Source organism: Collinsella aerofaciens (assembly GCF_028209625.1).
Classification (GTDB): Bacteria; Actinomycetota; Coriobacteriia; order Coriobacteriales; family Coriobacteriaceae; genus Collinsella; species Collinsella aerofaciens_AM.
Window position 1 is genome coordinate 57,672 of sequence record NZ_JAQLDU010000003.1, and the last position, 46,440, is coordinate 104,111.

The 46,440-nt window shown below is 61.2% G+C and carries 41 protein-coding genes and 4 tRNA genes (1 of these 45 cut by a window edge); 39 read left to right on the top strand and 6 right to left on the bottom strand.

Annotated features, from left to right (window positions below; all coding sequences use genetic code 11):
- Together PMW70_RS02265 and PMW70_RS02270 are read left to right on the top strand one after the other, a co-directional pair.
- Window positions 1-644: the 3' portion of a hypothetical protein gene (locus tag PMW70_RS02265; RefSeq protein ID WP_271743764.1), read on the top strand. Its footprint begins 136 nt before the window's first position; the window shows 644 of its 780 coding nt (coding positions 137-780); its start codon lies beyond the left edge, outside the window; it ends in the stop codon at window positions 642-644.
- Window positions 641-925, top strand: a complete 285-nt coding sequence (locus PMW70_RS02270) for a hypothetical protein (RefSeq protein ID WP_215694863.1) — start codon at window positions 641-643, stop codon at window positions 923-925. Before PMW70_RS02265 ends, PMW70_RS02270 begins: the two co-directional genes overlap by 4 nt.
- Window positions 926-963: 38 nt before the next feature.
- On the opposite strand, the gene PMW70_RS02275 is transcribed toward PMW70_RS02270, so the two are convergent.
- Window positions 964-1,650, bottom strand: coding sequence for a DUF5710 domain-containing protein (locus PMW70_RS02275; protein ID WP_271743765.1), 687 nt, complete (start codon window positions 1,648-1,650; stop codon window positions 964-966).
- 335 nt (window positions 1,651-1,985) lie between these two features.
- Window positions 1,986-2,060, bottom strand: a tRNA-Val gene (locus PMW70_RS02280).
- Between the two features lie 288 nt (window positions 2,061-2,348).
- Between PMW70_RS02280 and PMW70_RS02285 the strand changes: the two genes are divergently transcribed.
- From PMW70_RS02285 to glmM, 3 genes are all read left to right on the top strand, one after another.
- Window positions 2,349-3,371: a DMT family transporter gene (locus PMW70_RS02285; protein WP_271743766.1), complete on the top strand. Its 1,023-nt coding sequence runs from the start codon at window positions 2,349-2,351 to the stop codon at window positions 3,369-3,371.
- Between the two features lie 149 nt (window positions 3,372-3,520).
- Window positions 3,521-5,833, top strand: coding sequence for a DUF4012 domain-containing protein (locus PMW70_RS02290; RefSeq protein WP_271743767.1), 2,313 nt, complete (start codon window positions 3,521-3,523; stop codon window positions 5,831-5,833).
- Between the two features lie 83 nt (window positions 5,834-5,916).
- Window positions 5,917-7,248 (top strand): phosphoglucosamine mutase, encoded by a 1,332-nt coding sequence (gene glmM, locus PMW70_RS02295; RefSeq protein ID WP_117637400.1) that lies wholly within the window; start codon window positions 5,917-5,919, stop codon window positions 7,246-7,248.
- A gap of 205 nt (window positions 7,249-7,453) precedes the next feature.
- On the opposite strand, the gene PMW70_RS02300 is transcribed toward glmM, so the two are convergent.
- The gene (locus PMW70_RS02300; RefSeq protein ID WP_271743768.1) at window positions 7,454-9,028 is read right to left on the bottom strand and encodes a carboxypeptidase M32; all 1,575 of its coding nucleotides are present in this window, start codon (window positions 9,026-9,028) and stop codon (window positions 7,454-7,456) included.
- Between the two features lie 504 nt (window positions 9,029-9,532).
- Here PMW70_RS02300 and pheS point away from each other — a divergent pair.
- From pheS to PMW70_RS02330, 6 genes are all read left to right on the top strand, one after another.
- Window positions 9,533-10,609 carry a phenylalanine--tRNA ligase subunit alpha gene (gene pheS, locus PMW70_RS02305; protein ID WP_055250566.1) on the top strand — a complete coding sequence of 359 codons (1,077 nt, stop codon included), beginning with the start codon at window positions 9,533-9,535 and terminating at the stop codon, window positions 10,607-10,609.
- Between the two features lie 161 nt (window positions 10,610-10,770).
- Window positions 10,771-13,224 (top strand): phenylalanine--tRNA ligase subunit beta, encoded by a 2,454-nt coding sequence (pheT, locus tag PMW70_RS02310; RefSeq protein WP_271743769.1) that lies wholly within the window; start codon window positions 10,771-10,773, stop codon window positions 13,222-13,224.
- 326 nt (window positions 13,225-13,550) lie between these two features.
- Window positions 13,551-14,633, top strand: coding sequence for a cobalt transporter CbiM (cbiM, locus tag PMW70_RS02315; RefSeq protein ID WP_271743770.1), 1,083 nt, complete (start codon window positions 13,551-13,553; stop codon window positions 14,631-14,633).
- Entirely contained in the window at window positions 14,611-15,447 is an 837-nt protein-coding gene (locus PMW70_RS02320) for an energy-coupling factor transporter transmembrane component T (protein ID WP_117736238.1), read from the top strand. Before cbiM ends, PMW70_RS02320 begins: the two co-directional genes overlap by 23 nt.
- A 44-nt stretch (window positions 15,448-15,491) precedes the next feature.
- On the top strand, window positions 15,492-16,262 hold the full coding sequence (locus tag PMW70_RS02325; RefSeq protein WP_271743771.1) for an energy-coupling factor ABC transporter ATP-binding protein: 771 nt from the start codon (window positions 15,492-15,494) through the stop codon (window positions 16,260-16,262).
- A 78-nt stretch (window positions 16,263-16,340) separates the two neighbouring features.
- A complete protein-coding gene (locus PMW70_RS02330; protein ID WP_117645957.1) occupies window positions 16,341-17,189 on the top strand; it encodes a hypothetical protein in 849 nt (282 codons plus the stop codon).
- On the opposite strand, the gene PMW70_RS02335 is transcribed toward PMW70_RS02330, so the two are convergent.
- Complete coding sequence (locus tag PMW70_RS02335) at window positions 17,186-17,923, bottom strand: hypothetical protein (protein WP_271743772.1); 738 nt, start codon at window positions 17,921-17,923, stop codon at window positions 17,186-17,188. The genes PMW70_RS02330 and PMW70_RS02335 overlap by 4 nt on opposite strands.
- Before the next feature lie 758 nt (window positions 17,924-18,681).
- Window positions 18,682-20,142, bottom strand: a complete 1,461-nt coding sequence (gene pyk, locus PMW70_RS02340; protein ID WP_117634311.1) for a pyruvate kinase — start codon at window positions 20,140-20,142, stop codon at window positions 18,682-18,684.
- A gap of 442 nt (window positions 20,143-20,584) precedes the next feature.
- On the opposite strand from pyk, the gene PMW70_RS02345 reads away from it, so the two are divergent.
- The 25 genes from PMW70_RS02345 to proC all read left to right on the top strand — a co-directional run bounded on the left by PMW70_RS02345 (window position 20,585) and on the right by proC (window position 44,011).
- Window positions 20,585-23,266 carry a cation-translocating P-type ATPase gene (locus tag PMW70_RS02345; protein WP_271743773.1) on the top strand — a complete coding sequence of 894 codons (2,682 nt, stop codon included), beginning with the start codon at window positions 20,585-20,587 and terminating at the stop codon, window positions 23,264-23,266.
- A 247-nt stretch (window positions 23,267-23,513) separates the two neighbouring features.
- Complete coding sequence (gene rsgA / locus PMW70_RS02350; protein ID WP_271743774.1) at window positions 23,514-24,698, top strand: ribosome small subunit-dependent GTPase A; 1,185 nt, start codon at window positions 23,514-23,516, stop codon at window positions 24,696-24,698.
- Between the two features lie 252 nt (window positions 24,699-24,950).
- Window positions 24,951-25,610: a Flp pilus assembly protein CpaB gene (gene cpaB, locus PMW70_RS02355; RefSeq protein ID WP_271743775.1), complete on the top strand. Its 660-nt coding sequence runs from the start codon at window positions 24,951-24,953 to the stop codon at window positions 25,608-25,610.
- Window positions 25,610-27,259, top strand: a complete 1,650-nt coding sequence (locus PMW70_RS02360; RefSeq protein WP_271743776.1) for a nucleotide-binding protein — start codon at window positions 25,610-25,612, stop codon at window positions 27,257-27,259. The genes cpaB and PMW70_RS02360 overlap by 1 nt, the downstream gene beginning before the upstream one ends.
- Complete coding sequence (locus PMW70_RS02365) at window positions 27,256-28,584, top strand: CpaF family protein (RefSeq protein ID WP_271743777.1); 1,329 nt, start codon at window positions 27,256-27,258, stop codon at window positions 28,582-28,584. The genes PMW70_RS02360 and PMW70_RS02365 overlap by 4 nt, the downstream gene beginning before the upstream one ends.
- On the top strand, window positions 28,557-29,483 hold the full coding sequence (locus tag PMW70_RS02370) for a type II secretion system F family protein (protein ID WP_271743778.1): 927 nt from the start codon (window positions 28,557-28,559) through the stop codon (window positions 29,481-29,483). Before PMW70_RS02365 ends, PMW70_RS02370 begins: the two co-directional genes overlap by 28 nt.
- On the top strand, window positions 29,480-30,121 hold the full coding sequence (locus tag PMW70_RS02375; RefSeq protein WP_055250542.1) for a type II secretion system F family protein: 642 nt from the start codon (window positions 29,480-29,482) through the stop codon (window positions 30,119-30,121). The genes PMW70_RS02370 and PMW70_RS02375 overlap by 4 nt, the downstream gene beginning before the upstream one ends.
- A gap of 10 nt (window positions 30,122-30,131) precedes the next feature.
- On the top strand, window positions 30,132-30,365 hold the full coding sequence (locus tag PMW70_RS02380; protein ID WP_089572694.1) for a hypothetical protein: 234 nt from the start codon (window positions 30,132-30,134) through the stop codon (window positions 30,363-30,365).
- Complete coding sequence (locus PMW70_RS02385; RefSeq protein WP_147349506.1) at window positions 30,329-30,892, top strand: hypothetical protein; 564 nt, start codon at window positions 30,329-30,331, stop codon at window positions 30,890-30,892. Before PMW70_RS02380 ends, PMW70_RS02385 begins: the two co-directional genes overlap by 37 nt.
- Window position 30,893: 1 nt before the next feature.
- Window positions 30,894-31,112 carry a hypothetical protein gene (locus tag PMW70_RS02390; RefSeq protein WP_117563704.1) on the top strand — a complete coding sequence of 73 codons (219 nt, stop codon included), beginning with the start codon at window positions 30,894-30,896 and terminating at the stop codon, window positions 31,110-31,112.
- A complete protein-coding gene (locus PMW70_RS02395) occupies window positions 31,048-31,584 on the top strand; it encodes a TadE/TadG family type IV pilus assembly protein (RefSeq protein ID WP_117563703.1) in 537 nt (178 codons plus the stop codon). The genes PMW70_RS02390 and PMW70_RS02395 overlap by 65 nt, the downstream gene beginning before the upstream one ends.
- A gap of 76 nt (window positions 31,585-31,660) precedes the next feature.
- Window positions 31,661-33,721: a hypothetical protein gene (locus PMW70_RS02400; protein WP_271743779.1), complete on the top strand. Its 2,061-nt coding sequence runs from the start codon at window positions 31,661-31,663 to the stop codon at window positions 33,719-33,721.
- Entirely contained in the window at window positions 33,721-34,197 is a 477-nt protein-coding gene (locus PMW70_RS02405) for a hypothetical protein (protein ID WP_271743780.1), read from the top strand. The genes PMW70_RS02400 and PMW70_RS02405 overlap by 1 nt, the downstream gene beginning before the upstream one ends.
- Window positions 34,194-34,553: a DUF192 domain-containing protein gene (locus PMW70_RS02410; protein ID WP_226790440.1), complete on the top strand. Its 360-nt coding sequence runs from the start codon at window positions 34,194-34,196 to the stop codon at window positions 34,551-34,553. Before PMW70_RS02405 ends, PMW70_RS02410 begins: the two co-directional genes overlap by 4 nt.
- A gap of 324 nt (window positions 34,554-34,877) precedes the next feature.
- Window positions 34,878-35,162 carry an ATP-binding protein gene (locus tag PMW70_RS02415; RefSeq protein WP_118206062.1) on the top strand — a complete coding sequence of 95 codons (285 nt, stop codon included), beginning with the start codon at window positions 34,878-34,880 and terminating at the stop codon, window positions 35,160-35,162.
- Window positions 35,163-35,285: 123 nt separating this feature from the next.
- Window positions 35,286-35,358: transfer RNA gene (locus PMW70_RS02420), tRNA-Phe, on the top strand.
- A gap of 482 nt (window positions 35,359-35,840) precedes the next feature.
- Window positions 35,841-36,902, top strand: a complete 1,062-nt coding sequence (locus PMW70_RS02425; RefSeq protein ID WP_055309641.1) for a glycoside hydrolase family 5 protein — start codon at window positions 35,841-35,843, stop codon at window positions 36,900-36,902.
- A gap of 6 nt (window positions 36,903-36,908) precedes the next feature.
- On the top strand, window positions 36,909-37,787 hold the full coding sequence (gene rsmI / locus PMW70_RS02430) for a 16S rRNA (cytidine(1402)-2'-O)-methyltransferase (protein WP_271743781.1): 879 nt from the start codon (window positions 36,909-36,911) through the stop codon (window positions 37,785-37,787).
- A gap of 69 nt (window positions 37,788-37,856) precedes the next feature.
- Entirely contained in the window at window positions 37,857-39,458 is a 1,602-nt protein-coding gene (gene metG / locus PMW70_RS02435; protein ID WP_161156560.1) for a methionine--tRNA ligase, read from the top strand.
- Window positions 39,459-39,565: 107 nt separating this feature from the next.
- Window positions 39,566-40,426, top strand: coding sequence for a 16S rRNA (adenine(1518)-N(6)/adenine(1519)-N(6))-dimethyltransferase RsmA (gene rsmA, locus PMW70_RS02440; RefSeq protein ID WP_271743782.1), 861 nt, complete (start codon window positions 39,566-39,568; stop codon window positions 40,424-40,426).
- Window positions 40,416-41,333, top strand: a complete 918-nt coding sequence (locus PMW70_RS02445; RefSeq protein ID WP_271743783.1) for a TatD family hydrolase — start codon at window positions 40,416-40,418, stop codon at window positions 41,331-41,333. Before rsmA ends, PMW70_RS02445 begins: the two co-directional genes overlap by 11 nt.
- 43 nt (window positions 41,334-41,376) lie before the next feature.
- Window positions 41,377-41,463, top strand: a tRNA-Leu gene (locus tag PMW70_RS02450).
- Window positions 41,464-41,751: 288 nt separating this feature from the next.
- Complete coding sequence (locus tag PMW70_RS02455) at window positions 41,752-42,690, top strand: SPFH domain-containing protein (RefSeq protein ID WP_271743784.1); 939 nt, start codon at window positions 41,752-41,754, stop codon at window positions 42,688-42,690.
- Between the two features lie 6 nt (window positions 42,691-42,696).
- On the top strand, window positions 42,697-43,167 hold the full coding sequence (gene rlmH / locus PMW70_RS02460; protein WP_271743785.1) for a 23S rRNA (pseudouridine(1915)-N(3))-methyltransferase RlmH: 471 nt from the start codon (window positions 42,697-42,699) through the stop codon (window positions 43,165-43,167).
- A gap of 73 nt (window positions 43,168-43,240) precedes the next feature.
- The gene (gene proC, locus PMW70_RS02465) at window positions 43,241-44,011 is read left to right on the top strand and encodes a pyrroline-5-carboxylate reductase (protein ID WP_089572672.1); all 771 of its coding nucleotides are present in this window, start codon (window positions 43,241-43,243) and stop codon (window positions 44,009-44,011) included.
- A gap of 158 nt (window positions 44,012-44,169) precedes the next feature.
- Here the strand turns inward: proC and PMW70_RS02470 are convergent, their stop codons facing one another.
- Window positions 44,170-44,343 (bottom strand): DUF6724 family protein, encoded by a 174-nt coding sequence (locus PMW70_RS02470; RefSeq protein ID WP_168170424.1) that lies wholly within the window; start codon window positions 44,341-44,343, stop codon window positions 44,170-44,172.
- Between the two features lie 111 nt (window positions 44,344-44,454).
- Here PMW70_RS02470 and serS point away from each other — a divergent pair, with 111 nt between their 5' ends.
- The 3 genes from serS to PMW70_RS02485 all read left to right on the top strand — a co-directional run bounded on the left by serS (window position 44,455) and on the right by PMW70_RS02485 (window position 46,438).
- Window positions 44,455-45,738, top strand: a complete 1,284-nt coding sequence (gene serS, locus PMW70_RS02475) for a serine--tRNA ligase (RefSeq protein WP_271743786.1) — start codon at window positions 44,455-44,457, stop codon at window positions 45,736-45,738.
- A gap of 171 nt (window positions 45,739-45,909) precedes the next feature.
- Entirely contained in the window at window positions 45,910-46,287 is a 378-nt protein-coding gene (locus PMW70_RS02480) for a hypothetical protein (protein ID WP_117583806.1), read from the top strand.
- Between the two features lie 77 nt (window positions 46,288-46,364).
- Window positions 46,365-46,438 (top strand) — tRNA-Arg (locus PMW70_RS02485).
- The last annotated feature ends 2 nt before the right edge of the window (window positions 46,439-46,440 follow it).

Sequence of the window (46,440 nt, forward strand, 5' to 3'; positions counted from 1 at the left end):
GCCTTCCGCACCACACCAAGGAAGATAGCCCTCAGTATCAGTATCGTTTGAGAATTGGCTCGGACTTCTTTCCCGTAACGCGGGATTCAGGGATCTTCTGGCCGGGCCAGGATCGGGTGAAGCAAGATCCCAATAAGATCTTTGCGCTCTCAGTCCATAACTCTAAAAAGAGCTTCTACACGGATGTGCCTCCGCTCTATTTGGACGATGGTACGTGGGTCATTAAGTACTCGGTTCAAGCGCCGGGTACCGTTGGTTTTCGAGACCAGAATTACAACCGTAAAATGCTCAACTGCATGGAATGTGACGTCCCAGTCGGAGTCATATTTGCAACCGAGGTGGGCTATAAGGTGCTCGGCCTTGCGTTTGTTGAGCGGTTCGAGCCCGAAAACGGATGGTTTGTTCTGCACGGTCCTGTTCATAAAGGCGGACCGGACCCTCGTTTTGCGCCCGACATGAGTTATCTGAAGCACATACCCGTCGATATTGAGTTTGCCGGACAGGGTGCGACCGACGATGAAATTTGGCTTTGGCGGTCTTTTACGATCGTGTTGTTTGATCGGATCGCGTGGCGATGCAATCTCGCGCCCGCCCGCCGGTGCATGCTCTTCCTGATTTGTATAGCGAGAGGGGAGCGTGTATGAGCTGGCGAGGCGATATTGCGATGGGGAAGTACGGAAAACTGCCGTGTGCTCTTATCGACAACAATATGTTTCCGAGCGTAGAGGTTGATTGCGGGTCGTTTGTCGTCGCCTGCCCTTGCTGCGGCTCGCAAATACCGTGTCTCGACATTCGGTTCATCGATGCGCGCGACAGGCTCAGCGACGAAGTGAGAAAACGGACAGGCGTTCATATGCCGGTGTATCCGGAGAAATGCCCTGTTTGTGGCCTCGATATCGTGTACGACGCCGGCGACGAGGGATAGGTGATGCGGAGGAGCTGACTGTGAAGGCCTCTCCGTCCCTACAAATAAATCCCCTCACCGAGCTGCTTGTGGAACTCGGCGTGATGGTCGCGTGCCCAGGTAAAGAGCGCCTGGTCAAAGTCGGTGCGCGTGGCTGGGATGCCAAAGACGCCGGCAGCTTCGACGCGCACAAACTCCAGTGCCGGCAGCTTGTTGATGGCAGTGAGGGCAAACGGGGACGAGGGCTCCTCGAACAGATAGCGGCTGCCTTGCAGCGCGTTGCAAATGGTGCACGTGTTGCCGAGCGACGGGGCTTTGGAGGCTCGCGCGCCTACGGGCTTGTAGCCGCAGCGCTTATGAAGATAGTCGCGGATCTCGCCCGGCACGCAGCCAAGAGCGGGCACGATGGCGAGTGCGTTGGCGTTGGCCGTGTCGATGGTAATGTGCCCGGCTTCGTTGGGCGCGTGCGCGATGGCGATGCCCTTGTCGTCATCGGTTCGATAGGGAATGCCGAAGGCCGCGACCGAGGTCTCTTTGTGACACTTCCAGCACTCGCGCTTGCCCAGTACTAGATATATATACGGCGCTGAGGGGTCGGATCGGTCAACACCGGGCAGCCACTCGGCAAAAGGCTCGGGGTTGACGCCGCTGGGTACATACCAGATCTTCTTGGTCCGGTCCCATTTGGCGCCCAGCGCCTTGGCTTCTTCTCTGTGCGAAAAGGGGACATCGAGCTCGGTGCGCATGGCGGCTCCTTGGTGCTGCAGGTGCGAGTGGCTCAAGGATACCGCAGGGCGCAGACATCGCGGCGTTTTGTTGAGAAGTTGCGGCGCGGACTGCTTGGTTGCGCCGATGGATAGATCGGCAAGTAGATGGTCGGCTTTTGGTCAGTTGGGCGGTTGGAGCAGCTTGCGGCGCAGTTTTGTGCCTGACTATTGTTGATGTTGGGGTATTGAATTTGTTTGGCAGCCATTCGTCAGGTGAATTGATGCTACGTTGCGATGACGGTTGGAACTGCCAGCGGATTTGGCGACATAAAACAAAACAGCCCAGAGGACATAGCCTCTGAGCTGCGAACATTTGGTGGGCGTTAGAAGATTTGAACTTCTGACCTCTTCCGTGTCAGGGAAGCGCTCTCCCCCTGAGCTAAACGCCCGATCAAGGGTGCGCAAGCGCGCAAGGGATAATATAACGGAGCCTGAACTCGGTGGCAAGAACATTTTTAAAAATCGCTTACATTGTGGAATTCGGGGGTCTTGTCATATCCATTTCAAAAGAGCCTGCTGCCGCGATTTGGCTGTCGCATAATGCAAGGCCGTTGCGGTGTCGAGCTATGGAAGACGCCTGCGGAATTGTCCTACCGATAAGCGGACAAGCCTTCGGCTGGTGCCTTCGCCGTGGTAAGGTAAGCCGAATTGCTTCCAGACTGTTTCGGGGGAGTGGAATGAGCAAAGAGTGTGTCGAGCAGGTCGAAGGCGCAGGGGCTTCGGTGCCGATGACCGATATATCGAACATTGATGTGCCCGAGGGCACCGACGAGCTCAGCCGCAACACCCGTCGCGCATGGCGCGACCGCCTGAACAGCGCTTCGACGCGCAAGATGATCACGGGCGTCTTGGCTACGCTGGTGGGCGGTTCGTTTTGGGGCTTCTCGGGCACCAGCGCGAGCTTTCTGTTCGATACCTACCACGTCGACACCTTGTGGCTTATGAGCGTGCGTCAGATTCTCGCCGGTCTACTCTTTATGGCCGTGGTTGTTACGCGCGACCGCGAGCGCCTGATTAAGCTCTGGACCACACCCGCCGATCGCAAGCAGCTGCTGCTCTTTACCGCCTTTGGTCTGCTGTTCAACCAGTTTTGCTATCTTTCGGCCGTGCGCCTGACGAACGCCGGAACCGCGACGGTGCTCCAGTGCCTGCAGCTCGTTATCATCATGGGCTACACCTGCGTGACCGATCGCCGCATGCCGCGTACTCGCGAAGTTATCGGCATTGGCCTGGCTCTGGGTGGAACCTTTTTAATCGCCACCGGCGGCGACCCCACCAGCCTGAATATCTCGCCGCTTGGCCTGGCAGCAGGTCTTATGTGTGCGGTCAGCGCCACGTGTATGGCGGTGATTCCCGCCAAGATCCTGCCCGAATACGGCAGCCCCATCGTCACGGGCTCGGCAATGCTCACGGCGGGCGTGGTCTCGTGCGTCTTCGTGCAGCCTTGGGCGCATATGCCGGCACTCGACGCTGCCGGCGTCGAGGCGCTCGCGGTATTCGTGGTTATCGGCTCGTTTTTTGCTTACATGCTCTATATGGAGGGCGTTAAGGACATCGGCTCGGTGCGTGCGAGCCTCATCGGAACTGTGGAGCCGGTTTCGGCGACCATCACCAGCGCCGTTATGCTGGGCACGGTGTTTTTGCCGACCGACCTTATCGGCTTTGCCATGATCATCGTGATGATGTTCCTCACGGTGTAGCTGGCGCCGCCGCCAAGACAGAAAAGGTGTTGTGCCGCATTTTCGCCAATTGATGTCCGTGTCTGGAGTTTAGCTGTCGATGCTCAAAATGCCATAAACTGGTAACGTTATGGATTTTTTCATTGCGACTCAATTGCGAGGATTTCTTTATGGCTGGTAATCACTTTAAGGGCAGCGATAACGGCCGTCCTGCAGTTCCGCCGCGTCCGAACGGGGCTGGTAAGGCCGGCACGCCGGGCGGCGCTGGACAGGGCGGTTCCAGTAAGCGCGTGTCCCCGGGCGAGACGGCGATGTTTACCGCTCTGTACGAGCAGTCTCAAAAGGCGAAAAAGACCGGCCGTGCAAGAGGGAATGTCTTTGCGGGCGGTGCAACCTCCGCGTCGCAGCCGAGCGGGGCTCCTTCGGTACCTGCGAACAACGCAGGTGCTGCCAACGCCGCAAATGCCGCCGGCAACGTTAATGCCGGCAAGGCCGCCAACAATACTCCCTCTGCCGGTGGCGCGGGGCTTACGGGTAACCTTGGCACGATTTACACCGGTGCCTCCGAGACTGGCACGTTCGCCCGCCTGGATGATAGCGGTGCCGAGTTTGCGGGCTCGGGTTCCAAGGAAGATTATTACGATTTTGGCTTGAACTACGGTAGCGACGCTTCGTCGAGTTCGACCTCTGACGGTCTGGTCCGTCATCGCCATCGCAAGGGCGAACGCAAAAAGCGTCACACCGGCGCCATTATTGCCGCCGTAGTCGCGGTGCTTCTCGTTGTGCTTGGCGCAAGCGGCTTTATGCTGCTTAACTCGGCAAAGACCGTAAAGAGCGAAGCGAAGGAGGCTGTCGAGATCGTCGGTGGCCTTAAGGACAAGGTCACGTCGGGCGATTTTTCGACGCTGCCTGACGACGCGAAGAAGATCGATGAGCTCTGCGACAGCATGAAGGCGGAGACCTCGAGCCCGCTGTGGACGGCGGCTTCGTTTATCCCGGTGTATGGCAGCGACATCAATGCTGCCCGCACCATGATCGACGCCCTGTCCGATGTCTCTAGCGGCGCGCTGATTCCCATGGCCGACAACCTCTCGCAGGCAACGCCCGGCAAGCTGTTCCAGGATGGCATGATTAACGTGTCCGCGCTGCAGGCGGTCGCCGATTCGCTTTCCAACAGCTCGAAGGTGTTCAAGAGCGCCAACGAAAAGATCCAGGGCATTGGCGATACTCATATTTCCCAGGTGACCGAGCTGGTCGATAAGGCCAAGGACGGCTTTGCCACCCTCAACGGCGCGGTTGACGCGGCGGAGAAGGTCGCCCCCGTCCTTCCCCAGATGCTCGGCGCCAACGGCCAGACGCGCAACTACCTTATGTACGCCATGAACAACGTCGAGATTCGTGCCTGCGGCGGCTTTGGCGGTTCGCAGGGCCTGATTTCGGTCACCGACGGCCAGATGTCGATCGGCGAGTTTGTTCCCCGCATTGGACTCAGCGAGGACGAGGCGGTCGAGAGCGTCGACGAAGAGGATGAGGCGTTGTTCGGCAACCACAGTAACCTGTACAACTCGGGCAATACCTATTCGCCCGATTGGCCCCGCAACTCGCAGCGTGTCGCAGCCCTGTGGAAATCTCAATATGGCCAGGACGTTGACGGCGTCGTGGGCATTGACCCGGTGTTCCTGCAGTATCTGCTGGGCCTGGTCGGTAATGTGTCGCTGCCCGACGGAACGGTTGTCGACGGCACCAACGCCGCAAAGGTCCTCATGCACGATGTGTACTGGAACTATCCGGTCGAGGAGTCTGACGGCATCTTTGCATCCGTCGCCAGCGCTGCCTTCGACAAGATCCTTGGCGGTATCGGCGATGTCGATGTTACGAAGCTTGTCAGCGCCGTTGAGCGCGGTGCCGAAGAGGGCCGCCTGATCGCGTGGATGAAAAACGATGACGAGCAGAACGCTATCAAGGAGATGAACATCGACGCCTCGCTGCCCGATCCGGATGACCCGAGTGAAGATCCCGTTGCTGGTGTCTACTTTAACAACCTGAGCTTCTCCAAGCTCGACTGGTACCTGAATGCCGATACGCAGATTGGCCAGGGCATCAAGAACGGTGACGGCACATGCTCGTATCGCATCACCGTTACCCTGACGAACATCATGACGCAGGAGGAGGCCGGCAAGCTGCCCGACTACGTCGCGGCGAGCGCGCCCGATGCCGCGCGCGACGACGAGCGTCTGAATGTCTCGTTGTTTGCCCCGACGGGCGGCAACATTACTGATCTGACCGTCGAGGGCACCCAGTTTGGTCTTGGCGCCGCTACGTGGCATGGAATCCCCTTCTATTCGGGCACCGTTGACCTGCATGCTGGCGAGACGACGACGATCACATATACGCTGACCACGTCAGCCGAGGCGGGGGACAAGCCGCTTACGCTGCGTCAGACTCCTACATGCCAGGCGGCTCGCGACAGCGCGTCGGCGTAGGGTTTTTCTGGTAGCGCAGATAATCGAGTACCATTTTGGGGCGGACAGGCAATCTGTTCGCCCCTATTTTGTAAGGAGAGCGCATGAAGTACTTTGGCACCGACGGCTTTCGCGGTGAGGCTAACGTTGGGCTGACGGTAGAGCACGCTTATAAGATTGGCCGTTTTGTGGGCTGGTATTACGGCGCCAACCGCGAGCGCAAGGCGCGCGTCATCGTGGGTAAGGACACGCGTCGCTCGAGTTATATGTTCGAGGCGGCGCTGGTGAGTGGCCTGGTCGCGAGCGGTGCGGACGCCTATATGCTGCACGTGATCCCCACACCGGGTGTAGCGCATCAGACCGTGGAAGGCTGCTTCGATTGCGGCATCATGATCAGCGCGAGCCACAACCCGTTTTGCGATAACGGCATTAAGCTCGTCAATAGCGACGGTTTTAAGATGGACGAGGACGTACTGGAGCTCATCGAGGACTACGTCGATGGCAAGAGCGAGGTGCCGCTGGCCACGGGCAACCACATCGGCGCCACGGTGGACTACATGCAGGGCCGCAACCGCTACATTGCCTCGCTCATCGCCAGCGCGAACTTTTCGCTGCAGGGCGTCAAGATCGGCATCGACTGCGCCAACGGCTCGGCGTCCTCGGTGGCCAAGCCGGTGTTCGACGCGCTGGGCGCCGACGTGCGCGTGATCAATGCCGCGCCTGATGGTTTTAACATCAACGTCGACTGCGGCTCCACGCATATGGAGCGTCTGCAGCGCCACGTGGTGGAGCAGGGCTTGGACGTGGGCTTTGCCTATGACGGCGATGCCGACCGCTGCCTGGCCGTGGACGAGCGCGGCCGCGTGGTCGATGGCGACCAGATCCTGTACGTGTGCGGCGTGTACCTGAACAAGCACGGTCGCCTTTCGGGCGGTACCGTGGTTCCGACGATTGCCAGCAACTTTGGCCTGATCAAGTCGTTGGAGCTTGCCGGCCTAAGTGCCGTGACCAGCGGTGTGGGCGACCGCCACGTGTATGCCAAGATGCGCGAGGGCGGTTACAGCCTGGGCGGCGAGCAGACGGGCCATACGATCTTTGGCGATATCGAGCGCACGGGCGACGGCATTATGACCTCGCTGCGCGTGATGGAAGTGATCCGCGCCGAGCGCGAGACGCTCTCGCAGCTCACGGCTCCGTGCAAGCTGCTACCGCAGGCGCAGGTGGCCGTGCGCGTGGCGGACAAGGACGCCGCGCTCGAGAACATGGGCGTGCAGAACGCCATCGCCGAGGCCGAGGCTGCGCTGGCAGGCGAGGGCCGCGTGCTCGTACGCAAGAGCGGAACCGAGTCGGTTATCCGCGTGCTGGCCGAGGCGCCCGACCAAGCATCCGCCGATGCCGCCATGAAGCGCATCGCCAACGCACTCGAGGCTCTGTAGTTACGCGGTTTTACCAAACCGCGTAACTGCTCGACGCTGCAAACGCCCCTAAGCGGCAATCTGACGTTCAATTTCAAGGGCGCGACCAGAAGGTCAGCGCCCTTTCATTTCACGTCACCTTGCTCGCTTAGGGTCGTTTTCGCTGACGTTGCCAAGACATTGGCGTCAACATAGTTGGCGTTGGCGATGGCGTGCTGGTCAATCCTTACAGCTCGTACAGTGTGGTGAACTTGTCCTGCAGGTAGCTGCAGTAGTAGCGGGCGTCAAAGGCCATGCCGCAGGCGCCCTGGATGAGCTCCGGCGCGTCCTTGGCGCGGCCCCACTGCCAAATGTGCTCGCCCAGCCAGGTGCGGACGGGTGCCAGGTCGCCGCTTGCACAGGCACCGTTGAGGTCGACGCCGTCGCGGCACATGGCCGGCACAAACATGGCATCGTAGGCGCTACCCAGCGCGTACGTGGGGAAGTAACCAAACGAGCCGCCGCTCCAGTGCGTGTCCTGCAGGCAGCCACGTGCGTCGTCGGGAACGGGAATGCCCAGGTACTCGTCCATAAAGCGATTCCAAAGCGCGGGGATGTCCTTGGCCGTGGCCTCGCCGGCAAACAGCATGCGCTCAATCTGGTAGCGCACCATAATATGCAGCGGGTAGGTGAGCTCGTCGGCCTCGGTGCGGATCAGCGACGGCTGCGCAATGTTCACGGCGCGGTAGAGCGTGTCCTCGTCCACGTCGCCGTAGGCCTCGGGCGCGTGACGGCGCAGCACCTGCAGCAGCGGTCCCATAAAGGCGCGACTGCGGCCCACGGTGTTCTCAAAGAAGCGGCTCTGGCTCTCGTGGATGCCCATGGAGGTGCCGCCCTCCAGGCACGTGCGCGCATAGGCGGGATTGACGCCTAGCTCGTAGACGGCGTGTCCTGCCTCGTGGATGATGCTGTAGACGTTGGAGATGCAGTCGTCCTCGTAGATGTGCGTTGCGATGCGCGCGTCGCCCACCGAGAAGCCCTCGCTAAACGGATGCTCGGTAAAGGCGAGCGTGGTGTCGTCCAGGTCCAGGCCGACGAGCTTCATAAGGTCAAAGCTCATGGCGCGCTGGGCGGCCTCAGGCACGCGGGCGTGCAAAAAGTCGGCAGCGGGCTGCTGGCCGCGCTCGCCAATGGCATGCACGAGCGGTACGACCGTGGCCTTGACCTCGTCGCAAAACGCGTCGAAGCTCTTGGCGGAAAGGCCACGCTCGTACTGGTCGAGCCAAACATCGTATGGGTCGCGCTTGGGGTCCATGAGCTCGGCCTGATGCTTAAGTTGGGCGACGATTCTATCTACATAGGGCTCAAAGCTCGCCCAGTCATTGGCCGTCTTGGCCTTGTGCCACACGGCGTCGGCCTCGCAGGTGAGCCTGGTCCAGGCCTCGGCCTCCTCGGTGGGAATGACGCTTGCCTCACGCTGGTCGCGGCCGAGCACGCGGATCTCGTCGAGCAGCTGCGGGTCGTCTACATGTCCGCCCGCGACGGTCTCTCGTGCCAGCGAGCGCACAAGTTCGACAGACTTTTTGCTGGTCAGCAGCTTGTGATGCTCGCCGGCAAGCGTGCCCATGGCGTCGGCACGCGCTGCTGCGCCGTTGGCGGGGGCAATGGTCGCGCCGTCAAACTCGGCAATCTTGAGCAGGTACTCACGAGTCCACAGCTTGCCTTCGAGCTTGCGGAATTTTTTGACGGCCTTATCGACCTTCATGCCTTTGGATGTCTTGCCCGCTGCAGGCTCGGCCTTCTTATCGAGTTTCTTTCCCATACCATATCCTTGATCTCGTGAGCCGAGCGCTTCGGGTGGGCGCGCGGCCAGTTTGCACAGCTACCTGCCTTGTACCCAGTGCGAACAAAACGGAACGCGGCGATGCACACGCAGAATGTGTTATCCTATAGCCCAATGCGTTGACGGAGAGGGTTTTGCCCGCCGCGTCGCCGGCAAGAGAGGGAAGGTCATGGGCTGCGAGCCTTCCTGCGGTGACAAGGGCCAAGCGTTCACTCCCGAGCAGCGACCTCAACGGGCACGCGGCCAGCGGCGGCGAAGCCCCAGTAGGGAAGCCGTGAGCCTCGCGACAAGGGGCACAGAGTGGGCGCGGCGGGCCAGACATCCGCCGGGTCAAACAAGGTGGTACCGCGGAATTCAACCGTCCTTGGGCAATGCACATGCCCGAGGGCGGTTTTTTTGTTACCGAACCGGGCCGCACATCCGCAGCTCCGGGTGGCTCCAGCCGCCGCGGCAAGTGGATGCGCGAGAGACGAAAGGGAAGACATGAGTCTGATTGATGATCTGGTCAAACTCGAGGAAGAGGCCAAGGAGCTCGTCGCAGGCGCCGATGACGCCGCCAAGCTCGAGGCTGCGCGTGTTGAGCTGCTCGGTCGCAAGGGTCGTATCACCGGCTTGATGCGCATGATGGGCAAGCTCGCCCCCGAGGATCGTCCCGTGATGGGCAAGCGCGCCAACGAGATGCGCCAGCTGATCGAGGGCATGCTCGACGAGCGAAACACCGAGATGAAGGCCGCCGCCCTCAAGCGCGCACTCGAGCACGACGCCGTCGACATCACGCTGCCGGGCATCCGTCCGCAGATCGGCCACCAGCACCTGATCAAGCAAATCATCGAGGAGGCCGAGGACATCTTCTGCGGCATCGGCTACACCGTCGAGTCCGGCCCCATGGTCGACACCTCTTACTACAACTTCACCGCGCTCAACGCTCCCATGGATCACCCGAGCCGCTCGGCCCGCGATACCTTCTACGTGGTCGACAACAACCCCGGCAGCGTCGCGCACCCCGAGGCTCACGCCCACGGCGAGTCCGACGTGCTGCTGCGCACCCAGACTTCGGGCGTGCAGATCCACACTATGGAGTCGCAGAAGCCGCCCATCTACATGATCTGCCCGGGCACCGTCTACCGTCCCGACACGGCCGATGCCTGCCACCTGCCGCAGTTCAACCAGATCGAGGGCCTGGTCGTCGACGAGGGCATCACCTTTGGCGACCTGAAGGGCACGCTCGACTACTTTGTTAAGTGCATGTTTGGCGAGGATCGCAAGACGCGTTACCGCCCGCACTTCTTCCCCTTCACCGAGCCCAGCTGCGAGGTGGACGTGAGCTGCCACGTGTGCGGCGGCAAGGGCTGCAACTTCTGCAAGCACAGCGGCTGGATCGAGATCTTGGGCTGCGGCATGGTCGACCCCAACGTTCTTATCAACTGTGGCATCGACCCCGAGAAGTATACCGGCTTCGCCTTTGGCATTGGCGCCGAGCGCGTCGCGGCCCTGCGCTACGACCTGCCCGACCTCAGAACGCTCATGACGGGCGATATGCGCTTCTTAAATCAGTTCTAGGCCCGGCGGCTTTCCCAAGCACCGCACCTTGCCTTTCAATCGTCGGTTGCGTACCTAAGTACGCGGCCCTCCTCTTTCAAGGCAATCTGCGGCACTTGGAAAACCCGTCTCCGTTGCAGTTTTTTGGCTCAAAGCCGCATTTATGAAAGGAGACCAGTTAGATGCGCGTTTCTTACGACTGGCTCAAGACCATGATCGATATTCCGGAGGATCCCAAGACTCTTTCGGACGAATATATCCGTACCGGCACCGAGGTCGAGGCGATCGACACCGTGGGCGAGTCCTTCGACCATGTGGTGGCTGCCAAGGTGCTCACCAAGACCCCGCACCCCGATAGCGACCATATGTATGTGTGCTCGGTCGACGTGGGTGACAAGAACCTCGACGCTGACGGCAATCCCGCTCCGCTGCAGATCGTCTGCGGTGCGCAGAACTTCGAGGCCGGCGACCACATCGTCACGGCCATGATCGGCGCAGTTCTGCCCGGCGACGTCAAGATCAAGAAGAGCAAGCTTCGCGGCGTCGTGTCCATGGGCATGAACTGCTCCGCACGCGAGCTCGGCCTGGGCGGCGACCACTCTGGCATTATGATCCTGCCCGAGGATACGCCCTGCGGCATGCCGTTTGCCGAGTATGTGGGCTCGAGTGATACTGTGCTCGACTGCGAGATCACGCCCAACCGCCCCGACTGCCTGTCCATGATCGGCATGGCCCGCGAGACCGGCGCCATTTTCGATCGCGATTTCCACGTTGAGCTGCCCGCCATCAAGGCGGAGACTGGCCGCGCGACCGACGACGAGCTTTCCGTCGAGATTGCCGACGAGGGCCTGTGCGACCGCTATGTCGCCCGCATCGTGCGCAACGTGAAGGTCGGCCCGTCGCCCGACTGGATGGTCAAGCGCCTTAACGCCCTGGGCGTGCGTCCGCACAACAACATCGTCGACATCACCAACTACGTGATGATGCTCACCGGTCAGCCGCTGCACGCCTTTGACCTGGACACCTTTGCCGAGCGCGATGGCCACCGTCGCGTGGTGGTTCGCGCCGCCCAGCAGGATGAGAAATTCACGACGCTCGATGGCGAAGAGCGCGTGCTCGACGCCGGCATGGGCCTTATCACCGACGGCGAGCGCCCCGTGGCGTTGGCCGGCGTTATGGGCGGCATGGATTCCGAGATCGAGGACGACACCGTCGACGTGATGGTCGAGAGCGCTTGCTTCAACGCCGGTCGCACCTCGCACACCAGCCGCGATCTGTCGCTGATCTCCGACGCCTCCATTCGCTTTGAGCGCCAGGTTGACGAGACTGGCTGCGTGGATGTCGCCAACGTTACCTGCGCGCTCATCGAGGAGATCGCCGGCGGCGAGGTTGCTCCCGGCTATGTCGATGTTTTCCCCGCGCCCAAGACCATCGACAGCATTAAGCTGCGCCTGGCCCGCGTGCATGCCATCTGCGGTGCCGACATCGAGCCCGACTTTATCGAGCGTTCGCTTACCCGTCTGGGCTGCACCGTCGAGCGCGACGGCGAGGACTTTATGGTTACCCCGCCGAGCTTCCGTCCCGACCTGCCGCGCGAGATTGACCTGATCGAGGAGGTCCTGCGCCTATGGGGCATGGGCCGTGTGACGGCGACCATCCCGGCTGCCAAGAACCACATCGGCGGCCTGACCCGCGAGCAGAAGCTCACCCGCAAGGTCGGCGAGATCCTGCGCGCCTGCGGCCTCAACGAGACCACGACCTTTGGCTTTGCCGCCCCGGGCGACCTGGAGAAGATCGGCATGTCCACCGAAGGCCGCGGTTGCCCCGTGGTGCTCATGAACCCGCTGGTAGCCGAGCAGACCGAGATGCGCCGCTCGCTGTTGCCAGGCCTGCTGCAGTCCGTTGCCTATAACGAGGCCCACGGCACGCCCAACGTGCACCTGTACGAGGTCGGCAGCCTGTTCCACGGTCGCGAGAACGCCAGCCTGCCCAAGGAGACCAAGTCCGTCGCGGGTGTGCTCTCGGGCCAGTGGAGCGAGCAGTCTTGGAACATGAAGTACCGTAAACTGCGTTTCTTCTTTGGCAAGGGTATCGTCGAGGAGCTGCTCGCCCAGCTGCGCATCGAGAAGGTTCGCTTCCGTCCCGTCGAGGGCGAGGGCTATGCCTTTTTGCAGCCGGGTCGTGCGGCCGAGGTTCTGTCCGGCGGCACCGTGCTGGGTTGGGTCGGCGAGATCCACCCCGAGGCGCGCGAGGCCTGCGGCATCGACGAGGTTGTCGTTGCCTTTGAGCTTGACCTGGACAAGCTGATCAAGGGCGCCCGCAACCAGGAGAACTACCGCGAGTTCTCGCAGTACCCGGCCGTTGAGCACGACCTTGCCATTGTGGTCGACAATGCCGTGACCTGCGAGGATCTTGAGCGCCGTATTACCAGCGCCGGCGGCAAGCTGCTCGAGGGCGTGCGCCTGTTCGATGTCTACCGCGATCCGGTTCGTATCGGCAAGGGCAAGAAGTCCATGGCCTTTGCGCTCACGTATCGCTCGGACGACCACACGCTTACTAGCGAAGAGGTCGAGAAGGCGCACCAGAAGATCGTCACCAAGGTGTGCAAGGGCGTAAACGGCGAAGTCCGCTCGTAATCTTTGCTGTTCGGAACCCGCCCCCTGCGGGGTTTTCACGGCAACGTCCTCACCACTTCGCGGCTGCGGGATGTTGCCTTAGAAAACCCCTCTCGGGGGCGGGTTCCTGCGTTAACCTTGTTGCGAGCGGACCGCACCTTCTTCCGGGTGACCGGAAAGTTGGGAGTGCATGGGCCCTTTATTGGGCGGTGCGTGGACCTGGGCTAATAACGTACGTATTGCAAGGGCGTGCTGCGTTGTGGGCGGTGCGCCTTTTTGTTAGCATGCAGAGTCGGTGTTACGGATTGTTGGAAACGTAACACACAACGTTCTGATTGAGAGGGCTCATGCATATTCCCGATAATTATCTGTCCCCGCAGACCGATGCCGTTATGGCGGTGGCGATGGTGCCCGTATGGGTTCACTGCATCAAGAAAGTGCGCGCCACGCTCGATCGCGAGCATATGGCCTTTCTGGGTATTTGCGCTGCGTTCTCCTTTTTGCTCATGATGTTCAACGTGCCGCTGCCCGGCGGCACCACTGGTCACGCTGTTGGTGGCGCGCTCATCACGCTGCTGCTGGGCCCCGAGGCTGCTGCCATTGCAGTCTCGGTTGCACTCGCGCTGCAGGCGCTGCTGTTTGGCGACGGCGGCGTTCTGTCGTTTGGCGCCAACTGCTTTAACATGGCCTTTGTGCTGCCGTTTGTCGCTGCTATCGTGTTCCGTGCGCTTAACAGCCGTCTGCACGACAAGAGCTGGGGCACCTCGGTTTCTGCCATCGTGAGCGGTTGGGTCGGCCTGTGCCTGGCGGCCCTGTGCGCGGCAATCGAGTTTGGTATTCAGCCGATGCTCTTCACCAACGCTTCGGGCGCCCCTCTGTACTGCCCCTTCCCGCTGTCCGTGGCTATTCCGGCCATGTTGATCCCGCATATGCTGGTTGCCGGCGTGATCGAGGGCGTGGCGACGGCCGCCATCTACGGCTTCATTAAGAAGACGGCGCCGAGCATTATCGTCGGCCCCGAAGCCGCCGATGGCCAGCTTGCCGCCGATGGTACCGCCAAGAAGACTTCCCTGATTCCCACGCTCATTCTGGTCGCCGTGCTTGTCGTGGCTACGCCGCTCGGCTTGCTCGCCACCGGTGACGCCTGGGGTGAGTGGGACGCCGAGGGCGCCGCGACCGCCGTTCAGGAGGCTGGCGACGACAGCCTGCAGGCTTCGGTCGGCCTCGATACCCCGACCTTTGCCGACGCCCTGCCCACGGGCGATTATCTGCAGGCCTATTCCGAGGAGCAGGGTCTTGGCTTTGCCGGCCAGGCTGCCATGTATATCCTCTCGGGCGTGATTGGCGTGGCGGTGCTGACCATCGCATTCCGCCTGGTCTCGCTGACGGTCAAGGAAAGCGGTGCTCATGGCAATAGCCGAGCTGCCTAGCTGGCTTACGGTCGAGCAGCGTTACGAGCCCGCGGGGGCTCGGCATCGTGTGATGCAAAAGAATGTCCTGCACCTGGCGAGCCTGCTTGAGCGGGTTCGCCTGGGTGGAGGCGCGCACGAGGGCGGGTCGATGGTCGACCGCGCCCTTTCTTGCGTTTCGGCTCCGGTGCGCCTGTTAGGGATGTTCGTTTGCGTCCTGTGCGTGTGTCTGACGCAAAGCCCGCTGTACCTGATGTTGATGGCGGCGATCGCGTTGGTGCTGGTCGCGGTGCGCCCCGTACGCGGGCTGCGCGCTACCTTTGTGCCGGCGTTGGCTGCCGCGGGGTTTGCCGTGGTTCTGGCGCTGCCTGCCCTGCTGCTGGGTGCTTCTGCCACGGGCGCCATGCTCAAGATTGCACTCAAGACGTTCATTAACGTGTCGCTGGTGCTGGGTGTTTCGTGGACGCTCACCTGGAGCCGCATGTCGGCGGCGCTCAAGATGCTGCATCTACCCGACGAAGTTATCTTTACGTTTGATATGGCGCTCAAACACATCGAGGTGCTGGGACGCACGGCGCACGATCTGTGCGAATCGGTCATGCTGCGCAGCGTGGGTCGTGCACCTGCGGGTTTTTCGCGCACCGACTCGCTGGCGGGTATCATGGGCATGACGTTTATCAAGGCGATGGAATGCAGCCGCGCGATGGACGAGGCTATGCTTTGCCGCGGCTTTGCCGGTGCGTATCCGGCACCCGCGCGCGCCGGGTTTGGCTGGCGTGATGCGGTCTATGCGGCCGTCGTGGTGCTGCTCGCCGTGTTGTGCGCGGTGCTGTAGCGCGGGCGGCCGAGCCGTCGATGTGGATAGGGAAGGGCGACGTTTTGGCAAACGATACGAATGGCGTGATGGGCGCGAGCGGTGCTACTGGCGCCAAGAGCGTGCCGCTCATCGAGTTTCGCGACGTGGTGTTCTCCTATGCGAGGCATACGGTTGTCGATGGTGTGTCGCTGCAGGTCGATCGTGGTGAACTCGTTGCCCTACTCGGTCCCAACGGCTGCGGTAAGACGACGATTATGCGCCTTATCAACGGTCTTGAACTAGCGGACGCGGGTGCGTACCTGTTTGACGGGCACGTGATCGATGCGGCATATCTCAAGGATTCCGCAGCCGCTCAGCGTTTTCATCAGCGCGTGGGCTTTGTGTTCCAGAATGCCGATGCGCAGCTCTTTTGCGCTACGGTGGGCGAGGAGGTCGCGTTTGGTCCCGCGCAGATGGGGCTGCCGGCAGACGAGCTCGAGCGCCGCGTGCGCGATGCCATGGAGCTGTTCCAGGTTGCCGATCTGGTCGATGCCTCGCCCTATCAGCTTTCGGGCGGGCAAAAGAAGCGCGTTGCGCTGGCTGCGGTGGTGTCGATGAACCCCGATATCCTAGTGCTCGATGAGCCCACCAACGGGCTCGATGAGGACTCGTGCGACATCGTAGTCAACTTTTTGCTGGCCTACGTTGCTGCCGGTAAGACGGTTTTGATGAGTACGCACCATCAAGATTTGGTGCGCCGCCTGGAGGCCCGTGCCATCTATATCGATCGATATCACCATGTGGTCGAGGCGCCCGTGCCGTCGTATGGAACCGAAAGCGGTGCTGCGGAATAGTTGCTGCGTAGGGTATGTATGGCCGCCTGTGCGACTCTGCCGTGATGGTATAGTTAACCAGGTTTTATGGGGGTGGCTATGCCAAGTTGGAACATTCATATCGCTCAAACGGAGCGCTTGCTGGCACGTGCTAGCGTGCTTGCCGATAGCGTGCGCGACCGCAATGCCTTTTTGTTTGGCTGCGTGATTCCGGATATCTTCGTGGGCTATATGGTCCCTGGCATCGCCGATCCCATTCCGTATCGCATTACGCACTTTGCAAAGCCCGAGCCTATCCCTAAGCCGCGCGAGCACGAGTTCTGGGATACCTATGTGGCGCCGCTGCTTAAAGGCGCACCCGCGGGCGAACCTGCTGAGGCTACCTCGATTGTCGAGGAGCGCGAGCGACTGAACCGCGTGCACTATCCTCAGCGCTACAGGGATGCCGAGCCGGTTGTCGGTCCCGGCGCCTGTGAGTTCTCGCTTGCGTCCGAAGATGTGGCGCAGTCGCTGCTCGATTTAACGCTGGGCGTCTGGTCGCATCTGGTGGCCGACACGGTATGGAACACGCGTGTGAACCAGTATCTGGAAGCACACGGCGGCAAGCCGTGCGAGGAATTCCGCATTAAAAAGCAGGGCGATTTTGACTGGTTTGGCAAGACGCTGGGCATCGTTTCCATTCCGCGTGCGACCGATCGCCTCTATACCGCTGCGACGCGTTTTGGGCAGTATCCCATCCATAAAGAATATGTGCTCAAGACTATCGGCGTCATGCACGAGATTGTACGCGAAAACCCCGGCGAGCCCGATCATCCGCCGTATCGCCTGCTAACCGAGGAGTTTTTCGATGCAACGTTTACCGAGGTCATCGAGCTGACCGAGGCGGGATTTGCGGCTCGCGTTGCTGCTTCTGACGTTCCCGCAGTCCCCCTGATCGCTAGCTGCTAGCCGGCCGGCTTGACAGTGAATAGCTCAACCCAATCGACAAATAGCTCTTGCCGCAGGGTATCTTCGGCAGTACGCTCCTGTTTGGTCTTTGGGGTGTAGGGAAGCCCAGCCTTTTTATGGATGAGCTCGGTTATGTGGTCGAAGCTTTTCTTATCCTTAATCTGGTCATAGGTGATTTGGATGACGTCGTAGCCCATGCTCGTGAGTGCGGTGGCACGTTCGGCATCGGAGAGGCTCGCGGCTTCGCTGTCGTGGGCTAAGCGGCCTTGACATTCCAGAATGACGCCCATGCTGTCGGTGGCGCTTTCGATGAGGATATCGGCGTAACAGCAGGTTTTGTTATACAGCGAACGTGCAGCTTCGCTGAGCGGGATGCGCGCGTTATTGGTGATGTCGATGCCCAAGCCGCCCTCGTCGCGGGGGAGCGAGATGAGTATGGACGTCTGGACTTCGAAGGGCGAGGCGGTCTGCCCCGTCATGTGCTCGGCCGCCCAACGCAGTTGTTTGACGCCGCGCAGGCCTGCGGCTTGCTTGGCGAACGCGGCGATATCCGTTGCGGTAAGAAGCGGCGTGCGCTTCCACAAGTTGGTGTCATTGCCCTTGGTGTCGTTAACTCGCTCCCAGCCGCAGTTGGGCGGAATGAGCTTAAGCGAAATAGCTTCATCGAGTTGTTGTCGCGTTCGCTCGCAGGGCTTAAACACTGCAAAGGAGCCGCACATCTCGTAGCAAGCCATGAGTAACTGGCTGCGTGAGACCTGCGTGGCAAGGCTGAGCAGCGTGAACTCCGGTGAAGTGACATCAAACCCATGCTCAGTCTGCCTAAACGACCCAGGAGGCGGCTCTTGGGTCAGGAGGTGCGATTTAAACAGGCTTCGCGACCCGGATTGTGCCCGAGTGAATACAAGCCTGTGAAGCGGTGTGTGAAGCAGGTCTTTTACAACTGCATGACTTCCGAGGCCGCAACATCTGCGATCCATATTGCCAAGGCTAATGGCGGGGTAAAGGCCTAATACCTGCGGCGGGATACGGTGATAGTAAAAAGCGGATTGACCGCATAGCGTCAGGTCCATGATATCCTCCTGGTCGAAATGTGCTTTTGGACCGTGCGATGCCAGCGTCAATCCGGAAGTATGCGGCAAAATCTGAATCCTATGAGCAGACCTGGCTTTTAAGGCCAGTTTATCAGGCATTTTGTTGCGAAAAAACAGGGCGTGCTCGGGGGTCTCAGAATTTGCCGCATACTTCCGAAAACCAGGTCGATCTGGCTCCTGCTAAAACGATTTAGCAGCGTCGGGTAAGGTGTGGTTTCGCCATCGGGCGAACATTTCCGCAGCAAGAAAGTTCATTTTTAGGGCTTGGAGGGGCGATTTGGACTCATTTGGTAAAGAAATGAGTGCGTGTCATGCTGTGCAGTGGGCACTGGCACAGAAAAAGGGCCCGGAAGGCGAAGCCTTCCGGGCCCTTTGCAATGCAGTGTGCTTGCAAGTGTGATTTAGCGCACCTGAGCGACGTAAGCGACGTTGGTCGAGGAGACCTTGTCCTCGAGCTGGACGCTCATGCGGGGATCGCCGGCGGTGGCGACGGTCAAATCGCCGGCCTCGACGTAGCCGAGCTCCTTAGCGGTCTCGATCGCCTTGACGATCGTGCCGTTGACGGTGCCCTGGGTAATCTCGGCCTGATGCGGGATAACGCCCCAGTACATGATCATCTGCTGGACGGCCCACTCGTGGCGGGAGAACGCGCAGATCGGCATGTTGGGACGGAAGTGCGAGATCAGGCGAGCGGTACGACCGGTGGTCGTCGGCACGGTGATGCACTTGGCGCCAACGGTGGTAGCCATGTTCACAGCGGACATACCCACAACGTTGTTGACGACGCGGGTGCCGTGAGCATCGGCCGGAACCTCGAGCGGAGCGTGGGCCGGGAGGTACTTCTCGGTCTCGAGAGCAATGCTGGCCTGCATCTTGACGGCCTCGACCGGGTACTTACCGGCAGCGGACTCGCCAGAGAGCATAACGGCGTCGGTGCCGTCGTAGATGGCGTTAGCAACGTCGGCAACCTCGGCGCGCGTCGGGCGCGGGTTCTGCTGCATGGAGTCGAGCATCTGCGTAGCAGTGATGACGGGCTTGTAGGCCGCGTTGCACTTGGCGATGATCTCCTTCTGGATGTGGGGAACGAGCTCGGGCTTGATCTCGATGCCCAGGTCGCCACGGGCGACCATGATGCCGTCGGAAGCCTCGAGAATCTCGTCGAAGTTCTCGACGCCCAAGGCGCACTCGATCTTCGGGAAGATCGTCACGTGCTCGCCGCCGTTCTCGCGGCAAAGCTCGCGGATGCCGCGGACGGACTCGCCGTCACGGATGAAGGAAGCGGCGATGTAGTCGATGTTCTCGGTCAGGCCAAAGAGGATGTCCTGACGATCGCGCTCGGTGATGGCGGGCAGCGAGATGTTGACGTTGGGCATGTTGACGCCCTTGCGCTCGCCGATCAGGCCGTCGTTCTTAACGACGCAGGTCATGTCCTGGCCACTGACGGACTCGACCTCGAGGGCAACCAGGCCGTCATCGATCAGGATGAGGGAGCCCTTCTCGACCTCGGAGGGCAGAGCCAGGTAGTCGAGGGAGATGTGCTCAGCGGTGCCGTGGAAATCCTCGGACGTGGGCTGAGCGGTGACGACGATCTTATCGCCGGTCTTGACGGCAACCTTCTTGCCGTCGACCAGAAGGCCGGTGCGGACCTCGGGGCCCTTGGTGTCGAGCAGGATGCCGACAGGCAGACCGAGCTCCTTGGAAATACGGCGGACGCGCTCGATGCGACCGTGGTGCTCGTCGTAGGAGCCGTGCGAGAAGTTAAAACGGGCGACGTTCATGCCCGCCTTGATCATCTCGCGGATGGTCTCGTCGCTATCGCAGGCGGGACCCATGGTGCATACAATCTTAGTGCGCTTGTACATTCAGACCTCCATCTGACATCGTCTTGCGCTGATAGATAAACCATAAGAAATAAAACCGAGATGATTATAACGAAATGCCGACCGAATACCCCAAAAAATCGACCGTATGCCGAAATGGAAGTTCATTTTTTGCGGGAAAAACGGTATATGAAAAATCTTTACCAACCACTCCAACCGCTGCTATCTGGGCGATATGTCAGTTTGGCGATGTGCCGAAGAAAAAACGTTTTACCAATGTTGAGCATCACACGGTCTGCACCGTTGCGTGCGGACCATATTTCCAAACCGATTGTTTTGGCTAGACGCGTCGCTTTGGGGTACCATAGCTCCACTATCAACTGCCGCTCAGCACGGCAGCCTTGATGAGCCCTTGCCCTTCTCCTGGGAATTATGATCGGGCATCAATCTGCTGAGTGGCCCGAATCCCAGGAGGGGACTCTATATGCAAAAGGAATACCTGTCCGCCGCGGCGGAGGTGCTCAGCGACCAAGGTGTCGATGAGAACCTCGGCCTGAGCAACGACGAGGCGTCGTCGCGTCTCGCCAAGACAGGCCCTAACAAGCTCGAGGAAGCCGAAAAGACACCGCTGTGGAAGCGCTTCTTTGAGCAGATGGCAGACCCCATGGTCATCATGCTGATCGCGGCCGCGGTTATCAGCGCGCTTACGGGCATGGTCAAGGGCGAGGCGGACTTTGCCGATGTTGCCATCATCATGTTCGTCGTTATCGTCAACTCGGTGCTGGGCGTGGTCCAGGAAGCCAAGAGCGAGGAGGCCCTCGAGGCCCTGCAGGAGATGAGTGCGGCGCAGTCCAAGGTGCTACGCGACGGCAAGCTCGTGCACCTGCCGAGCGCCGAGCTCGTGCCCGGCGACGTGATCATGCTCGAGGCGGGCGACTCCGTCCCGGCCGACTGCCGCGTGCTCGAGAGCGCCACGATGAAGATCGAAGAGGCCGCGCTCACCGGCGAGTCCGTGCCCGTCGAGAAGCATGCCAACGTGATCGAGCTCGCCGCCGGCACCGACGACGTGCCGCTCGGCGACCGTAAGAACATGTGCTATATGGGCTCCACCGTCGTGTACGGCCGTGGTCGCGCCGTCGTGGTCGGCACCGGCATGAACACCGAGATGGGCAAGATCGCCGGCGCCCTGGCCGAGGCCAAGGAAGAGCTCACGCCGCTGCAGGTGAAGCTCGCCGAGCTCAGCCGCATCCTTACCATTATGGTGATCGTCATCTGCGTCGTGATCTTTGGCGTTGACATCCTCCGCCACGGCGCGGGCAATGTCCTCACCGACCCGACTGCCCTGCTCGACACCTTTATGGTCGCCGTCTCGCTTGCCGTCGCTGCCATTCCCGAGGGCCTGGTCGCCGTCGTGACCATCGTCCTTTCGCTCGGCGTGACCAAGATGGCCAAGCGCCAGGCGATTATCCGCAAGCTCTCTGCCGTCGAGACCCTTGGCTGCACGCAGACCATCTGCTCCGACAAGACCGGTACCCTTACCCAGAACAAGATGACCGTCGTCAAGCACGAGCTCGCTGCGCCCAAGGAGAAGTTCCTGGCCGGCATGGCGCTGTGCTCCGATGCTCAGTGGGACGAGGAGCTGGGCGAGGCCGTGGGCGAGCCGACTGAGTGCGCGCTCGTCAACGACGCCGGCAAGGCGGGCCTCACTGGCCTGACTGCCGAGCATCCGCGCGTGGGCGAGGCCCCGTTTGACTCGGGCCGCAAGATGATGTCCGTGGTCGTCGAGACCCTGGATGGCGAGTACGAGCAGTACACCAAGGGTGCGCCCGACGTGGTGATCGGCCTGTGCACCCATATCTACGAGGGCGATAAGGTCGTCCCCCTGACCGAGGAGCGCCGCGCCGAGCTCGTGGCGGCCAACAAGGCCATGGCCGACGAGGCCCTGCGCGTACTGGCGCTGGCAAGCCGCACCTACACCGAGGTTCCCGACGACTGCAGCCCCGCTGCGCTCGAGCATGACCTGGTCTTCTGTGGCCTGTCCGGCATGATCGACCCGGTCCGTCCCGAGGTGGCCGACGCTATCCACGAGGCGCACGACGCCGGTATCCGCACCGTCATGATCACGGGCGACCACATCGACACCGCCGTGGCCATCGCCAAGCAGCTGGGCATCGTCGCCGATCGCAGCCAGGCCATCACCGGTGCCGACCTCGATCGCATGAGCGACGAGGAACTCGACGCGCACATCGAGGACTACGGCGTGTACGCCCGCGTCCAGCCCGAGCACAAGACACGCATCGTCGAGGCTTGGAAGTCGCGCGACCAGATCGTGGCCATGACGGGCGATGGCGTCAACGACGCCCCGTCCATCAAGCGCGCCGACATTGGCGTTGGTATGGGCATCACCGGTACCGACGTCACCAAGAACGTCGCCGACATGGTACTTGCCGATGACAACTTCGCTACCATCATCGGCGCCTGCGAAGAGGGTCGTCGCATCTACGACAACATCCGCAAGGTCATCCAGTTCCTGCTTTCGGCCAACCTTGCCGAGGTGTTCTCGGTGTTTATCGCCACGCTCATCGGCTTTACCATCTTCCAGCCGGTGCAGCTGCTGTGGGTGAACCTGGTCACCGACTGCTTCCCCGCGCTTGCGCTGGGCATGGAGGATGCCGAGGGCGACATCATGAAGCGCAAGCCGCGCAACGCCAAGGACGGTGTCTTTGCCGGACATATGGGTCTGGACTGCGTGGTCCAGGGCCTAATCATCACCGCGCTGGTGCTGGCGAGCTTCTTTGTGGGCGTGTACTTTGACATGGGCTACATCCACATCGCCGATATGATCGCCGGCAATGCCGACGAGGAAGGCGTGATGATGGCGTTCATCACGCTCAACATGGTCGAGATTTTCCACTGCTTCAATATGCGCAGCCGTCGTGCGTCGCTGTTCACCATGAAGAAGCAGAACAAGTGGCTGTGGGCTTCCGCCGCGCTGGCACTGGTGCTGACGGTGATCGTGACCGTGCAGCCGACGCTTGCCGAGATGTTCTTTGGCCCCGTGACGCTTGAGCTCAAGGGCGTTGTCGCTGCCCTGGGCCTGGCCTTCCTGATCATCCCGCTGATGGAGATCTACAAGGCGATCATGCGCGCGGTCGAAAAAGAGTAACGTTCCTGTCCGGGCCCGACCGCCTGCGGGGTTTCCACAGGCACGTCCTCGCCGCTTTGCGGTTGCGGGATGTGCCCTTAGGAAACCCCTCCCGGCGGGCGGGCCCTGCGGTATCCTTGCTGGCTTTTCTCCCGTGCGGATGAAAAGGGCTGAGGGAAAGTTTGTGAGCTGGTCGGGCTTTGCCCGGCCAGCTCTTTTTGATTTAAAATACCTGCTCAGTTGTGATTTTTGGTGCTGGGAGGCGTTTGTGGCTAAGGCTAAGGCTAAGGCGAAGAAAAAGACGACGGGGGCGCGGGCTAAGCGTGATCGTCGTCGGAAGCTCGCGACCGAACCCCCTGCATCTGCTGAGGAGTTGCTGGCGAGTGTACCGGGGCTTGACGCGCTGCAGGATGTTCCGGCGTTTGATGACCTGCCGGTCGATGAAGCTCAGCAGGCTGCCTTTGATGATTTCTGCGCACATGCCGAGGAGCCCGAGCAGATGCAGCTTGGCGCCGTGGTGCGCTTGGATCGTGGGTTTCCGCTGGTGGCGACTGCCGACGATACCTTCCGCGCCGAGCATGCCGTGGGATTTGCCAAGTCGCGCGGTGGGGACGAGGTCCTGCTGCCTGCCGTGGGCGATCGTGTGGCGGTGCGCCGCGCTCCCGGGCACGATATGGGCGTGATTGAATGCGTGCTGCCGCGCCGTACGAGCTTTGAGCGTTGGCGCGGCCGTGCCCGCGGAGAGCGCCAGGTGCTCTGCTCCAACGTGGATAGCGTGCTAATCGTGCAGGCGCTCGGTGCCGGCGAGGTGCTGCTCGACCGTGTGGCGCGCTCGCTGGTGTTGGCGCTCGACTGCGATGCCGAGCCGGTGGTGGTGCTCACCAAGGCTGACCGCTGCGATGCCGGGGAGCTCGAGCGCGATCTGGACCGCGTGCGCCGCCTGGTGGGTCCGAACGTGCGCGTGATCGTGACGTCCTCTGCCGAGGGCCGCGGCCTGGACGAGGTCCGTGCCTGCGTGCCTGCCGGGAGCTGCGCCATGATTCTGGGCGAGTCGGGTGCCGGCAAGTCGACGCTGCTCAATGCACTGCTGGGCCACGATACGTTGGCGACCGGCGGTGTGCGCGAACGCGACGACCAGGGCCGTCACACTACCGTCGCGCGCGTGATGGTGGCGCTGCCGGGCGACGCCGGCGTGATCGCCGATGCCCCGGGTCTGCGCAGTTTGCCGCTCGTGGGTCACGAGCGGGGTCTGGCGCGCGCCTTCCCCGAGATTGTCGAGGCATCGCGCGCGTGCCGGTTTGGCGATTGCACGCACACCCATGAGCCGGGTTGCGCCGTTCGCGAGGCCGAGGACGCCGGGCAGATTGACAGCCTGCGTCTGGAAACGTTCCAAAACCTGGCGTCATCCATGCGCGTGAGTGCTCAAATGCTCGATCCCGATGTCCATCTGTAATTGATTTTTCCTATGACAGCCGTCTCCCAACTGTTCGGGAGACGGCTTTTTTGCTGTGGAAAAGCCTCGAAACATGCAGTTTGCTGACGTGCTGACCAAAACCTTGCCACGAGCTTGACGGGCTGGTCAGTTTTTGGTCAACGATTGGTTTGACATCGAAAACCAAGATCGCGATTGTGCCGCTTTGCACTCTGACCGCCCAGACAATGGTGGTACGGGCATTCGCCCGGCACTGCCATGAGAGGAGCGGCCGTGAACAAGAGCAAGCGCATCGCCATCAGTCTGGTCGCGGGCGTGCTCGCTGCTCTGCTTTGCATGGTTTACGGCTCGTCGATCCGCTCGCAAGCCGAACAGGTCCAGGCTGAGACCTTGGCCAAGTACGGTGGCGATCGCGTCGAGGTATGCGTCGCGGCGCGCGATATCGATGTGGGCGAGACCCTCGATGAGACCAATGTCATAACCCAGGAATGGCTGACGAGTCTGCTGCCGCGTGACGCGGCGACCGAGCTGCGCCAGGTGCGCGGCGACGTGACGACTTCGCGTATTCCCAAAAACGCCGTGATCTGCAATGTCTACACCAAGGCCGAGAGCCGCAAGCTCGAGGTGCCTAAGGGCAAGGTTGCCGTTTCGGTGGCGGTCGATGCCGAGCACTCGGTCGGCGGTGCCACGGGCGTGGGCAGCTACGTGGACGTGTACGTGCAAAAGGACGGCGTGACCGATCGGCTGTGCGGCGCGCACGTGATCGATACCAGTGAGGATTCCTGTGCCACGCGCGAGGGCAAGATCGAATGGGTGACGCTGGCGGCTGACCCCGAAGACGTCAAGGAACTGCTGGGAGCCTCGGGCAAGGGAACGGTCAGCTTGACGATTCCCGCCACGGCGCGCGGCAAAAAGAGCGGAGGCGACGAGTGATGAAGGCGATCTGGCTTGCGTGCTGCGCGTGCGGCGATTACGGGCTGTTGCAGCGGGAAGTCGAGGGCCGTGATGCGGGTGCACAGGTGCTTCGCGTGGGTGACCTGGACGGGCTGGTTTCCATGGCGCGGGCGTTTCCGTCGCGCCGCGGGGCTGCCATCATCGCGGCGTCTCTGTTTGATACCGAAGATGTGCGCAAGACTGTTGCGCGCCTGACGGCCGAAGGCCGCGTGAGTCGCGTGGTCGTGTTGATAGAAGCGCTCGATCCGTCGGATATCGAGGGGCTGTTTCGCGCGGGGGCGGCCGAGGTCATCGCTGCACACAGTATATGCGGCAACGGGCGCGCGGGCGAGGGAGCGGTTGATTCCGATCGGCGCATGACGATTGAGCCCGATGCTTTTGTTGATAGGGAACCCGGGGCGCCTCGCGCTACAAGAGGCCCGCGTGTTGATGATTATGGAAAAGCGGAAGCCGAGCATGGTCGGCGCCCCCGGAACCCCCTTGTATACGATGACGCTGGAGGGCCGGCGCAGCATGCTGGCGACTCCCCGGCAGTAGATATGGGATACGTGCACGGCGTGAATCTGGCGGATGAACTCGACGAAGTTGAGGGCCTTGCCGGGTGCGGCGAGTTGTCGCTGATGCAGCATGAGCAGATTGCGCAGAACGAGCCTGCCTCGCAGACCGAACAAGCAGCCATGCCGGCTTGGACGCAGCACGTGGTTGCGGCGGGGGAGACGGGGACGCTGTCACCGACGCCCGCCCCGCCGCCTCCGATGCCGCCGGCAGACGCTACCGCTCCGCCGCATCGAGTTCCAGTCATCTGCGCTATTTCGGGTTCGGGCGGTTGCGGCAAGTCGACGATCGTTGCCACCATGGCACACACATCGTCGCTGTTGGGCTTGCGTGCCGCCGTGCTCGACCTGGACCTGATGTTTGGAAACCTTTACGACTTGTTAGGCGTCGATGCTCCGTGCGATATGGCGGCACTTATCGAGCCGTCGGCGGCGGGCATGCTCACCGAGCCGGATATCGTAGCCGCTTCGATGCGCGTGGCGCCGGGCGTTACGCTCTGGGGTCCCGTCGCGGCGCCCGAGCAAGCCGAGCTCATGGCACGTCCGGTGGAGCTACTGCTTGATGTTCTGCGTCGCGAATCCGACGTGGTCTTTATCGATACCTCGGTCTTTTGGGGCGACGCCGTGGCGGCTGCGGTGGCGGCGAGCGACCGTTGCCTGGTCGTTGGCGATGCGGCGGTGTCGTCCGCGGCATCGGCATCGCGCGTCATTGAACTGGCAGGTCGAGTAGGTGTGCCGCGCACGCGCATGAGCGCCGTGTTCAACCGGTTCGGTGCGCGCGGGGCAGACGAGGACGTCGCCATGCGCTTTGAGATTGCCTGTGCGTTAAGCTCCAAGATTCGTATCGCCGATGGCGGGCAGGATCTCGCCGCGCTCATGGCGTTTGGGCGCGCTGACGAGGCAGTGGGGCAGACCAGCGCTTTTGCGACTAGCGTGCGCGAGGCCACGCGCGAGATGCTCGTGGAACTGGGGTGCGCCGTCGGCCCTTGGAGCGATATGGTCGCCGACCGTGCAACGCGCACCGAACGCCCACGTATCCGCCTTCCCTGGTCGCGCGAGGGTGATCAGCGATGAGCCTGCAAACGAGGATTAAGGCTGCCGGCGCTGCGGCGGCGGCAGCGCCTGTAGATGTGGGGCGTCGCCGCGCCGTGAAACGACGCACCAAGCGCGCCGTGATGGACCGCATGGGTTACGACGAAGTGGCGCGTATCAGCGCCTATATCGACCCGGCACTTGCCCGCTCGGAATTGCGTCCTGCGGTGGAGGCGGCGCTCAATGTTGAGGAGCCGACCGATCTCGCGACGCCCGAGCGCGAGACCATCATCGACGAGATTTTGGATGACGTGGTGGGCTTGGGGCCGTTGCAGCCGCTCATCGAGGACGACACCGTTACCGAGATCATGATCAACGGCTGCCGCTCGGCTTTCTTTGAACGCGGCGGCGTCTTGTACCCCATCGAGCATGCGTTTGAGGATGATGAGCAGATCCGTGTGCTTATCGACCGCATTATCTCGCCACTTGGCCGCCGTATCGACGAGCGCAGCCCCATCGTCAACGCCCGCCTCAAAACGGGCTATCGCGTCAACGCGGTGATTCCGCCTGTGGCGATTGACGGACCGATTCTCACCATCCGAAAGTTCTCGGACCGTATCTGCTCGCTGGACGAGCTCGTGGGGTTGGGATCGCTGCCGCTTTGGTATGCGCAGCTGCTGTCGTGTGCGGTGTCGCTGCGACAGGACCTGGCGGTTGCGGGAGGCACGGGATCTGGTAAGACCACCCTGCTCAACGCGTTGTCATGTGAGATTTCCACCGGCGAGCGCATCGTGACGATCGAGGACTCTGCCGAGCTCAAGTTTGCGCATCATCCGCACGTGGTGCGCCTAGAGGCGCGCGAGGCTTCAATTGAGGGCGAGGGCGCGGTGATGATCCGCGACCTGGTAACTAATGCCCTACGCATGCGCCCCGACCGCATCGTGGTGGGCGAGGTGCGCGGTGCCGAGTGCTGCGACATGTTGCAGGCCATGAACACGGGCCACGACGGGTCGCTCACCACACTTCATGCGGGTTCAGAACAGGAGACCGTGGTGCGTCTGACGTTGCTTGCACGTTATGGCATCGATCTGCCGAGCGAGCTCATCGAGGAGCAGATTGCCATGGCGCTCGACGGCATCGTGATGTCCGAGCGCCACGCCGATGGCAGGCGTTTCGTCTCCTCGTATTCGGGGGTGCGACGCGCCGCATCGGGTGGCGTAGAGCTCGAGCGCTATGTGACGTTCGATGCCGCCGAGCGCACCTGGACGCTTGACCGCGAGCCGCCGTTTATCGCAGAAGGCCTGCGGTCGGGGACGCTCACGCAAGAGGAGGTGGACGAATGGAGATCACTGTGCCCCTCGTCGTAGGGGGCTTGGCAGGGCTTTCTGTCGCGACGGCGTGCGAGGTGGAACCTCGTGTGCCGCAGGTACCGCCGGCGGAGCTGGCACGTCAGGCGCTCGAGACGGTGGCAGAGAAGCTGCCGCGTGAGCTGGTGGAAAACGATCTGCTGAAAAAGATCGCCCGTTCGTGGGCATCGCTGGCTCCGGCGCATCGCCTTGGCCTCGTGATCGAAGATGCTTCGGGGCGTTTGGCGTTTCTGCTGCTATCGAGCGGTGTCTGCTGCGTTTTACTAACGATGGTGTCGTTATCGCCCCTCGGATTTGTCTTGGGGCTTGTTGCTCCGTTTGCCGTTGGCGCCGCCCGGGATGGTTTTGAGAGCCGGCGCGAGCAACACGATGCAGAAGAGGCGATGCCCGAGGCGTTTACCGCACTTTCCATGTCGCTTGCCTCGGGACATTCGCTGGCCCAGGGCATGCGCTTTGTGGGCGCTCATGCGCAAGAGCCGGTGCATACCGAGTTTTTGCGGGTGGCGGCGGCGATCGATTGCGGCATCTCGGCGACCGACGCGCTCGATGACTTGCTCGTGCGCATCGACGCCCCCGGTCTTTCGCTTGTGACCTTGGCGCTTAAAGTGTCTCAGCGCACCGGCGCTCCGCTTGCCGACTTACTGTCCGAGGCGTCGAGCATGGTGGGGGAGCGCATTGAGCTCAAGCGCCGCCTGGATGTTAAGACGTCGCAGGCTCGCATGTCTGCGCATATGGTCGCGGCGATGCCGGCGGGCATGTGCGCGGTGTTGGTGCTGCTTTCGGCAGATTTTCGTCGCGGTCTTGCGACGCCTGCCGGCGCGGGCGCTGTGGTGCTGGGTCTTGCCCTCAACGCCGTTGCCCTGGTGGTTATCCGGCGCATTATGCGGGTGGAGCTATGAGCGCCCCGGTTGCAGTTGCGGCTTGCCTGTGCGCCCTGAGTGTATTTGTCGCGACGGGTTTGGATCGGGCGGATGCACGCAAGATCGCAGGGGCCTGCAAGCGCGAGGCGGTGCTGGTCGCTGCCGCGGGTCGCTCGGTGGTCGATGCTCTGACCGCGCGAGTGAAGGGCGCGGTTGGAGCGGGCGGCCCGGCGCGAGTGTCGCTCGGCGAAGTGTCCGAGATGATCGATGTTGTGCGCTTGGGTCTTTCGGCCGGTCTTTCGTTTGATGCGGCGCTTGAGATTTTCTGCGCCAACCGCCGGTCAGTGCTGGCTCTTCGCCTTGAGCGCGCCTGCATGGCGTGGCAGGTGGGCGTGGGCACGCGTGAGGACGAGTTGTTGGCCGCCGCGCGCGACCTGGACGTGCGAGCGCTCGAGACCTTTGCCATCACGGTGGGGCAGGCGCTCGCCCTGGGTGCCCCACTTGCCGAGACGCTGGCCGCTCAAAGTCGCGAGATCCGTGCGGCTCATCGCGCCGCGGTCGAGCGCGAGATCGAGCGTGCACCCGTCAAGCTGCTGATTCCCACCGGCACGCTCATCTTGCCGGCGTTGCTTCTGTCCATATTGGGCCCGCTGCTGGGGGCAGGCGGGATGATGTAGGGAGGAATACATGAACACGATGACTGACGCTGCTGGCAAGGTCCAGGGCTGGGCGTTTTGCCGGGCGGCACATGTTCGTCAGCGCGCCAAGGAACTATTGCAGGAGGAGAGTGCACAGGGTACCACCGAGTATGCCATCTTGGTCGGCGTGCTCGTGGTGATCGCGATTATCGCCATCGTCGCATTTAAGGGCAAGGTCCAAGATCTATGGAACGCTATCAGCGAGGGCATCAACAGCCTGTAGAGGGCGAACGCCCCGTCGGGGTGCTGCTGGTGTTTGCTTGCCTGACCGTGGCGATAGCGGCGGTGCTTTGGGGGCTTAACGCCGCGCGGCAGCAGCGTCCTGGGACCGCCTCCGATTTGGGCTCAGATTCGGCGGTGGCGTCTCAAAAAGATGAGATGCGAGATGCGGACGATTCGGATGTCGCTGTCACGGCGCAAACCTTTCTGCGGACGCTCGACAAGCGGTCTGGCACTGCGACGGATTCGCCTGAGGGCAACGCGATTGCGGTCCGGCTTGCATGGTCCGAGGACCGACCGATGACCGAAGCGGCGGCGGATATGCTGCGTGCCTATCGCGAGGTACCCACGGCGCAACTTGCTCTGAGCGGCTATCTCGACATCAAGGGAAACGTGTGGGGCGCCATCGTACGCGACGGACGCGGCTGGGTCGATATGGTGACAATTGCCGCGGATGCTGGCGATGCTTCGTGTCGTCTGCGCGCCGTGCGCCTGAGCCCGCAGGCAACGGACCCAAAGGAGGGATCGTGAAATGCATGATGTCCTGCGTGAGGAATCTGCCCAGGCGACGGTCGAATACGCCATCGTCACGGTGGCGCTGTTATCGATCGTGCTGGCGATCGCGGGGCTTTGGCGTGCCGGCACCGATGGGCGCTTGGCGGCGCTGGTTGAGCGGGCGGCATCCCATGGCGTTGCCTCGACGTCGGTTATCGACGCCGCTGCGGCCGCTAAGGACATCGCGTTGTATTGATGCCGCGCGCGAGGACCGGGCGCAGTCTACGGTCGAGGCCGCTTTTTTGCTGCCGACGTTTCTGACACTCATCCTTCTCGCGCTGCAACCGGTGTGCCTGCTCTATACGCGCGCGGTCATGGAGTCTGCCGCCGCCGAGACCGCGCGGCTCATGACCACGACGACGGCGGAGGACGACGATCTTAAGGAGTTCACCCGCCGCCGACTTGCCGCAGTGCCCAACGTTTCGATCTTTCATGCCGGCGGGCCGTTGTCGTGGGATATCGAGCTTGGCCGGGCCGGTGCGGGTGGCGTCTCGTCCGTGTCCGTTTCCGGCGAGGTCAAGCCGTTGCCTGTGATCGGTGCGTTTGCGCAGGCTATGGGTGGTACCGCCGAGGGCGGCTACGTTGAGCTCAAGGTCGATGTCTCGTATCAATCGCGTCCCGAATGGCTGGAGGGAGATTATGATTCGTGGATTGCTGCATGGGATTAGGCGCTGCCTGTTGCGGGTGACGCAAGGGTTTGCGGCCCGCCGTCGACCAGGCGCTCTCCGCAAACGAGGCGGCTTTATGGGTCGAGCCGGTATCGACCTGTTTATCGAAGACGGTGCCTACACCACGCTCTCCTCTGCGGTGGTCATCTTGGTGGTGCTCACATTGTTGTTTTCGTCGACCGCGGCGATATGGAGCATGTCGCGTGCCGGGGACGCCCAGGTGGCGGCCGATAGCGGCGCGCTGGCGGGTGCCAACGTAGTGTCGTCCTATCACACGGCTGCCACGGTGGTTGATGCGAGTATCTTGAGTCTGGGGCTGGCGGGGTTTGCCACGATCGGGACGGGCCTGGTCGCCATCCTCATCCCGGGTGCCGAGCCGGTTGCCGGCAATATGGTCGACACCGGGATCGAGATCATTAAAACGCGCAACAAGTTTGCCAAAAGCGCATCGGAAGGCTTACAGAAAATCGAGACGGCTCTGCCGTATCTGATCGCCGCGCGTGCCACGCAGGCGGTGTCGGCGCAGGATACCGATAGTGTGACCTATACCGGTACGGCGCTTGCCGTGCCCAGGACATCCGAGTCGGACTTTGCTGCGCTCAAAGGGTCAGAGATCTCGACCGATACCATTAAAGACACATCAGATGATTTAGAGGGTGCGGCCGAGGAGCTGCGGAAGGCCTCGGAGGAGACGGCGAAGGCAAAGGAGCGCGCTTGGCTGGCGGATTGTGGTGGGTCTGACAAAGGCTCGGTCGGCAGCTGTTCTTGTATGTGGGAGCGCGCAAAAAGCCTAACGGATCTTTCCGGTGTTCAAAATCCGCATTACTCATCGAGCGTTACGTGGGAGCCTCAAGTTGCCCTTGATCGCGCGAAGGACTACTACCATTGGCGTCTGACAAATGAGAAGCCCCAGGGCTCGAGTGTCGAGATGAAGGCAGAGTCTGCGGCGCGTAAGGCGTTTTATACCTATGCGAGCGCGGAGGTCGATCGGGCACATATAACCGAGAACGGAGACAGGGTCTCCTCCTATATTCCGCTGCTGCCGCGCAACTCTGATGAGGTTCGGGCGACGGAACTCTATACCGATGCGGTGTGGCCGACGAGCGTGAACGATGACAAGGCGTATCTGCATTACGGGACGACCTGCCCTAACTATAAGAAAGGGACGCCGAGCGGATTTGCTTCGGTTGCCGATTACGATGGACAGGATAAATGCAGCAAATGCCATTTTGGCGTTTTGTCGCTTGGTGCCGTTGCGGCGCCTTCAACCTCTATCGAAAACGGCTTCGAGTATCACTTTGACAAGTTTAAAGACGCCCTGGAGGACTACGTCGACTGTCGCAACAAGGAGCTCGAGCTCGAGCGTCAGACCGAGGACGAAGCCGACCGTGCGGGCAATGCGTTTGACCAGGCCATTAAAGCGCTTTCGGGCGAGCGTCCGCGTATCGCTCCGCCCGGTCGCAACGGCGTGGTTGCCTTTGCGGTTTCGGGTGCCATCTCGAGCCCCGATGAACTCAACTCTTCGTTTAACACGGCAGTCAGGCTTGGCGATCGCGGTGCCATCTCTGCCGCGGTGCTGGCGCCCGATGAGGCGACGGCGCAAAACAACGTGCTTTCGCGATTTTTCTCGACATTGAAGGAACGCTCGGGCGGCGTTGCCGGTGTGCTCGACGGCGTCATGGATGTTTGGGGGCGGCTGCTTGTGGGATACGGAGACATCCAAGGTTCGGCCGACGAACTTATGGACGAGATGATTAAGGGCCTAGGAGGGGGCAACGGCGCGTTGGGCTCCATTGCATCGTGGCTCGGCGATACCGTTTCGGCGTCCGTGGCGGCGCTGGGTTTGGAACCGTGCGACTTGCGCCTGCGAAAGCCGGTGCTGACCGATTCCGCCAACGTCATTAAGAGTCCGGGGTCTGACATTGCCGGTTTCTCTCAAGCGCAAGACAAGCTGCGAAGTATTCCGTTGGGCGTGACCGATCCCAAGGCGCTTTGCGAAGTGCTGGAATATCAAGTCGAGCGCACCATCAGCGGCACGACGTTCACGCTTGCGGAGATTCCGCTGCCCGGCGGCGGTTCCATCCCACTTACCGTCGATGTCACCACACTGGCGGGTGCCCTGGGCGGTGGGTCGTAATGGGCATCCGCACGCGCCTGTGCGAGGAGCGCGCCCAGGCGACGGTCGAGATGGCCGTGGTCACGCCCGTCCTGCTGGTTCTGGCGCTTATCGTGTACAACGTCATGGTCTTTGCCGGTGCGGTCGCACGCTTCGATCGCGTGGTGCCCGATATCGTGCTAGCACATGCCGTGGCGCCGAGCGGGGAGGGCGATGGCAGCTCCATCGATGCTTCCGCGACCGTTCAGGCTCAGATCCAACATGCCATGGAAGGCTATGACTTGCTGATCGAGGTCTCGAGCGAACAGGGTGCGACGACATCGGATGGCGGTTTGCTTTCGCTTTCCGGCACGTTTAGGACCTATACCTGCACCATGCGCTATGAGCCGTGGCCGACTTCTCTCAGCATCGCCGGCGTTTCGCTGGGGGCACCGGCAAAGTTGTCACACGAGCGCGCGGTGACGGTCGATCCGTGGCGTCCGGGGGTGGTCATGTGACCGCGGTCTCGTCCTACATCGCCTACGCGCGGGCACTCAATAGGCTGGGCTGGACGCCGGCCGAGTTTGCGGTGGCGGAGTCGTTTGCCGTGCGCCTGCGCGGCATGCTGGGACGGTGTCCGGTTGCCGCCAACGGTCTGCCGCTCGTCATGGCGTTTCCACGCTGCTCTTCGGTCCATACGTGTTTTATGGCCTATCCCATCGACATCGCCTTCATCGATGCACGTGGCTATGTCCTCGTATGCTACGAAAACGTACGTCCCTGGCGTATGTGCTCCTGCCCCGGCGCCTGGGCCGTACTAGAGCGTCCTTCAATCATTGTTTCGACCCCTGCTCTCCAACGCGTGCCGGCTTAAGAATTGGCGACAGCGGACTTTCGTCATACGAAATTGGGTAAGATGGAGGAGAGGATGCATGGATGTTGAGATCCATCCCAACGCTAAAAAGCACCTGACGGAAAAGCAGGTGCTTAGCGCTTGGCTTGCGGTTACTGAGTGCATCCGTCGCGAGTCGAAGGACGAGCCGCCGAGATAGCTTGCGATTGGATGGCTCCCAGACGGACGAAGCGTGGAGCTTGTCGCGGTCGAGCTTGTCCGTGGGTGGCTTATCATTCATGCCTTGTCTCCAGTCCAGAAGAAATTTTGGCAGGAGATTGAACGGGCTCGGCAAAGGGGTCGATGATGGGCAAGACGTATACGGCCGCTAAAGGTCAGGTTGTAACGGATGAAATGATTGACGCGTGGTGCGAGTCGTACGAGCGCGGAGAGTTTCCGGATGGCGAACATACCGTTGGTGGGATCGTGCATGGACGGCCCCCGCTCTCAGGTGAGGGGACGGCAACGTTGTCGGTCAAGATTCCTCTGGGAATGAAGGAGGCCATTCGTCGACGGGCGGCTGCCGAGGGGATGACGCCAAGTGAGTTTGCCCGTGCGGCTCTGAGCGAAAAACTTCTTGCTGCCGGCTGATGTCTCTGACGTGCCGATTTATAGAACCGAGGCTGTGCTCAAAAACTTTTTTAAAATTCTCGGTTGACCGGAACGCGTCCTTGGTTATACTAATCAAGCCTTGAAACAAGGCACACCTCAAATGGCTGGGTAGCTCAGTTGGTAGAGCAGAGGACTGAAAATCCTCGTGTCAGGGGTTCGATTCCCTTCCCCGCCACCTTGAATTGACTAGGACCTCTGCAAAGGGGTCCTTTTCTTTTATGTAGCCCTCGCACGGAATCGAACCCCGTGAGGGCGCGGAGCTGAGTAAACGCGTAAGCGTTTGCCAGCGCAGCTCGCAAGGCGCGTAAGCGCCGCAGCGGTCCGTCCGCGCAGCGCGCGGACGCGATTCCCTTCCCCGCCACCTTGAATTGACTGGGACCTCTGCAAAGGGGTCCTTTTCTTTTATGTAGGGTTCTGCGGAAACTGCGTCCCAGAATAAGGGCTCAGAACGGGACACACTTTCCGGTGCCTGCCTCCGGCGCGCGTACACACCTCGTCGCACCATTCCGAGCCCGCCCGCCCCAGACATTCCTCCCACTTTCGCGTCACTTTACAGACCGTTCGGTCGCCTGTCCGCACACGCGGGTATACTCAAAACGATACTTATCCTATGCAATACGATGCGGGTTCGACCTGCATGATCCGAAGGGGGCAGTGATGGAGAGGATACTCGGCGTTAATCTCTCTGGCTGGTTTATTCCCGAGCCTTGGGTGACCCCGTCGCTGTACGCGGCGACCGGTGCATCCAACGCGGCCGAGCTACAGGAGGCCATGGGTACCGCCGCCTATAACGAGCGCATGCGCCGCCATTACGAGACGTTTGTGAGCGAGGACGATTTTCGTCGCATGGCGCAGATCGGTCTCAATGCCGTGCGTCTGCCGGTGCCCTGGTATGCCTTTGGCTCACAGGAGTCCGATGCCTCCTACATATCGGTTGTCGATTACATCGACCGCGCAATTGAGTGGGCTGCCAAGTACGACATCCGCGTGCTGCTCGATCTGGCAACCGTGCCCGGTGGCCAGGGCGATTCCAACGATTCGCCCACCACGCCGGAGGCTGTTGCCGAGTGGCATTCGTCCACCAACGGCCGTCATGTCGCACTCGACGTGCTCGAGCGCTTGGCCGATCGCTATGGCGAGGCCGAGAGCCTGCTGGGCATTGAGCTGCTGGACACGCCGCAGATGAGCGTTCGCAAGAGCCTCTTCACCATGACGGATGGCATTCCCGCTCACTACCTGCGCAATTTCTATCGCGATGCCTACGAGCTCGTCCGTTCGTATATGCCCGAGGATAAGATCGTCGTCTTCTCGTCGTCGGGGCATCCCAGCGAGTGGAAGCATTTTATGCGCGGCGCCAAGTACAAGAACGTCTACATGGACCTTCACCTGTACCATTACCGCGACGAGTATGCGCTCGACATCACGAGCCCCCGCGGGCTGACGACGGCGATTTCGCGTAACAAGCGCGAGCTTAAAGAGGCGATTTCGACTGGGTTCCCCGTGCTGGTGGGCGAATGGTCGGGCGCGGCGATCTTTGCTAACTCGTCGGTTACGCCCGAGGGCCGCAATGCCTACGAGCGCGTGTTTATCGCCAACCAGCTGGCTTCGTTTGCGCCGGCTGCCGGTTGGTTCTTCCAAACGTGGAAGACCGAGAAGCGCATTGCAGCATGGGACGCCCGCGCGGCGCTCGGTACGCTCGAGCGCGGCATGATTGAATAGGTTGATATGACGCAAAACAGCGCCCATACGGGCAAACTCTATGTGGTCGGCACGCCCATCGGCAACCTAGGCGACCTGTCCCCGCGCGTTGGCGAGGCTTTTGCCGCCGCCGATGCGATTTGCTGCGAAGACACGCGTGTGACGTCAAAGCTGCTGATGCACCTGGGTATTTCCAAGCCGCTTGTCCGTTGCGACGAGAATGTGATCGCTAGCCGCGCTGCCGGCCTGGTCGACCGTCTGCTGGCGGGGGAGACCCTCGCCTTTGCCTCGGACGCCGGCATGCCGAGCGTGTCCGATCCCGGCCAGGCGCTGGTCGAGGCGGCGCGTGAGGCCGATGTGCCTGTCGAAGTTATTCCCGGACCCTCTGCTTGCGTCACGGCACTCGTTTCGTCCGGCATTCCCTGCGAGCATTTTTTCTTCGAGGGCTTTTTGGGCCGAAAGCACGGCGACCGTGTGCGCCGTTTGCAGCGCCTTGCCGTGGTGCCCGGCGCACTCATCTTCTACGAGTCTCCACATCGCATCGTGGCGACGCTCGAGGCTGTGGCGGAGGTCTTTCCCCAGCGTGAGGTTGCCGTCTGCCGCGAACTCACCAAGCTGCACGAGGAGGTCTTGCGCGGGCCCGCCGCCCAGCTCGAGGAAGAGCTGCGTGCTCGCGGCGAGGTAAAGGGCGAGATTGCGCTGGTCATCGCGCCGCCGAGCGAGGACGAGGATGTCGGCATCGTGCCGGTTGGCGCCGCGGCAGCGGATCCCGATGAGGCCCTGCGCGAGGATATCCGCGCCGCACTCGAGGAGGGGGAGCCCGCCTCTGCGGTGGCCAAGCGCCTGTCTCAGAAGTATTCGCGCCGCAAGCGCGATGTCTATGCCATGGTGCTCGATATGCAATAGATGGAGGATATCCAGCCCTTGCGCTAGAATCATCCCCTGTATGCAACGTTTTTCTGGAGGACAAACCCCATGGATCAAAGCAAGCCTTCGTTCTTTATCACGACGCCCATCTACTACGTCAACGCCGATCCGCACCTGGGCACGGCTTATTCCACCATCATCGCCGACGTTCAGGCTCGCTATCGCCGCTCCGCCGGCTATAACGTCAAGTTCCTGACCGGCATGGACGAGCACGGCGAGAAGGTCGCCGAGGCCGCAGCCAAGCATGGTATGACGCCGCAGGAGTGGACCGACAGCCAGGCCCCGCACTTCAAGGAGCTTTGGAGCAAGCTCGAGATTTCCAACGACGACTTCATCCGCACCACCGAGCCGCGCCAGCATCATGCCGTGCAGTACCTGTGGGAGCGCATGAAGGAGTCCGGTTACCTGTATAAGGGCAGCTACGACGGCTGGTATTGCGTGCCTGACGAGACCTACTTCACCGATACTCAGGTCCAGAAGGGCGACGAGGAGTATGGCAGCGTCGGCCAGCACCTGTGCCCCGACTGCCACCGTCCGCTTGAGCGCGTGCAGGAGGAGTCCTACTTCTTTAAGCTTTCCGCCTTCCAGGACAAGCTGCTCAAGCTCTATGACGAGCATCCCGACTTTGTCGAGCCTGCGTTCCGCATGAACGAGGTGCGCAGCTTTGTCGAGGGCGGCCTTAACGACCTTTCCGTGAGCCGCACGAGCTTTGACTGGGGCATTCAGGTCCCGTTTGACGAGGGCCACGTGACCTACGTGTGGTTCGATGCGCTGCTCAACTATATGACGGCCGTCGGCTACGGTGTCGATACCGACGAGGCGCGTGCCGAGCTGGCCTATCGCTGGCCCGCGCAGTTCCACATCGTGGGTAAGGACATCATCCGCTTCCACTGCGTCATTTGGCCCGCCATGCTCATGGCCATCGGCGAGGCCCTGCCCGAGCACGTTTTTGCCCACGGCTTCCTGACCGTGCGCAATGCCGAGACCGGCAAGGCCGAGAAGATGTCCAAGAGCCGCGGCAACGCTATCGCTCCGCAGGACGTTATCGACATGCTGGGCGTCGAGGGCTATCGCTACTACTTTATGACCGACGTCGTCCCCGGCACCGACGGCGCCATCAGCTTCGATCGCATGGAGCAGGTCTACAACGCCGACCTGGCCAACAGCTGGGGCAACCTCATCTCGCGTTCGCTCAACATGAGCGGCAAGTACTTTGACGGCTGCGCGCCCGCCAAGCCCGCATCGTTCGATGCGTTCGACAACCCGCTGGCAAAGATCGCCGACGGCCTGGTCGAGCGCTACATGGCCAAGATGGACGTGCTCGATTACGGCGGAGCCAAGGACGAGGTTATGGAGCTCATCCACGCCGCCAACCACTACATCGAGGACTCCGAGCCTTGGGCGCTTGCCAAGGATGAGGCTAAGGCTGACGAGCTGGCATTTGTGATCTACAACCTGCTCGAGGCCATCCGCATTGCCGCTCACCTGCTGATGCCGCTCATGCCTCAGACCTCTGCCGAAGCCCTGCGCCGCCTGTCCTGCGAGGACGAGGCCGCGAGCGACGACCTCAAGGGCATTTGCGCTTGGGGCCTGCTTGCCGGTGGTCAGCCCGTCGAGAAGGGCGATCCGCTGTTCCCGCGTCTGGGCTAAGACGCCGCGCGCCATATCGGCAATTTGCTGTTTAGATGTAAGGGCATGGCCGCAACGGTCCATGCCCTTTTGTTTCAAGACGCCGCCATCATGCTAAGGAGGCAACTATGACAACTTCGCCTTTGGCAAACCCCACGGCCACCAGGGAGCTGCTGGAGGAGTTTGGCCTTGCGACCAAGCATCGCCTGGGCCAGAACTTCCTGATCGACAACCATGTAATTGAGCGCATTTGCGAGCTTTCCGAGCTCACGGGCGATGAGCGCGTGCTCGAGGTTGGCCCGGGCGTTGGTACGCTCACGCTCGCGCTGCTGCAGGAGGCGGCGTGCGTCACGTCGATCGAGGCCGATCCCGAACTCGAACCGGTGCTCGATGCCCATGCCGCCGACTATGCCAACTTCCGCTTTATCATGGGCGACGCGCTCAAGGTGACGACGGGGCAGATTGAGCAGGCTGCAGGCGGTGAGCCGACGGTATTTGTCGCGAACCTGCCCTATAACGTGGCGGCGACGATCATCCTGCAGTTCTTCCAGACGATGCCCGCGCTCAAGCGTGCCGTGGTCATGGTTCAAAAGGAGGTTGCCGATCGCATTGCCGCGGTGCCGGGTAACAAGACCTATGGCGGCTACACGGCAAAGCTCGGCCTGTATGCGCAGGTTACGGGTCGCTTTGAGGTGCCGCCACGTTGCTTTATGCCGGCACCGCACGTGGACTCGGCCGTCGTGCGTATCGACCGTGTTGACGGCGTGGCGCCCGAAGGACTCGATCGCGAGTTTGTGGCCCGCGTGATTGATGCTGCATTTGCTCAGCGCCGCAAGACCATCCGCAATTCCATGAGCGCCAACGGCTTTGCCAAGGACGTGCTCGATGCCGCCTTTGAGGCTTGCGGTATCGCACCCACCACGCGCGCCGAGACGCTTGATGTTGCCGACTTTGTCCGCCTGGCCCAGGAGCTCATCCATGATGCTTAATGCCGCACGCGTGACGTTTACCAAAAAAAAGAAGACGGTTGCTTGTCCCGTGCCCTTGGCACCGCTTGCCGACACACATGCGCATCTGCTTTCGTTCTGGGGCAAGGATGTGCCCGAGACACTCGTGCGTGCCAAGGCGGCGGGCATCGACCTGTTGGTGACGGTCTTCGACCCCATCGCCGACAAGCGCAGCGTGACGGACTATAGCGACTGGCTCGTGCGCGAAATTCTGCCGATGCAGGATATCCCGCAGATCAAGTATCTTGCCGGCGTGCATCCGTATGGCGCGCCGGATTATACCGACGACATTCACGCGCAGGTTGTTGCTGCGCTTGATGACCCTTTGTGCGCCGGTATTGGCGAAATCGGTCTGGACTACCACATGGATTACGACGACGACATCACGCCGGCGCCCCACAGCGTGCAGATTGATTGCATGGCACGTCAGCTCGAAGTCGCCGTGCGCTGCAATGTGCCGGTGGAGTTGCACCTGCGGCACGAGGACTCGGATGGGGAGCGCACCTCGCATATGGATGCGTACAACGTGCTTCGTGAGGTGGGCGTGCCCCAGGCCGGTTGTGTGCTGCACTGTTTTGGCGAGGACCGCGCCACGATGGAGCGCTTTGTGGAGCTGGGCTGCTATATCGCCTATGGTGGTGCGGCCACCTTTAAGCGCAACGACGACGTGCGCGAGGCATTTGCGGCAACCCCACTCGATCGAATTTTGTTCGAGACGGATTGCCCGTATATGGCTCCGGAGCCCATCCGCGGTCTTGAATGCGAGCCCGCAATGATCTCCATTACGGCAAACGCGCTGGTTAACGACCGTGTCGATCGCACTGGTGAGGACGCCGAAACAATCGCGCATGCCGCTTGGGAAAATGCCTGCAAACTTTTTCAAAAATAGTTCTTGCGTTCGCGGTGGCGCTCCGTTATTCTAATTCCTGCACGCGGGCGTGGCGGAATTGGCAGACGCGTACGGTTCAGGTCCGTATGGGGGCAACCCCATGAAGGTTCAAGTCCTTTCGCCCGCACCATTGATTGAAAGAGCTCCCAGCAATGGGGGCTTTTTTGTTATGGGCCCACCGCGGGGACTTGAACCTGCGAAGGAGCGAGCGTAAAGAAAACGCGGAGCGTTTTTAGCGAGCTGGCGAGTCCGCCGGCAGGCGGGCGATGCCGGTGCGGATCCGCGAAGCGGATACGCGGACGTCCTTTCGCCCGCACCATTGATTGAAAGAGCTCCCAGCAATGGGGGCTTTTTTGTTATGCACGATCTCCTTGGACGGGTATCCTAATGGCAACGTGTGCCTATCAGAGGAGAGACCATGCTGTTTTCCGGTATCATCGCTGCCCTTACGAGCCTTTTGATTCCCATCATCATCCTGCTGCTGTTGCTTCCCAACGCCTGCTACGTCGTTGAGCAGCAGCACGCTGTGATCATCGAGCGCTTGGGTAAGTTCAATCGTATCGTCAACGCGGGCTTCCACGTGAAGGTGCCCGTGATTGACCGCAAGGCCGCCACGGTGAGTCTGCGCACCATGAAAAATGGTTTTGGCATCGACGTTAAGACCCAGGACAACGTGACCATTGGCCTTGAGGTCTCCGCTCAGTACCACGTGAGCTATGACATGGGCGCCGGCCCGGAAGATTCGGGCATCTACAAGAGCTACTATATGCTGCAGGAGCCCGTCGACCAGATGCGCGACTTCATCACCGACGCCCTGCGCTCCTCCATCCCCGTCTACACACTCGATGAGGTCTTTGCCAAGAAGGATGACATCGCCAAGGATGTCAACGCTACCGTTTCCGAGCAGATGGCCGCCTACGGATTCACCCTCGTGTCGACGCTCATCACCAAAATCGCACTGCCGACCGAGGTTGAGAACTCCATGAACGACATCAACGCCGCCCAGCGCAAGCGCGCTGCGGCACAGGAGCTCGCCGAGGCCGACCGCATCAAGCGCGTCACCGAGGCGACCGCCGAGGCCGAGGCTATGGAAAAGGCGGGCGAGGGCATCGCCAACCAGCGCAAGGCCATCGCGCTGGGTATCAAAGATTCGCTCGAGATCATCCAGGAGACGGGTGTCGGCAATGACGAGGCCAACCAACTGTTCATGTTTACGCAGTGGTCCGAGATGATGACGGAGTTCGCTCGCACGGGTAAAACCTCGACGGTCGTGCTGCCGAGCGACTTTTCGCAGTCGGCCTCGATGTTCGAGCAGATGCTGGCCGCCGGCAAAGTTCAAAACGATTCGAAGGAGTAGACGCGCGTGAAATACACCGTCGTTTGCGTCGGTAAGCTCAAGGAGCGCTTTTGGAAGGACGCGTGCGCTGAGTACACCAAGCGCCTAGGTGCCTATGCCAAGGTGGATATCCGCGAGGTGGCCGATATCGACCCGGCTAAGGCGGGCGGCGTGGATGCCGCGCGCGACAAGGAGGGGGCGGCGATTCTTGCCGCCTTGCCATCTCGAGCGCATGTGATCCTGCTGGCTATCGAGGGCAAGGAGCGCTCGAGCGAGGAGTTTTCGGCGAGGCTCGACGATCTTATGCTGCGAGGCAACAGCGACATTGCCTTTGTGATCGGCGGATCGGACGGCGTGAGTGATGAGGTGCGCGCCCGCGCCGACGAGATGCTCAGCTTTGGACGCATTACTTTGCCGCATAACCTGGCGCGTGTGGTGCTGCTAGAGCAGATTTACCGTGCCTGCAAGATCAGTCGTGGCGAGCCGTATCACAAATAGGTCGGCAATACGAAACAATGGCGTGGGACAATACCTTTCGTTTTGAGGAATGTGTCTGAAAGGACTATGCGATATGAAGATTGGATTTGTCGGTTTTGGCAATATGGCGAGCGCTATGGCCGATGGCTGGATCGCTGCCGGTGTAGCTGCGAGCGACATGTGCGCCTGCGCGGGTCGCTACGACGCACTGGTTGAGCGCTGCGAGGCGCGCGGCATGGTCGCCTGCCACGATGCCGCCGAGGTTGTCGCCGCATCCGATATCGTGGTCGCTGCGGTCAAACCGTACATGATCGAGAAGGTATTCGCCCCGCTCAAGGATGCTCTTGCCAAAAAGGTCGTTCTGTCGGTTGCCTGGACCTGGGACAGTGCCAAGTGGGAGCAGGTCCTGCCGGGCGTCGCGCATATCTCGACGGTGCCCAACACGCCGGTTTCGGTAGGCGAGGGCGTCATCGCCTGCGAGAAGGCTTCGACGCTTAACGACGAGCAGCGTGCTGTGGTGCTCGACCTGCTCGGTAAGCTTGGCGCTGTCGTCGAGCTCGACACAAGCCTGCTGTTTGTGGGCGGCACGGTGGGTGGTTGCGCTCCGGCGTTTGTCGCCATGGCAATCGAGGCCCTGGGCGATGCGGCGGTCAAGCACGGTATCCCGCGTGCGGATGCTTATCGCATTGTGAGCCAGATGGTGCTGGGTACGGCAAAGCTGCAGCTTGCAACTGGCCAGCATCCTGCGGCGATGAAGGATGCCGTATGCTCGCCCGGTGGTGCCACCATCAAGGGCGTCGTTGCGCTCGAGGACGCCGGCATGCGCAGCGCCCTGGTCAAGGCAATCGACGCAACCCTCCAGTAAAACCGACCAAAAAAGGGACAGGTTTATGTTGGCAGGTTTTTCCTGCGGTTTTGTCCTTTTAGCGAAAAGTGCCCCGCAACTGGCTCAATTCCAGTTGCGAGGCACTTGCGTTTGCCCAGATAAAACCGACCAAAATAAACCTGTCCCTTTTTGGCAGGTTAGTCCCAGAAGCTGTCTTCTTCGTCCTCGGACTTGGGGCCGCGGTCGACATACATCTTATGGGTGCGCTTCTCCATTACAAAGGCAATAATCGCAAACAGCAGGATGCCGCCGGCGAAAAGGATGGCAAAACCGGTGCGGGTGCCAAACAAAAAGGAAAAAACTGCGTCCATTGGGTGCCTTCTTGCGTAGTTGAGTTGGGTCGTAAACGCTCATAAGTATATACTTGCCCATACATGTACAAGGTTGCAACCTAAATGGAATGTATATCGCCGGAGGATCTAATGCTTGATATCAAGTTTGTTCGCGAGAACCCCGATGCCATCGATGTCGCCATGGCTAACCGCCAGACGTCTTGGGATCGCGAGAAGTTCTTTGAGCTCGACGACGAGCGTCGTGCCGTCATCACCGAGGTCGAGGAACTTCAAGCCACGCGCAATGCCGAGTCCAAGAAGATCGGCGCCCTGATGAAGGAGGGCAAGAAGGACGAGGCCGAGGCCGCCAAAGAGGCCGTGCGCGCCGTCAACGAGAAAATTGACGGTCTGGCCGAGCGCCGCACCGCCCTCGAGCAGGAGCAGTACGACTTCATGGCTCACCTGCCCAACATTCCTTGCGAGGCCACGCCGTACGGCAAGGACGAGGACGAGAACATCGAACGCCGTCGTTGGGGCACCCCGCGCGAGTTCGACTTCGACTTTAAGCCGCACTGGGATCTGGGCACCGACCTCGACATCCTTGACTTCGAGCGCGGGAACAAGCTCTCCGGCAGCCGCTTCACCGTTCTCGGTGGCGCCGGCGCCCGTCTTGAGCGCGCCCTCATCAACTTCTTCCTCGATACGCACACCAGCCGTGGTTTTAAGGAGTGGTGGCCGCCCATCGTCGTCAAGCGTCAGACCATGTTCGGCACGGGCCAGCTGCCCAAGTTCGAGGACGACGCCTATCACGTCTCGGGCGACAACTTCCTGATCCCCACCGCCGAGGTCGTGCTCACCAACCTGCACGCCGGTGAGGTCCTCGACGCCGATACCCTGCCGCGCCGCTACACCGCCTTCACCCCCTGCTTCCGCGAGGAGGCCGGCTCCGCTGGTCGCGATACCCGCGGCGTCATTCGCCAGCACGAGTTCGACAAGGTCGAGATGGTCAAGTTTGCCAAGCCGGAGGAGTCCGACAAGGAGCTCGAGAGCATGACCGCCGAGGCCGAGTTCCTGCTGCAGCAGCTGGGTCTTCCGTATCGCGTGATTAGCCTGTGCACCGGCGACCTGGGCTTCTCTGCCCGTCAGACCTACGACGTCGAGGTCTGGCTGCCGAGCTACAACGCCTACAAGGAGATCAGCTCCTGCTCCAACTGCGGTGACTTCCAGGCCCGTCGCGCCAACATCAAGTATCGCGACCCCGAGAACTTCAAGGGTTCGCGCTATCTGCACACCCTCAACGGTTCCGGTCTGCCGGCTGGCCGTACCATGGCAGCCATTCTGGAGAACTACCAGAACGCTGACGGCACCATCACGATCCCCGAGGTTCTGCGTCCCTACATGGGCGGCCTCGAGAAGATCGAGCCGGTCGCGTAGATTGGCTGCATAAGCGATTTGCTAGGGCACTCCTTTTTGGGGTGCCCTTTTTGTGTGCGGCCATACCATGCTGTGCGGACAGCTCAATAGAAAACACACGAACAACTGTTCTGTATACAGCCATCTACCTGCTATGCTTTTGCTAAATAAGAGCGAGAGAAAGGGGACGCGATGGAGCTGTTTGATGATCGGGTGGTTTTGTTTGAGAGCGACGAGGGCGGGGAGTACCTGCTTGTGACGTGTGAGCCGTCTGGCATGGGTGGCCTGGTGGTTCGACAGACGAGCGAGGGTCCGTTGACCCAATGGTGCTACGAGGAGTCGCCGCATGTGGTTGAGACGTTTGTGGCGCACGAGGGGCTTGTGGCCCTGGAGCATTTCTATGGGGTCCGGACATCTAACCAGGTTGCTCGCATGTTGAGTATCTCGTTTGCCGATTATGATTGTGCCCAGCGGGTGAGATCGCTCCTGAGGGAACTTGATGCTAAGTTTGACGTGATCGAAAAGCCAATCGATCGTACGGGGAACGACGGTATATGCGGAGCAGCATGACAAAACTGCGTTTCACAAAAAAGTTTGAGATTGTGCTTGACTCCAATAAGCTAAAGTGGTTTTATATGTCTTGCGCTGCGGCGTTACCTCAGCTGGATAGAGGGTCTGACTACGAATCAGAACGTCATAGGTTCGAATCCTATACGCCGCACC

Excerpts from the sequence above, each read along its gene's own strand:
- PMW70_RS02405 (WP_271743780.1), top strand. The coding sequence starts at position 33,721 with ATGGGCATCCGCACGCGCCTGTGCGAGGAGCGCGCCCAGGCGACGGTC.
- serS (WP_271743786.1), top strand. The coding sequence starts at position 44,455 with ATGCTTGATATCAAGTTTGTTCGCGAGAACCCCGATGCCATCGATGTC.
- PMW70_RS02285 (WP_271743766.1), top strand. The coding sequence starts at position 2,349 with ATGAGCAAAGAGTGTGTCGAGCAGGTCGAAGGCGCAGGGGCTTCGGTG.
- pheS (WP_055250566.1), top strand. The coding sequence starts at position 9,533 with ATGAGTCTGATTGATGATCTGGTCAAACTCGAGGAAGAGGCCAAGGAG.
- PMW70_RS02370 (WP_271743778.1), top strand. The coding sequence starts at position 28,557 with ATGGAGATCACTGTGCCCCTCGTCGTAGGGGGCTTGGCAGGGCTTTCT.
- PMW70_RS02270 (WP_215694863.1), top strand. The coding sequence starts at position 641 with ATGAGCTGGCGAGGCGATATTGCGATGGGGAAGTACGGAAAACTGCCG.
- proC (WP_089572672.1), top strand. The coding sequence starts at position 43,241 with ATGAAGATTGGATTTGTCGGTTTTGGCAATATGGCGAGCGCTATGGCC.
- PMW70_RS02425 (WP_055309641.1), top strand. The coding sequence starts at position 35,841 with ATGGAGAGGATACTCGGCGTTAATCTCTCTGGCTGGTTTATTCCCGAG.
- PMW70_RS02365 (WP_271743777.1), top strand. The coding sequence starts at position 27,256 with ATGAGCCTGCAAACGAGGATTAAGGCTGCCGGCGCTGCGGCGGCGGCA.
- PMW70_RS02320 (WP_117736238.1), top strand. The coding sequence starts at position 14,611 with ATGGCAATAGCCGAGCTGCCTAGCTGGCTTACGGTCGAGCAGCGTTAC.
- PMW70_RS02390 (WP_117563704.1), top strand. The coding sequence starts at position 30,894 with ATGCATGATGTCCTGCGTGAGGAATCTGCCCAGGCGACGGTCGAATAC.
- PMW70_RS02470 (WP_168170424.1), bottom strand. The coding sequence starts at position 44,343 with ATGGACGCAGTTTTTTCCTTTTTGTTTGGCACCCGCACCGGTTTTGCC.
- pyk (WP_117634311.1), bottom strand. The coding sequence starts at position 20,142 with ATGTACAAGCGCACTAAGATTGTATGCACCATGGGTCCCGCCTGCGAT.
- PMW70_RS02380 (WP_089572694.1), top strand. The coding sequence starts at position 30,132 with ATGAACACGATGACTGACGCTGCTGGCAAGGTCCAGGGCTGGGCGTTT.
- cbiM (WP_271743770.1), top strand. The coding sequence starts at position 13,551 with ATGCATATTCCCGATAATTATCTGTCCCCGCAGACCGATGCCGTTATG.
- PMW70_RS02400 (WP_271743779.1), top strand. The coding sequence starts at position 31,661 with ATGGGTCGAGCCGGTATCGACCTGTTTATCGAAGACGGTGCCTACACC.
- PMW70_RS02345 (WP_271743773.1), top strand. The coding sequence starts at position 20,585 with ATGCAAAAGGAATACCTGTCCGCCGCGGCGGAGGTGCTCAGCGACCAA.
- rsmA (WP_271743782.1), top strand. The coding sequence starts at position 39,566 with ATGACAACTTCGCCTTTGGCAAACCCCACGGCCACCAGGGAGCTGCTG.
- PMW70_RS02375 (WP_055250542.1), top strand. The coding sequence starts at position 29,480 with ATGAGCGCCCCGGTTGCAGTTGCGGCTTGCCTGTGCGCCCTGAGTGTA.
- PMW70_RS02300 (WP_271743768.1), bottom strand. The coding sequence starts at position 9,028 with ATGGGAAAGAAACTCGATAAGAAGGCCGAGCCTGCAGCGGGCAAGACA.
- PMW70_RS02360 (WP_271743776.1), top strand. The coding sequence starts at position 25,610 with ATGAAGGCGATCTGGCTTGCGTGCTGCGCGTGCGGCGATTACGGGCTG.
- PMW70_RS02335 (WP_271743772.1), bottom strand. The coding sequence starts at position 17,923 with ATGGCTTGCTACGAGATGTGCGGCTCCTTTGCAGTGTTTAAGCCCTGC.
- pheT (WP_271743769.1), top strand. The coding sequence starts at position 10,771 with ATGCGCGTTTCTTACGACTGGCTCAAGACCATGATCGATATTCCGGAG.
- PMW70_RS02330 (WP_117645957.1), top strand. The coding sequence starts at position 16,341 with ATGCCAAGTTGGAACATTCATATCGCTCAAACGGAGCGCTTGCTGGCA.
- PMW70_RS02480 (WP_117583806.1), top strand. The coding sequence starts at position 45,910 with ATGGAGCTGTTTGATGATCGGGTGGTTTTGTTTGAGAGCGACGAGGGC.
- PMW70_RS02445 (WP_271743783.1), top strand. The coding sequence starts at position 40,416 with ATGATGCTTAATGCCGCACGCGTGACGTTTACCAAAAAAAAGAAGACG.
- rsmI (WP_271743781.1), top strand. The coding sequence starts at position 36,909 with ATGACGCAAAACAGCGCCCATACGGGCAAACTCTATGTGGTCGGCACG.
- PMW70_RS02290 (WP_271743767.1), top strand. The coding sequence starts at position 3,521 with ATGGCTGGTAATCACTTTAAGGGCAGCGATAACGGCCGTCCTGCAGTT.
- PMW70_RS02455 (WP_271743784.1), top strand. The coding sequence starts at position 41,752 with ATGCTGTTTTCCGGTATCATCGCTGCCCTTACGAGCCTTTTGATTCCC.
- PMW70_RS02395 (WP_117563703.1), top strand. The coding sequence starts at position 31,048 with ATGGCGTTGCCTCGACGTCGGTTATCGACGCCGCTGCGGCCGCTAAGG.
- glmM (WP_117637400.1), top strand. The coding sequence starts at position 5,917 with ATGAAGTACTTTGGCACCGACGGCTTTCGCGGTGAGGCTAACGTTGGG.
- PMW70_RS02415 (WP_118206062.1), top strand. The coding sequence starts at position 34,878 with ATGGGCAAGACGTATACGGCCGCTAAAGGTCAGGTTGTAACGGATGAA.
- metG (WP_161156560.1), top strand. The coding sequence starts at position 37,857 with ATGGATCAAAGCAAGCCTTCGTTCTTTATCACGACGCCCATCTACTAC.
- PMW70_RS02385 (WP_147349506.1), top strand. The coding sequence starts at position 30,329 with ATGGAACGCTATCAGCGAGGGCATCAACAGCCTGTAGAGGGCGAACGC.
- PMW70_RS02275 (WP_271743765.1), bottom strand. The coding sequence starts at position 1,650 with ATGCGCACCGAGCTCGATGTCCCCTTTTCGCACAGAGAAGAAGCCAAG.